Consider the following 57,116-nt stretch of genomic DNA (forward strand, 5'->3'; position numbering starts at 1 on the left):
GCGCCCGCCTGCGCGATCACCTCGCCGGCGCCTTCGGGCGCGGTGGCCAGGTCGGCGGCCAGCATCGCGTCGTCGAAGTCCGCGAGGCCGTAGCCGCGGACCGCGTCGACGGCGCGGGACCGCGCCGTCGAGTCCGTCGGGTCACCGGCGGACAGGATCGTCGCCGCGGCGGCGCGCATCGCCATCGGCAGCGCCGCGGCCATCCGCTGCGCCGTGGGCATGCGGAGAACGTCGAGGTTGAACCGGGTCCGGCAGGTCCCGCACTCGACGACCTCACCGACCCGGTTCAGCGGGATGACGGGAATGAAGAAGAGCGTGAACCAGCGGCGGGCGACCCGCTGCCGGTAATGGCGGTCGCCGCCGCAGTTGGGGCAGTGGAAGTCGCCCTGTCCGATGGTCCGGAAGAACACCGAGAGCCCGAAGATCAGCAACACGGGCCGCCTCCTCCTCTATCGGGCACAACGCCCACTGGTCCCGATCCTGCCGTATCCGCCCGGCGGGCAGAAACGCTTCGCCCATTCCGCCGCCGCCGTCCCGCGAAGGATAGGCGGCCTGCCGAGTTCGCAGCACGGTTGTGATCTGCGAAAGGCTGTCCGTGAAGGAGCGGAACTTCTACTCTGCAAGGCATGAGTCAGCCAAATGATCCCGGCTACGGCGGTGGCCAGCAGCCATGGGGGGCACCTCCCGGCGGCTACCCAGGCCAGCAGGGCGGAAACCCCCAGCAGGGTGGATACCAGCAACAAGGCGGATATCCGCCACCACAGGGTGGGTATTCCCCCAACCCTCCTCAGCAAGCCTATCCTCAGCCGTACCAGCAGCAGCAGCCCGGCGGCTACCCGGGCCAGCCGGGCTACGGGCAGCCGGGCTATGGACAGCCGGGCCAGCAGCCCTGGCAGGCCGCGGGAACGGGCGGCCGCAAGGGCTCGCCGCTCGGCATCGGCGTGGCCATCGCCGGCGCCCTGATGGCCGTCGGCACCCTCCTGCCGTGGATCTCGGTGAAGCTCCAGCTCGGCACCTCCAGCCTCACCGGCACCCCGCTGTCCAGCAGCCCGATCAGCCGCAGCCTGGCCGGCATCAAGGCCGGCGAGGGCAAGATCGTCATGTTCTGCGCGATCGTGGCGATCGGCCTCGGCATCGCGGCGATGGTGAACAACGCCAAGCTCGGGCTGATCGCGATCCTCCCGGCGGTCATCGCGATCGGCACGATCCTCAAGGTCTTCGGGGACAAGGCGAAGTACGACAGCAACCTGCCCAGCCTGGGCACCGGAAGCAGCGTGGAGGTCTCGCTGAAGGCCGGTATCTACCTGTCGCTCATCATGGCCATCGCGGTCATCGTCCTGGGCGTCATCGGTGCCGTGACCTCACGGTCGAAGTAGCCCGTACGGGCCGGGGGACGCCCCGGCCCCCGCTCACTCGTAGAAGCCGAGGCGGCGAAGCTGCTTCGGATCGCGCTGCCAGTCCTTGGCGACCTTGATCCGCAGGTCGAGGTAGACCTTGGAGCCCAGCAGCGCCTCGATCTGCCGCCGGGCGCGCGTGCCGACGTCCTTCAGGCGCGCGCCCTTCGGACCGATGACGATGCCCTTCTGGCTCGGCCGCTCGACGAAGAGCCAGGCGTGCACGTCGATCAGGTCGTCGCGGCCCTCGCGGGCCTTCATCTCCTCCACGACCACCGCGATCGAGTGCGGCAGCTCGTCCCGTACGCCCTCCAGGGCCGCCTCGCGGATCAGCTCGCCGACCATCACCTGCTCGGGCTCGTCGGTCAGCTCGCCCTCCGGGTAGAGCGGCATGCCCTCGGGCAGCCGGTCGACCAGCACGTCGCCGACCACGTCGAGCTGGAATCCCGACTCCGCCGAGCACGGCACGACGTCGGCCCACTCGCCGAGCCGCGACACCTTGAGGAGCTGCTGGGCGACCTGCTCGCGGCTCGCCAGGTCGGTCTTGGTCACCATCGCCACGACCGGTGTCCGCTTGACCTGGGCCAGCTCGGCGGCGATGAACCGGTCGCCCGGCCCGACCTGTTCGTTCGCCGGCACGCAGAAGCCGATCACGTCGACCTCGGTGAGCGTGGAGCGCACCAGGCTGTCGAGCCGCTCGCCGAGCAGTGTGCGCGGCTTGTGCAGCCCCGGCGTGTCCACGATGATCAGCTGGGCGTCGGGCCGGTGGACGATGCCACGGATGGTGCGCCGGGTCGTCTGCGGCTTGCTGCTGGTGATCGCCACCTTGGTGCCGACGAGGGCGTTCATGAGCGTGGACTTGCCCACGTTGGGGCGCCCGATGAAACAGGCGAAACCCGACTTGAAACGCATGCCGGTCGATGTCTGGGGCGAGGTCACACCCTCGATTGTGGCGTACTCGCGGCGCTCATTGCGCCGGTCAGTCCCGGAGCACCGTACGGAGTGAGCCGTCCGGGGCCGCCACGAGGACCGGCGCCTTGGGTCCGAGGTCGCGTACGGCGGCGATGTCGGGAGCGTCGGAGTCGGTCACCACCGCGGCGGCCTCCAGGTCCTGCGCGCCGCTGGAGACGGCCATCGCCACCGCCACCTGGAGCGCGGAAAGCCGCAGCGAGGGAAGCTCCACGGGACCGGCGGCGTACGTGCGGCCGGTCTCGTCGCGCACCGCCGCCCCCTCGGCCGCACCCGCACGCGCGCGCGTGGACCGGGCCAGGGTAATGATCTTCAGGTCTTCGGCATCGAGATCGCTCACGCCGCTCAGCGTAGTCGGCCGGGTCAGGCGTCGGCGTTCTCACGGTCCTCGGCCGGCTCGTCCTCCGGCTCGGGCTCGACGCGCTCGACCAGGACCGTGCCGATCTTGTTGCGGCGCCCGGAGAGGTTCTCCGCGGTCAGCCGCAGGCCGGCCACGGTCGCCTGCGAGCCGGCGATCGGCACCCGGCCGAGCGCGTGGGCCAGCAGGCCGCCGACGGTCTCGACCTCGTCCACGTCGATCTCGACGTCGAACAGGTCGGCCAGGTCCTCGACCGGGAACCGCGCGGTGATGCGGGCCCGCCCGTCGGCGAGCTGCTCGACCGGCGGCGCCTCCTGGTCGTACTCGTCGGTGATCTCGCCCACGATCTCCTCGAGGATGTCCTCGATCGTGACCAGACCCGCCGTGCCGCCGTACTCGTCGATGACCACGGCGCAGTGCGTCTGCCGCGCCTGCATCTCGCGCAGCAGCTCGTCGATGGGCTTACTGTCCGGCACGTACGTCGCCGGGCGCATGATCGACTCGACCCGCTCGACCGACTCGCCGTCGCGGTATTCGTGGCTGCGGCGCACGATGTCCTTGAGGTAGGCGATGCCCACCACGTCGTCCTCGTTCTCCCCGACCACCGGAATGCGGGAGAACCCGCTGCGCAGGGCCAGCGACAGCGCCTGCCGCAGCGTCTTGTCACGCTCTATGAAGACCATGTCCGTACGCGGCACCATCACCTCGCGTACGAGGGTGTCGCCCAGCTCGAACACCGAGTGGATCATCTCGCGCTCGTCCGGCTGGATCAGCCGCCGCTGCTCGGCCAGGTCGACCAGGTCGCGCAGCTCCGCCTCGGAGGTGAACGGGCCCTCGCGGAAGCCCTTGCCGGGCGTCAGGGCGTTGCCGAGCAGGATGAGCAGCTTGGGCAGCGGGCCGAGCACGCGCGCCAGCGGGTGGATCAGCGCGGCGCCGACGAGCGCCACCCGGTCCACGTGCTGCCGGCCGAGCGTGCGCGGGCTGACGCCGACCGCGATGTAGCTCACCACGATCATCACCGCCGCCGCCGTGGCGTACGCCCGCCAGTTCTCCCCCAGCCAGGTCGTGCACACCGCCGCCACGATCACGGTGGCGGCCAGCTCGCAGCTCACCCGCAGCAGGAGCACGAGGTTGAGGTAGCGCGGCGGATCGGCGACGACCTCGGCGAGCATGCGCGCCCGCCGGCCGTCGTCGCGTACGAGCTCCTCGACCCGGACGCGGGAGATCCGGGCCAGCGCCGTCTCGGCACTCGCGAACAGGCCCGCCACCGCCACCAGCGCGGCGGCGAGGATCACCAGCCAGATCATCACCGCGGTCATGAGGAGGGCTGCGCGCGGACTTCACGCCACGAGGCGAGCAGCTCCGCCTGCAGGCCGAACATCTCCTTGTGCTCCTCGGGCTCGGCATGGTCGTAGCCGAGCAGGTGGAGGATGCCGTGCGTGCACAGCAGGTGCAGCTCGTCCTCGGCGCTGTGGCCGGCCTTGGCCGCCTGCTTGCCCGCGATGACCGGGCAGAGCACCACGTCGCCGAGCAGCGCCGGGTCGACCGGCGCGTCCTCGGTGCCGCCGGACACGTGGCCGGGCCGCAGCTCGTCCATCGGGAAGGCGAGCACGTCGGTCGGGCCCGGCTCGCCCATCCACTTCTCGTGCAGCTCCGTCATGGCCGCCTCGTCGACGAGCACGATGGACAGCTCCGCGAGCGGGTGAACGCTCATCCGGTCGAGCACGTGCGTGGCAAGGGTGGACAGCGTCGCCTCGTCGACGACGTCGCCGGACTCGTTGAGCACCTCGACGCTCATCGCTCGATCACCGCCCCCGCTTGCGTGAGCCACGCCCGGCGCCGTTCTGCTTCAGCTCCTGCGGCTGGTTTTGCAGGTCGTGCCGGTTGTAGGCGTCGACGATCTGCCCGACCAGCTTGTGGCGTACGACGTCCTTACTGGTCAGCGTACGGAAGCTGATGTCGTCGAGACCGTCCAGGATGTCCTGGACGACCCGGAGTCCGCTCTGCTGCCCGGACGGCAGGTCGACCTGCGTGACGTCACCGGTGACCACGACCTTGGACCCGAACCCGAGCCGGGTGAGGAACATCTTCATCTGCTCGGGCGAGGTGTTCTGCGCCTCGTCCAAGATGATGAAGGAGTCGTTCAGCGTGTTGTGGGTCAGCAGGTGATCCTGCGTGACGTACAGCGAGTCCTCGGCCGCCACCTGGATGCAGACGCACTCCTCGCGGCCCGCGGGTTCGATCGAGTCGATGAAACGCATCGGCCGCCCGCCGCCTCCGGCCGCCGCGTGGTACTTGTCACGCTTGCGGGTGAGGCGGAAGGGCTCGACGCCTTCCGGGAGCCGGATGTCGACGACGTGGGCGTCGCGCTTGAAGCCTGCGAGCGCGCTTCCCTGCTCGCGGCCCTCGGCGAGGCGACGTCGCGTGTAGGCGACCCCGCCCAGCGACTGAACCAGCGCGATGACGTCGTCGCGGAGCAGAATCGACGTCGTCGTGAACTGGACGCGGCAGGTGCGGTCCGTCTGGGTGACCGGCCCGCCGTCGGAGTCCAGGAGACCCTGGAGCACGGCGAGCCTGACCTCGGCGGAGTTGTGGAGATAGACGTCCGGCACGAACTTCGACGCCGACCTCGTACCGCACAGCCCGAGCTCGCGAGCGGCCGCGGTGACGGGGTTCGCGATGATGATGACCTGGCCGGGTTCGGTCACGCGGTTCAGCACGTAGTCGACACCGCCCTTGTGGCGGACCTTGACTCCGGGCAGGAACTCGCCCAGTGCGGCGGCGAGTTCGGGGTCCTCCGTCGCGAAGGACGGTGTCGTGGAGCCGGTCAGGCAGCCGTCGCCCAGCAGCAGGCCCAGCGCGTACGGGTCCAGGGGGACCTCGCGCTCGGGCAGGCACACCGGGGCGCTGAGCAGCGGCAGCTCGTAACGCCGTGCGTGCGCCGTGCGCAGGTTGCCGATCATCTCCTGGGTCTCCAGGACCCGCCATGGCTTGTCGCGGCGCTTGTCCGCGACGGTCCGGACGGTCCACAGGTGCTCGCCGCAGCAGAGGGTCCACGCCCCGTCCTGGGCGGTGACGCGGTAGATGTCCTTCTCGCCCTGCGGATAGACGCCGAGGACCGGGGTCGGCTCACCGTTCGAACCGATGACCAGATCACCGACCCGAAGGTCTCCGATGGGGCGCCAGCCGTCCGGCGTGAGGACCTTCGTGAACACAGGTTGAGCGCGGCCCCTCATGTATGCCAGGGGTGCGACCTCGATCGTGCCGGCGGCCATGAGGCGCGGGATCGAGTCGGGGTCGATCATGTCGTGCAGCGCGTCGTACAGGGGCCGGAGGTAGGGGTCGATCTTCTCGTAGAGCGTGCCGGGCAGGAAGCCCAGGCGTTCGCCCGCCTCGACGGCCGGCCGGGTCAAGATGATCCGGTTGACCTCCTTGGCCTGCAGCGCCTTCACGGCCTTGGCCATCGCGAGGTAGGTCTTGCCGGTACCCGCCGGGCCGATCGCGAAGACGATCGTGTGCTTGTCGATGGCGTCGACGTAGTGCTTCTGGTTGATCGTCTTGGGGCGGATCGTGCGGCCGCGCGAGGAGAGGATGTCGAGCGTCAGCACCTCGGCGGGCCGCTCGGTGGTCTCCGCGCGGAGCATCGCCACGCTGCGCTCGATCACGTCGGGAGCCAGCGGCGTGCCGGTCTTCAGCAGGTCGAGCAGCTCCTCGAAGAGCTTGGCGACGAGCGCGGTCTCCTCGGCAGGGCCGGTGATCGTGATCTCGTTGCCACGGACGTGGACGTCGCTGGCGAAGGTCCGCTCGACCACGTCGAGAAGCTCGTCGCGTGAGCCGAGAAGGGCGACCATCGAGTGGTCGTCCGGAATCACGATCTTTACTTGCGTGCGCGCGCTGTCCGGTGCGGCGTCAGCGGTATGTGTTGAATCGGCCATAGCCCGGCCTTGCGGCCTCTTCGTCCCTGCCTTCCGGTCACGTTCGGTCTTCGGGTCCATGCTACCGGCCGGGACCAATCATTTTCGGCTCGCTCACAAGTCACTCACCAGCGGAAATCATCCGGGCGGCCAGTTGAGGCCGCGCCCGCCGAGCACGTGGGCGTGCACGTGGAAGACGGTCTGGCCCGCGCCGGGACCCGTGTTGAACACCATGCGGTATCCGGACTCGGCGACGCCGTCGCCGGCCGCGACCTCGTGCGCCTCGCGGACCAGCTCGGCGAGCAGGTCGCCGTCCGCGGCGGCCAGCTCGGCCACGGTCGCGTGATGGTCCTTGGGGATCACCAGGACGTGCGTGGGCGCCTGCGGGTTGATGTCGCGGAACGCCAGCGTGCGGGCGGACTCACGGACCACGGTAGCGGGCACGTCACCGGACACGATCTTGCAGAACAAGCAGTCGTGTTCTGTCACTGAGCCCTCCTCATGCCCCAATGGTCAGCGCATGTTATCGCGGTCCGGGGGCGCTCCCGGGTGCGCTCGTCTGCGAATCGTTACGACCGGTCGGCTCGGCGGCCGCCAATAACCGTCTTCCTCTGGTTAGGGTTGCTACGCGAACCCCCGGCGCTCGGGCCCCCAGCCTCCAATCCCCTAGCCGCCCGAAACCGGACAAATTTCGCATGAACTTGCAGATCCGGTGTGCCGTCCGAACAGAGAAGGCACATGGCGGTCGCACTGATGGGCGGGAAAAGGCGAGACAGAGGTATGCCCTTTCGTAAACCTCACAGCGAGGGCGCGCGTCCCACTGATGTGACCGAAGCCCTCGTAGCCAGGAGCACAGCAGGAGCCGTGGCGGTCGCCTGGGATGCAGATCAGGCGGTTACCGCGCTCTACAGCGCGCAATATCGCTCGCTGGTACGCCTCGCGACGCTGCTCGTCCGCGACGTCGCGACGGCGGAAGAAGTGGTTCAGGACGCGTTCGTCGCCATGCACGGGGCCTGGCGGCGCCTTCGCGAGCCGGATAAGGCACTGTCATATCTTCGACAGTCCGTGGTCAACCGGTCACGATCAGTATTGCGGCACCGTGCCGTCGTGGAGAAATATGCTCCCAAGGGGCTTCCCGACGCACCGAGCGCGGAAAACGGCGCGATCGTGGAGCTCGAGCGCTCCGCCGTCGTCAAGGCGCTCAGCGCGCTGCCCAACCGGCAGCGCGAAGCACTGGTGCTCCGCTATTACGGTGATTTGTCCGAGGCGGAGATCGCCCGATCCATGGGCATCAGCCGGGGGGCCGTCAAGAGCCACACCGCGCGCGGTATGGCCGCGCTACGCAGCGTCCTGGAGCAGCAGTAATGACCCAACCCTTCGACGACGAGCACGGCGACCGTCTTCGCCGTGCCCTTCACGCGGAAGCGGAAGCGGTCACGCCCTCTGCGGAGGGACTTGAACGGATCCGCTCCAAGATCAACAAAAAGCACGAACGGCGTTTCGGCTTCTTCTCCTACTCGACCCCGTGGCTGCGCCCTTTTGCGGCGGTGGCCGCCGCTCTCGCCGTCTGTGTCGTCACCGTCTCGGTCACCCCGGCCCTCGCGAACTTCGTCCAGACCGGCCACTTCAGCCCCGACGCGGGCGGCGACGGCGACAACTCCTCGACGAAGGACGGCCGTTCCCAGGGCGAAATCGTGCCCGGCGGTTCCACGACTCCGGCGCCGAGCGGCTCCCCGAGTCCGACGGCCATCCATCCGACCAACACCGGCAAGCACGTCGTCAACGGCACCACCTGCCCGCCGGGTGAGAGAACCGTCACCCCGCCGGTCTCCCCGTCCAGCGACGCGGCCACGCCCCAGGTCACCTGCCAGGCCCCTCCGGGCGGCGACACGACACCGCCGACGTCCACCGACGGCCCGCCGACGCAACCGCCGACCTCACCTCCGGACGCGCCGCCGAGCAACAACCCCACCTCAGAGGCGGCCCCGGACCCCAACCTCTCCCCCTGAGGTAGAGCGCGCGCCGCGTCCGTACCCGCGTTACCAGCGGCCGGTACGGCTGAGGAGTACGGACGTGGCGGCGACGCCGGCCGTGGACGTGCGCAGGACGGTCGGGCCCAGGAGCACCGGGACGCCGCCCGCGTCCTGGAACATCGTGAGCTCGTCCTCCGTCAGACCGCCCTCAGGACCGACCACCACCACGATTTCGCCCTTCTCGGGCACGCTCACGGCACTCAGCGGCCGTTCCGCCTCCTCATGCAGGATCACGGCCAGCGTCGCCCTCGCGACTCTCTCCGCCGCCTCCGGGGTACCCGCCAGCTCCGCGACCTCCGGCAGCCACGCGCGCCGGGACTGCTTGGCCGCCTCGCGCGCGGTGCCCCGCCAGCGGTTCAGCGCCTTGGCCCGGCGCTCCGGGCGCCACTGCGTGACGCAGCGCGCCGCCGCCCACGGGACGACCTCGTCCACGCCGACCTCGGTCATCGTCTCGACCGCGAGCTCGCCGCGGTCGCCCTTCGGCAGGGCCTGGACCACCACGACGCGCGGCGACGGCGCGGGGACACGCGTACGTGACACGGCCTCGAGCCACAGGCTGTCCCGGCCCGCCGAGGTGACCAGGCACTCGACCACGAGCCCGGCCCCGTCCGTCAGGTCGGCGCGCTCCCCCGGCCGCAGCCGGCGTACGGCCGCGGCGTGGCGGCCCTCCGCGCCCTCCAGCAGGATCGCGTCCGAGGAGAGCCGATCACTCGCGCACAGGAAGACCGGAGGGCTCACTCAGCGGCCGTTGAACGCGTCGCGCAGCCGGGAAAAAAAGCCCTGCTGACCCGGCGTGAACTTGCCCGGCGGGCGCTCCTCACCGCGCAGGACCGACAGCTGGCGCAGCAGCCCCTCCTGCTCCTCGTCCAGCTTGGTCGGCGTCTCGATGTTCACGTGGATCATCAGGTCGCCGCGGCCGGTCTCGTTGAGGTGCTTGACGCCGCGCCCGTACATCGGGATCTGCTGGCCCGACTGGGTGCCGGGCCGGATGTCGATCTCCTCCGGCCCGTCGAGCGTCTCGACCGTCAGCGACGTGCCGAGGGCCGCCGCCGTCATCGGGACCTGGACCGTGCAGTGCAGGTCGTCGCCCTGGCGTTCGTAGATCGCGTGAGGGCGCTCGACGATCTCGAGGAACAGGTCGCCGGGCGGGCCTCCGCCAGGGCCGACCTCGCCCTCGCCGGCGAGCTGGATGTGCGTGCCGTTCTCGACGCCCGCGGGGATGCGGACCTTGATCGTACGGCGGGTGCGGACCCGGCCGTCGCCGGAGCACTCGGTGCAGGGCGTACGGATGACGCTGCCGTAGCCGCCGCACTGCGGGCAGGCGCGTGAGGTCATGACCTGGCCGAGGAAGGACCGGGTGACCTGCTGCACCTCGCCGCGGCCGTGGCACATGTCGCAGTTCTCCGGCTGGGTGCCCGGCGCGGTGCCGGTACCGGTGCAGTTGGTGCAGACGACCGCGGTGTCGACGGTCAGCTCGCGCGTCGTGCCGAAGGCGGTCTCGGACAGGTCGAGCTCGACGCGGATCGTGCCGTTGCGGCCGCGCCGGGCGCGGGTGCGCGGGCCCCGCTGGCCCTGCGTGCCGAAGAAGGCGTCCATGATGTCGCTGAACGGGAAGCCCGCCCCGAACCCGCCGGCGCCCGCGGCCCCCGCCCCGGACGCGAAGGGGTCCGCGCCCAGGTCGTACATCTCGCGCTTCTTGGGGTCGGAGAGCACCTCGTACGCCTGGGTGATCTCCTTGAACCGGTCCTGGGTCTCAGGGTCGGGGTTGACGTCCGGATGGAGTTCGCGGGCGAGCCGGCGATAAGCCTTCTTGATCTCGTCCGCACCCGCGTCACGGCGGACCCCGAGGGTCGCGTAGTAGTCGTTCGCCACTTACGACCCCGCCAGAATCTGACCGACGTAACGTGCCACTGCCCGTACCGCTCCCATCGTGCCGGGGTAGTCCATCCGCGTCGGGCCGAGCACGCCGAGCCGGGCCACGGCCTGGTCGCCGGCACCGTATCCGGTGGCGACCACGGAGGTCGTGAAAAGGCTCTCGTGGGGGTTTTCGGTGCCGATCCGCACGGTGAGACTCGTGGGATCGGTCACCTCACCGAGCAGGCGCATAAGGACGACCTGTTCTTCCAACGCCTCCAGCACGTCGCGGAGGCTCTGGGACAAGTCGGCGCGGGCGAGGTTCGCCGCGCCGGCGATGACGATCTTTTCTTCGTGTTTCTCGATCAGCGTCTCGAGCAGCACCGAAAGGACGGTCGCGGCGAGCGGGCGCTCGTCGGGCGACACGCGTTCGGGCACCTCGGCGACGACGCCGGGAACGTCTGTGAGCCAGCACCCGTCGAGGTGGGCGTTGAGCAGTGCCCGGAGATGGGCGATGGAGTCCTCCGAGACGCCCTCGGGCATCTCGATGGCCCGCTGCTCGACCCGGCCCGTGTTGGTGATGATCACCAGCAGGAGGCGCTCGGGGGCGATCGGCACGAGCTCGACGTGGCGTACCGCCGACCGCGTGAGCGAGGGGTACTGCACGACGGCGACCTGCCGGGTCAGCTGCGCGAGCAGCCGGACCGTACGGGTCACGACGTCGTCGAGGTCGTAGGCGTTCGCCAGGAACGTCTCGATCGCGCGCCGCTCCGCGGAGGACAGCGGCTTGATCGTCGACAGCCGGTCGACGAAAAGGCGGTAGCCCTTGTCGGTCGGCACGCGGCCGGCACTCGTGTGCGGCTGGGCGATGTAGCCCTGCTCTTCGAGCACGGCCATGTCGTTGCGGATCGTGGCCGGTGAGACGCCGAGGTTGTGCCGGTCGGCCAGCGCCTTGGAGCCCACGGGTTCGTTGGTGGACACGTAGTCCTCAACGATTGCCCGGAGCACCGCGAGTTTCCGATCGTCGAGCACGCACTCACCTCCCAGGGTCCGAGCCTGGCACTCAGCGTTCTTGAGTGCCAAGTGTAGGCCGATCGGCGACCGAAGCGGCGTGTCGGCGAGAACAGCCCGCCAGCAGAACCTCACACGACCTGGCGCGACCCGCCCAAGGTGCCCGTGCGCCACGTGTGGCGCAACACCGTTTCCGGTACCGGTTATTCCGGTGCGCCGGCGCGCAAGCGTACCGTCTTGCGCCTCAGTGCGTGTTGATCCCCTCTCCGCCGGGTTGGTCCCGGTACGGTGCGGACCCGTGCGGAGCAAGAACTACGCCAAAGACGTGCTGTCGGGCGACTGGCGACGCCCTCGCAAGGGCCAGATCCCCGAGGTCGCGGCCGAGTCCGGTCTGGTGGCCGAGGACCCCTCCAGCGGCTTCTGTGGCGCCGTCGTGGCGTGCGCGAAGGACGCGGTGACGCTGGAGGACCGGTTCGGCAAGCGCCGGGTCTTCCCGCTCGCCAAGGCCGGTTTCCTGATCGACGGCAAGCCGGTGACGCTCGTCCGTCCCGCGCCCGCGGCCGGCCGTACGCTCTCGGCGTCCGGCTCGATCGCGGTGCCGAACCTCCGTGCCCGCGTGGCGCAGGAGAGCCGCATCTACGTCGAGGGCAAGCACGACGCGGAGCTGGTGGAGAAGATCTGGGGTCACGACCTGCGGGTCGAGGGCGTGGTCGTGGAGTTCCTCGAAGGCGTCGACCACCTGGCCGCGATCGCCGAGGAGTTCGGCCCCGGGCCCGAACGCCGGCTGGGCGTGCTCGTCGACCACCTCGTCACCGGCTCCAAGGAGAGCCGGATCGCCGCCCAGGTCGACTCGCCGTACGTCCTGGTCACCGGGCACCCCTTCATCGACATCTGGCAGGCGGTCAAGCCCTCCGTGCTGGGCATCCGCGCCTGGCCGGACGTCCCGCGCGGCATCTCCTGGAAAGAGGGCGTGATCTCCGCGCTCGGCTGGAAGGGCGAGCCGGGCGAGGTGTGGCAGTCGATCCTGGGCCGGGTGCGCACCTACGCCGACCTCGAACCCGCCCTTCTCGGCCGGGTCGAGGAGCTCATCGATTTCGTCACAGCCCCATATCAGGACGAGTGACGAAGCAACCATTCATGGCGTGCTTACGTCTCATAAACTGCGACACCACATCGCAGGGGGCATATGCCGCCGGAGGGGGCACGATGAGTTACGGGCAGCAGCCCGGCGGGCCGTACGGACGACCGCCCTACCAGGGGCAGTACGGCGGGCAGCCACAGTACGGGCCTCCGCCCCCGTACAACGCGCCACCTCCGCAGTACGCTCCGCCGCAGCAGTACGACCCGTACGCCGATGTTCCGGTCCAGGGACGGAGACGGCGCGCCGAGGCCCCGATCGGCGGCCCGGTCACCGACGAGGACGAGCGGTGGGCGGTGCCCGCGTACGTCGGGATGTTCGTGTCCGGTTTCGTCGCCCCGGCGATCGTCCTTGCCGCGAAGGGCCGCACGTCGCCGTTCGCGCGCTTCCACGCGGTGCAGGCGCTGAACCTGTTCGTCGTCGCGGCCGCCGGCATGTTCGTCGCGATGCTGCTGACCTACTTCAAGGGGCCCGGCTGGCTGCCGCTCGTCTTCGCCGTCCTGGCCGCCGACTGCTTCGTGGTGGTCAAGGCCGCGATCGGCGCCAACCGCTGTGAGTGGTACCGCCTGCCGGCGATCGTCGCCTGGCGGATCTTCCGCTGAGGAGAGCCTCATGACCGAACCCGGTGACCACGGCTGGACCGCCCCTCCCGGCGCGCCGCCGTACGGCGGTCCCCCGCCTCCGCCCCAGTACGGCTACGGGCCGCCGCCGCAGCCACCGCAGGGGATCTCCGACGACGACACGACGTGGGCGATCGCCGGCTATCTCGGCCAGTTCGTCATCGGGTTCGTCGCGCCGCTGGTCGTCTACTTCGCCCGCAAGGACCAGTCGCCGTTCGTCCGCTTCCACGGCGCGCAGGCGCTCAACGCGTGCCTGACCCACCTGATCATCTTCGTGGGCGTGCTGGCCGCCGGCATCGCCGTCGCGGTCGCCAGCGCACCCGTCGCGCTGGTCTTCGCGATCCTGGTGATCTTCGCCTACGGCATCACGAACGCCGTCTACCTCATCGTCGCGGCGGTCAAGGCCGGCCGCCGTGAGACGTACCGGCTGCCCGCGTGGATCTCCTGGAACATGATCAAGTGATCAGGTCAGGTCCCGTACGACGGCGTCGGCGAGCAGGCGTCCCCGCAGCGTGAGCACGGCGCGGCCGGCCTCGTACGCCTCCGGGGTGAGGAGGCCGTCCGCGACCGCGCGGCGCACCGCGCCCGCGTCGTCGAAGAGGTCGAGCGGGCAGCCCTCGGCGAGCCGCAGCTCCAGCATGATCCGCTCGAACCGGCGATCCGCGGCGTCCAGCACCTCGCGGGCGTGCGCGGGCGTGACGTCCTCCGCCAGACGGGAGGAGTACGCGGCGGGGTGCTTGACGTTCCACCAGCGCGTGCCGCCGACGTGGCTGTGCGCGCCGGGGCCGACGCCCCACCAGTCGCCGCCGGTCCAGTAGAGCAGGTTGTGGCGGCAGCGGGCGGCCTCGCTCGCCGCCCAATTGGAGATCTCGTACCAGCCGAGCCCGTGCCCGCCCAGCGTGCGCTCGGCGGCGAGGTAGCGGTCGGCCATGGCGTCGTCGTCGGGCGCGGCCAGCTCGCCCCGGCGTACGCGGGCGGCGAGCCGCGTGCCGTCCTCGACGATGAGCGCGTACGCGGAGACGTGGTCGGGCCCGGCCTCGGCCACCGCGTCGAGGCTCGCCTGCCAGTCGGCGTCGGTCTCCCCCGGCGTGCCGTAGATCAGATCCAGGTTGACGTGCTCGAAGCCGGCCTGCCGCGCCCAGGTGACGCACTGCTGCGGCCGGCCGGGCGTGTGCGTACGGTCCAGGACGGCCAGGACGTGCTCACGCGCGCTCTGCATGCCGAACGACATGCGGGTGAAGCCCGCCTCGTGCAGCCCGGCGAGGTAGGCCGGGTCGACCGTCTCGGGGTTGGACTCGGTCGTGACCTCGGCGCCGGCGGCCAGGCCGAACTCCTTGTCGATCGCCTCCAGCACCCGGCCGAGGTCGCCGGCGGGCAGCAGCGTGGGCGTGCCCCCGCCCACGAACACCGTCTCCACCGGCAGGTCGGCGTCGCCGAGCACGCGGCGGGCCAGCCGGATCTCGGCGATCGCCGTGTCGGCGTAGGACTCGCGGGAGGCACCCCGCAGCTCGGTGGCGGTGTAGGTGTTGAAGTCGCAGTAGCCGCAGCGGGTGACGCAGAACGGCACGTGCACGTAGAAGCCGAACGGGCGGCCGCCCAGGCCGTCGAGCGCGCCGGCCGGCAGCGCCCCGTCGCGCGGGACCGGATCTCCGTCGGGCAGCGTTGATGGCACGCCTCAAGTGTGCCGGGTCCGGGAGGATGCCCGGACCCTATTCGGCGCGTGACCAGGAGGCGGTGCGGAACTCCGCCCACACGGTCGTCGATCCGGCGTGCTGGATGACTCCCCAGGACTCGGCGAGCGCGTCGATGATGAGGATCCCCCGCCCGTGCTCGGCGTCGGCGTCGCGGCGTACGTGCGGCTTGCCGGTCGTCGTGCCGTCGTTGGTGACCTCGGCCCGTACGAGCTGCCCGCGCGCGGTGAGGCCGATCGTGATCTGGCCGCCGTCGCCGCTGGGCGTGTGCATGATCGCGTTGGTGGCCAGCTCGCTCACCCCGAGCGCGACCATGTCCAGCGCGGGATGCCGTGAGCCCAGCGTCTGGCGTACGAAGCGACGGCCGTTCGCTACCGAGCGCTCCACGCCGGGCAGAGTGATGGTGTCGATCAGCGCGGAGTCCCCCTTGTCTTCCTCCTCGCGCAGGGCGATGTCACGGCGAGCCCCCGGCCCCGCCATAGCAGCGTCCAATGTTCCTCCCCATGAACGGCGGGCACGGCGTGTCTACCCCCGTGTGACGCAAAAACACGGAAGCTCGGTTCCGGCCTCGCCCGGCATTGCCATGGCCCGGGCCGTTAAAGGGGGGCTGATCAGGCCCTTCTCAGGAAACGGGCGTGAGAATCGACGCGAGCTCGCGCCACTGCTCACGGGGCAGGGGCGTGTTGTCGGCGGTCACGACCTGCAGCACGACGTGGTCGGCGCCGGCCGCGCGGTGGGCCGCGACGCGCTCGCGGATCGCGTCCGGGCCGCCCCAGGCGAACGCCGCGTCGATGAGCCGGTCGCTGCCGCCGTCGTCGAGGTCCTCCTCGCCGAAACCCAGCCGCAGCAGGTTGCCGGTGTAGTTCGGCAGGCTGAGGTAGAACGACAGGTGGCCGCGCGCCGCGGCGCGGGCGAGCGCGGGGTCCTCCTCCAGGACGACCTTGACCTCGGGGGCCAGCAGCGGGGCCGCGCCGAGGATCTCGCGGGCCTTGACCGTGTGGTCGGCGGTGATGAGGTACGGGTGGGCGCCCGCGGCGCGGTCGCGGGACAACGCGAGCATGCGCGGGCCGAGCGCGGCGAGGACGCGGTCCTCCGGCCGCGATCCGGCCGCGTCCAGACCGTCGAGGAAGTCCACCATCGCGGAGTACGGCTTGCGGTACTCCTTGATCAGCACGGCGTGGCTCGCGCCGAGGCCCAGCAGGAAGCGGCCGGGGTGTTCGGCGGCGAGCGCCGCCTGCTCCGCGGCGACCTGGGCCGGGTCGTGCTCCCAGATGTTGAGGATGCCGGTGGCGACCACGATGCGCGAGGTCGCGGCCAGGAGCGGCACCGCGTGGCGTACGCCGGGGCTGCCGCCGAGCCAGATCGCGCCGAACCCGAGCTCCTCCAGCTCCGCCGCGGCCTCGCGGATCTGTCCCGCCGCGTCGGGGCTCTCGTCGCGAAGGCCGGTGTTCCAGATGCCGATCTGGCCGAGGTCCATGTCCGCTCCCTGTGGGTCGACGTCCTGACTTCGTGTCAACCCGGCGGGGCGCCGACCTATTTCTTGCCCTTCTCCGTGCCCCCGGTGGTGGAGAGCGCGGCGACGAAGGCCTCCTGCGGGACGTCGACGCGGCCGATCGTCTTCATCCGCTTCTTGCCCTCTTTCTGCTTCTCCAGCAGCTTGCGCTTACGGGAGATGTCACCGCCGTAGCACTTGGCGAGGACGTCCTTGCGGATGGCGCGGATGTTCTCGCGGGCGATGATCCGCGCGCCGACCGCGGCCTGGATCGGCACCTCGAACTGCTGGCGCGGGATGAGCTCCTTGAGCTTGGCCGTCATCATCAGGCCGTACTCGCGGGACTTCTCCTTGTGCACGATCTGGCTGAACGCGTCGACGGACTCGCCCTGGAGCAGGATGTCGACCTTGACCAGATCGGACTCCTGCTCGCCGCTGGGCTCGTAGTCGAGCGAGGCGTAGCCCCGGGTGCGCGACTTCAGCTGGTCGAAGAAGTCGAAGATGATCTCGGCGAGCGGCAGGGTGTAGCGGATCTCGACGCGGTCCTCGGACAGGTAGTCCATGCCGAGGAGCACGCCGCGCCGGCCCTGGCACAGCTCCATGATCGCGCCGATGTGGTCGCTCGGCGACAGGATCGTGGCCTTGACGATCGGCTCGTACACCATGCCGATCTTGCCTTCGGGGAACTCGCTCGGGTTGGTGACCCGGTGCTCCTCGGCGTTCTCCATCACCACGCGGTAGACGACGTTCGGCGCGGTGGAGATCAGCGACAGGCCGAACTCCCGCTCCAGCCGCTCACGCACGATCTCCATGTGCAGGAGGCCGAGGAAGCCGCAGCGGAACCCGAACCCGAGCGCGAGGGAGGTCTCCGGCTCGTACACCAGCGCGGCGTCGTTGAGCCGCAGCTTGTCGAGGGCGTCGCGCAGCTCCGGGTAGTCGTCGCCGTCGAGCGGATAGAGGCCGGAGAAGACCATCGGGCGCGGGTGCCGGTAGCCGGCCAGGGCCTCGGTCGCGCGGTTGGCCGAGCCGGTCACCGTGTCGCCGACGCGCGCCTGGCGCACGTCCTTCACACCGGTGATGAGGTAGCCGACCTCGCCGACCCCGAGCCCGTCGGTCGGCTTGGGCTCGGGCGAGATCACGCCGACCTCGAGGGTCTCGTGCGCGGTGCCGGTGGACATCATCAGCGACTTCTCGCGCCGGGACAGATGCCCGTCGATCACCCGGACGTAGGTCACGACGCCCCGGTAGGTGTCGTACACCGAGTCGAAGATGAGCGCCCGCGCGGGCCCGTCGGGGTCGCCCTGCGGCGCGGGGACGGTCTTGACGATGTTGTCGAGGAGCTCCTCGACGCCCTCACCGGTCTTTCCGGACACGCGCAGGACCTCGGCGGGATCGACGCCGATGATCCCGGCGATCTCCTCCGCGTACTTGTCGGGCTGCGCGGCCGGCAGGTCGATCTTGTTGAGGACCGGGATGATGTGCAGATCCGCCTCGAGCGCGAGGTAGAGGTTGGCGAGCGTCTGCGCCTCGATGCCCTGGGCGGCGTCGACGAGCAGCACCGCGCCCTCGCACGCCTCCAGCGAGCGGGAGACCTCGTAGGAGAAGTCGACGTGGCCGGGGGTGTCGATCAGGTTGAGGACGTGGTCTCTCCACGGCAGGCGCACGGCCTGGCTCTTGATGGTGATGCCGCGCTCGCGCTCGATGTCCATGCGGTCGAGATACTGGGCACGCATCTGACGCCCCTCGACCACGCCGGTGAGCTGCAGCATGCGGTCGGCGAGCGTCGACTTGCCGTGATCGATGTGCGCGATGATGCAGAAGTTGCGGATCACCGCGGGATCGGTGTGGTTCGGTACGGACGGCACCGGAGTCCTCGTGGAGTGATGGATCTAGCGTTATCCATCGTCCCATGCCGGACGGCATGCTCGGTTCCCGGCGTGCGTACGCCGGGTGCGGCACGCCTCCTCGAATCGGCTCGGTTTGGGCCTGGGTTGAGGGCTTGGTAGGCTGTTCCACTGCGTGTGGGCGCGTTAGGTCCCGCGCCCCATTCCATCGACTTAAAACCTGAGGCTTCCTTCGTGGCGAACATCAAGTCCCAGATCAAGCGGAACAAGCAGAACGAGAAGGCTCGCCTGCGCAACAAGGCGGTCAAGTCGGAGCTTAAGACCGAGATCCGCAAGTTCCGTGAGGCCGCCGACTCCGGCGACGCCGACGCGACCACCACTCAGCTCCGTGTCGCGCTGCGCAAGCTCGACAAGGCCGCGAGCAAGGGCGTCATCCACAAGAACCAGGCCGCCAACCGCAAGTCGGCGATCGCCAAGCGCGCCGCCGAGCTGCAGGCCAAGTAGGTTCACGCGTTACGACGCCGTGCCCCGAAGCGGGCGCGGCGTCGTTTGTGCTGTCCGCGTTCAGGCGGCCGTGACGCTCTCCCCCGCCTCCGTCCAGGTCCGTACGTGCCGGACCCACTCGGGCGCCGGCCCGGGCTGCGGGCCGAACAGATAGAGGTACGGCACGAGCTCCCGCAGCGCGACGTGCACGTCGAGACGGTCGTCGATCATGTGCGTGATCCCGAGCTTCGCGCAGTGCCCGGCCTTGTCGGCACGCTTGCGGCAGAAGCGGACGTTGCCCTCCGCGATCCCCGTACGGCGGTAGAAGTCGTTGCGGTCGAGCCACCGCAGCGTCCGGTCCTGGATGCGCGGGCCGCACTTGGAGATCACCCAGACCCGTCCGCCGAAGCGCTCGACCAGCCCTGGGAGGGTCTCGAACATGCCCTCCGTCGCCGGCGACCGCATCGCCTCTTCGGCGTCTCCGCTGAGGAAGACCGTGTCCTCCTCCCCTGATACCGCCGCGCCGCCGTGGATCACCCGGCCGAAGTCGACTCCGAGACGCGGTTCTGTCGTCGTGTTCACGTCACCAGGGTGAGGCATGTCCCGAATCGGGGGAAACACATTTTCGCCGCTCACCGGCCCACGTAGCGGTCGACCTCTTCGCGGTCGTAGCCCCGGAGCACCACGTCGAACCGGGGCGGCGCGTCTGAGTCCTGCGGCCGCCGCAGGTATTTCTCGACCTGGTTCCGGTCGTATCCGCGCCAGACCTCGCCGAACCGCGGATTCTCCTCCCAGAGCCCTTCCACCGAGGCGGGGATCAGTGTGCGCCGCGAGCGGCGACGATGCGGCCGACGGCCTTCTCCAGCGCGTACGCCGCGTCGGCGCCGGCGCCCTTGACCTGGGCGTCGGTCTCCGCGACCACCTGGAGCGCCTCGGCCACGCCCTCCGGGGTCCAGCCGCGCAGCTGCTGGCGTACGCGATCGACCTTCCACGGCGGCATGCCCAGCTCCTTGGCCAGGCCCGCGCCGCGCAGGCCACGGGGGGCGCCGCCGACCTTGGCGAGGGAGCGGACGCCCTGGGCGAGCGCGCTCGTGATCAGGACCGGGGCCACTCCCGTGGCCAGGGCCCAGCGGAGCTGTTCGAGGGCGTCGGCGAGCTTGCCCTCGACCGCGCGGTCGGCGACATTGAAGCCGCTGACCTCGGCGCGTCCCCGGTGGTATCGCGCGACGGCGGCGTCGCCGACCCGTCCGCCGGTGTCGGCGACGAGCTGGCTGCAGGCGCTGGCGAGCTCGCGCAGGTCGTTGCCGACCGCGTCGAGCAGGTTGCGCGCCGCGTCCTCGCCGATGCTGCCGCCGGCCCGCCGTACCTCGGCCCGTACGAACGCCACGCGCTCCCCCGGCCGGGTGATCTTCTGGCAGGTGACCTTGCGCGCGCCCGCCTTGGTGAGGACGTCGGCCAGCGCCTTGCCCTTGGCGCCGCCCGCGTGCACGGCGACGAGGTCGATGTCGTCGGCCGGGTTCGCGGCGTACGCCCCGATCTCGGCGATCAGGTCCTTGCCGAAGTCCTGCGCCGAGCGCAGCACGACGACCCGTCCCCCGCCGAACAGCGAGGGCGAGGTGAGCTCGGCGAGGCCCCCGCGGGTGAGCGTGGCCGGGGTCAGCTCGTGCACCTCGGCCTCGGACTCGCGTGCACGGGTGGCGGTGACGACATCGGCGATCGCCCGGTCGATGAGCAACTCCTCGTCACCGACGATCAGGGTGAGACGTTCGGAGGACACGTCTGCAGCATCCCATGTCACCGGAGTGCCGCGGGTGCGCTCAGTCGATCCCGGGCGGCATGTGCGGACGGAAGGCGACGGCGCGTACGAGACCGAGATCGTCGTTCTTCGGGTCGGCCGGCAGCGGGAACACCGTCGTGAGCAGCCGCCATCCGAAGGGCCTCGCCTCGCGGTACGCGACGAGCAGCGAACGGCACTCCTCGGCGGGCAGGAACCGGTGATCGGGCTCGGCGAACCGGAGATGGCCGGCGCGGACGTTGCGCACCCAGTCGGCGCGGTTCCCCCAGGCCGCGATGACGACGACCTCGCCGGTCTCGTGGTCGAGGCGGGCGACCTGCAGCACGGTCTCCCGGCGGAGTCCGGACAGGCGTCCCTGGTGGGCCAGATACAAGAATCGCTTGCCGAGCAGAAAACCCAGATTACGGCGGTACACCCACGACGGCGCTCGCATGGCGTGGAGCAGAAGCCCCTCAGGCCTGCGGGCGCCGGACGCTACTCGGCTCATCGTCCAATAATGCCCGGGTTCGGGGGATGTGGAGACCAGAAACCGCCTCCGTCGCATTCGTCCCCGCCGTTCGCCCGCCGGTGGGAATCGTGCGCTTACGCGGCCGGTTACCCGTTACATGCCCGAATTCAGTGATGTGCGCTGGTCCGTGCTGGACCTCGTGCCGGTGACCACGGAGACGACCCCCGCTCAGGCCCTGAGGGCCTCCGTCGACCTGGCGCCGGTCGTGGAGCAGCTCGGCTACCACCGCCTGTGGGTCGCCGAACACCACGGCATGCCCGGTATCGCCAGTTCCTCCCCGGCCGTGCTCATCGCGCACCTCGCCGAGGCCACCTCGACGCTGCGGGTGGGCTCGGGCGGTGTGATGCTGCCGAACCACGCGCCGCTGGTGGTGGCGGAGCAGTTCGGGACGCTGGAGGCGCTGCACCCGGGCCGCATCGACCTGGGCATCGGCCGTGCGCCGGGCACCGACCAGGCCACGGCGTACGCGCTGCGCCGCACCCCCGACATCAGCGCCGACGCCTTCCCCGAGGACCTCTCCCAGGTCCGGGCGTTCCTCGGCGGGACGTACCCGCGGATCCGCGCCGTGCCGACGCCGGACAGCCCGCCGTCGGTGTGGCTCCTGGGCTCCAGCGGATTCAGCGCCCAGCTCGCGGGCATGCTCGGCCTGCCGTTCGCGTTCGCGCACCACTTCAGCGCGCGGTTCACCGACCCGGCGCTGGCGCTGTACCGCAAGACGTTCGAGCCCGTCGACGTGCTGGAGCGGCCGTACGCGATGGTGACCGCCGCGGTGTTCGCGGCCGACACCGACGAGGAGGCGCGCCGGCTCGCCGCGCCGCAGGGCCTGTCGATCCTGCGGCTGCGCTCGGGCCACCCGGGACTGCTGCCGACGCCCGAGGAGGCACTCGCGTACGACTACGCGCCGCAGGAGCGCGAGGCGATCGACTCGTTCACCGAGTCGCACGTGGTCGGCGGCCCGGACACCGTACGCAAGGGGCTGCTCGCACTCCTCGAACGCACCCGGCCGCAGGAGCTCATGGTCTCGACGAACATCGGCGACCCGGTCGCGCGGCGCCGCTCGTACGAGATCGTCGCGGAGATCGCCAAGGAACTGTGACCTCTTCTCAGCCCGCGGCGTTGCCGGTCACGCGGCTCGGGCTGATCCGGACCACGACGCGGACGACCTCCGGCGGCAGGTCGAGGTACTCCTGGCCCGCGCCGGGGCCTTCGTAGAGCTCGGCGAGCCGGACGGCCAGCGCCCTGCCGGCGTCCTCGGTCACGGTGGCGGTGCCGCGGATCTCGATGTAGCGGAGCGGGTCGTCCTTGTCGATCACGCTGACACTGGCGCGGGGGTCGCGGCGGAGGTTGACGTCCTTGCGCCGGCCTTCGGCGGTGGAGATGAGGACGTCGTCGCCGTCCCGGCCGACCCAGACGACGGAGGTCTGCGGACTTCCGTCGGCGTTGATGGTGGCGAGGACGGCGGGGTTCGCGCCGTCGACCATCGTGCGTACCGCGTCGTTCAGCACCGTCATCGTCGTCCTCGTCTGCTAGTTCGCCTGGACCCGGTTGCCGAGCAGCTTCCGGTTCCGCAGCTCCTGGTTCGGCTCGACGTAGACCTTAAGCCCGCGGTTTCCGGCGAGAGGAGCCAGGTCGGCCCCGGGTGCCACGCCCGCGATGTAGAGCTTTCGCAGATTGCCGAGCGACGCCAGCGGCGCGAGATCGGTGACGTTCTCACAGTTGCGGAGCCACAACGTCTCGAGTTGCCCGAGCACCGCGAGCGGCGAGAGGTCCCCAATATTGGTGTCCTCGAGATCGAGGAAGTCGAGTCCGGTCAGCTCGGCCAGCGGCGAGAAGTCAGTGATTCCACGGCAACCCCAAACGCCGAGGACGGTCAGCGGCAGCTCGGCGAGCGGCCGAACGTCCTTCACCCAGGCGGAGTCGTTGAGATAGAGCACGTTGAGCGCTGGGGCCCGCTCCACCAGGTCCGGCAGCCCTGAGGTGAGGAATGACTCAACCAGAGACATGCCTTTGAGATCGTCCAGCGGCGGAAGGCCGCGGAGGTCCGTCAAGGCGGGGCACTGGCTGACTCCCAGGGAGACCAGCGAGCTCTGTGTCTTGATCGGGGACAGATCGGTGACACCTTCCAGGCCCCCCAGCTGCAGATAGCGCAATTGGGGCAGACCCCGAATGAATTCCAGGTCGGTGGTGCCGGCGGCCTCCATGACGAGATGCGTGAGCCTATGGAGTCGGTGCAAGGGTGCGAAACTTTCGACACCGGCGGCGATGGTGAGGTTCAGGGACTCCAAGGTCTCCGCGAGGGTGGCCAACGGAGACAGCTCGCCGGACTTGAGTCTCGGCACTACCAGGTCGGTCAGTGGCTGGTCGAGATCGCGCAGGAACGTCAGATCCGTCGCGACGTCTGCCGCCAGGAACAGCCGCCTCACGTGCTTGACGTGCCGGGTCGCGCGGAGCAGCCTCGGCTCCTCCACACGGAGGTTTCCTCCGGCCAGCGGGGTGTTCGCCAGGACCTTCCGGGCGTAGAGGTCCGCGTCGAAGTACTCCCAGCCTTTGATCAGCTCCTTCTGCACCTCTTCGCGGGGATCCTCCCCGTACGCGGCGAGCAGGTCGAGGGCGTCGGGGCCGTTCACGAGCCAGGCGGTGCGGACGGCGGCCCGCGCGGAGGCGGCGGTGAGGCCGTCCGTCGCACGCGGGAGGCGGCTCAGGATGGGCTCGCCGACGTTCGACAGGGAGCGGGCTGAGGCGAGGTCGCGGGGCGGGACGAGGTCGTTCAGGCAGGTCTCGACCTCGGAGCGGAGTTCGCCGGGAATGGCGGGGAGTGTCTCCAGGCAGCCGGCGACGAGCAGCTTGACGCGGCGCGCGTGACGCGGCTCGTCGCGGACCCGGGCGAGCAGGCCGTTCAGGAGCTCGGCCCGCTGCGGCGCGTTGGCGTGGCCCGCCGCCATGATGATCGTCTCGCGCCACTGGTCCTTGTGGGCCTGGGCGATCAGGGGTTCGAGGTCGCCGTCGTCGGCGAACTGCTTGGCGGTGAGGTACTCCTGCACGGTGCGGTGGACGAAGTCGATGCGGCCGGGCACGGGTTCGCGCAGGACGCCGCTGCGCTGCAGCAGGTGGTCCAGGACGGCGCCGGCGTCGCCGGGCGCGCCGAGCATCGCGGCGAGCTTCTCGCCGGTCCGGCGGATGACGGCGTCCTTCGGCAGCTCGGTACGGCCGGTGATCGACAGCCGCCAGGCGAGCTCTTGCAGGATCCGCAGCTTCTGCGCGCGCTCCAGGGTGATCTCGTCGTCGGCGCGGATCTGGCGTTCGACGTCGCGGCGTTCGAGGAGGAGTTCGAGCGCCGCCGCGTACAGGCCCATCCGGTCGCGGGGCAGTTGCTTCTCGCGGTCGAGGTTGAGGGCGCAGAGCATCGCGGCGAGCAGCGGGCTGCCCGCGAGTGCTCGCAGGTGGGGCGCCGACTCCAGACGCGCGAGCAGCGCCGCCTCGAAGCCCGGCAGCTGCTCGGGGGCGCAGGGAAGGTCGCCCGCCTCGCGTACGGCGTCGTGCCAGTGCCGGACGAGCTCCTTGATGTCGGCCGGGGTCATGCGCTCCAGCAGCGCGGTCGCGAACCCCTCCGCCGACAGCCAGTCCGACCCGGCCGCCGCGGGCCGTGAGGTGACGATGACGCGCATGCCCGGGTACTCGGCGATGAGGCTCGCGAGCCAGGGGCGTACGGACCGGCGCTGCACGCTGGGCAGCTCGTCGACGCCGTCGACCATCAGCAGGACGCGGCCCTCCTGGAGCCGGCGGTGCACCCAGCCGGCGGGCATCAGCCCGGCGATGAGGTCGGCGACGCCGTCGAGGAACCGCTCGGGTGGCGGCAGCGTACGGCCGGTATGGCTGCGCAGCTTGATCAGGAAGGGGACCCGGCCGTTCCAGTCGGCGAGGGCCCCGGTGAAGGTGCCCCGGGCCGCGGAGATCGCCAGCCAGCGGAGGAGCGTGCTCTTGCCGGATCCCGCCTCGCCCCGGATGAGGGTCAGCGGCGCCCGCCCGAGCGCCGTCTCGACCCGGAGGGTGGCCTCTTCCGGCTCCTGCCCGCCCGTGCGCCATTCGTCGAGGTGAAGTGCCCGGCCGGGGTCGCGCCGGCGGTCGGCGGAGTGTTCGCCGGCGGAGACGTTGAGGCTGATGTAGGCGACGCTGAGTGTCGTACGGGGCCGGTAGCGTTCGACGCGGACGCCGAAGAGTTCGAGGACGTCGAGGGTGACGCTGACGTGCTCGAGATAGCGCCGCCGGAACGCCTCGTCGGTGGCGGTTCCCTCGGGGGCGTCGAGCGTACGGACGGGGAGGCGGGCGAGGAGGAGCGACACCTGCTCGGAGACGCCGGAGAGCCGGGCGAGCGCCTCGGTGGAGGCTCGCGGCCCGAACTGCGGCAGTTGCTGGACGATGCGCACGAAGCACCCACAGCATTCGTCGAGCACGACGTCGTACAGCCGTGCCCCGGCCTCGCCGAGCTGGCTCTCCATACCGGGCAGTCCCGCGCGGACCTCGGCGGCGAGACGGACGGGATCAAGGTCCGCGTCGAACACGGCCCGGTCGGACAGATCGGCGCTCGCGAAGGTGTGCGCGACCTCGGCGAGCGCGGCGGCCTTGTCGTTGTCGCTCAGCCCGCCGTACTCATGGCCGCACATCGTGAGCAGCCGCTCGGCCACCTGGTCCGCGACGTCGGCCACCTGCCGCTCGAACCGCCGGCGCGCGATCCGGTCGGGGAACCGCGCCTGGGTGAGCTCGACGAGATCCTTGCGCCCGTCCTTCTCGGCCGAACGCCCGGCCAGCCACGCCTGCGCGAGATGCTTCCCGAGGGCCTTCCCGACGGCGACCGCCGCGGACTCCAACATCATCCAGGCCTCCCGAGGGCAGAGCTTGTAGGCATTATCGGGCTCTGCGGTGTTTCGCGACGGCCCCTTCCTGCGGATGGTCACTCCAGGCGGTCGCGGCCTAGACTCCCCGGCATGACAGCAGCGGTCGCGATCGTCACCGATTCCACCGCCTACCTGCCGGACGACGTGGTCGCCGAGCACGGCGTCACCGTCGTGCCGCTCCAGGTCGCGATCGGCGAGGACGTCCGCGAGGAGGGCCGGGGGCGCGCGGAAGCCGTCCGCGAGTGGCGGGCGGTCACGACGTCGCGGCCCTCTCCGGAGCGCTTCGGACAGGCCTACAAGGAGGCCGCGGGAGCGGGCGCGACCGCGGTGGCCTCGGTCCACCTGTCCGGGGAGATGTCAGGCACTCTGGACAGCGCGCGGATGGCCGCCGACGAATCCCCGATCCCCGTACGCGTGGTGGACAGCCGATCGATCGGCATGGGGCTCGGCTTCGGCGTCGTGGCCGCCGCCGCGGTCGCGGCGTCCGGCGCGGGTCTGGACGAGGTGGCCGAGGCCGCGATGCGCCGGCTGCGCGCCACCCGGTCGCTGTTCTATGTCGACACGCTGGAGCACCTGCGCCGCGGCGGCCGCATCGGCGCGGCGGCGAGCCTGCTCGGCTCGGCCCTGATGATCAAACCGTTGCTGCGCATCACGGGCGGGCGCATCGCGCCGCTGGAGAAGGTACGGACGACGTCGCGGGCGCTGGCCCGCCTCGAGGAACTCGCCGTCGAGCTCGCGGGCGACCGTGAGGTCGACGTGGCCGTGCAGCACGTGGCGGCCGCCACGCGTGCCGCCGCGCTGGCCGCCCACCTGCGCGAACGCGTACCGCGCCTCTTCGAGCTGTACGTGGGAGAGGCCGGCCCGGTCGTGGGCGCGCACGTCGGGCCGGGGATGCTCGGGGTCGTGGTCTCGCGCCGGGACGCCTGAGCACGGCGGCCGGGGCGCCGCCGTACTCAGGGATCTCGGTCATCGGCCGAGCGACCGCCAGAAGCCGCAGCGGTGCTCGTCCGCGAAGTTCCTACGTTCGCCGCCGAGCGGCTGGACGTCGTTCCCGTCGAAGGTTCGCCAGCCGGGCGCGCCGCCGCCGTTGGGGTTCCCGGTGCGGGCGAACCTCGTCCAGTAGCCGATCATCTGGTCGGACAGCCGCCGCTGCGCGGCCGTGAGCGGGGTGCGGAACTGTGAGTCGTCGAAGAGGTACTGCAGCTCGGAGGCGTGGAACGCGCCGGTCGGGAAGCTCGGTGCGGACCCGTCACTGGCCCAGGGTGCGCTCTCGTCGGCGAACTCGTACGCGTAGGTCGGGACCTTCTCACTGAGCAGGCGGTCGGTGCCGAGTGCCGTGCACGAAAAGGCGGAGTCGGTCCAGACGGTGGAGAGAGCGATGCTGGGGTCGCCGGTGAGGGGGTACTCCGCGAGGACCTTCTTCGCCTTCACCGGGCCGAAGAAGTCCTCGATGTCCTGGCGGTAGTCGGCGCCGGTGACCGTGTGCCCGGTGAAGGCCTCGATGGCGGCGACGAACGTACGGTGCTCGTCGCGGGTGGTCCCCTGGATGACCGGTACGTGGGCGAAGTCGCCGGTGGCGAGCGCCTGGGCGGGCGACTTGGGGAGCACGCCGCCGGTCGCGGGGCCGAACCCCTGGCCGCCGTCGGAGGCCTCCAGGAGATCCTGCACGGATTTGCCGCGCAGGCAGGCGACGTCATCGCAGCCGAGCTCGGCCGCCGTCGCCTCGCCCTGCCGCTCGGCGACCGCCCGCGGCCGTACCGTCCAGTTCCCCTCGGGGTAGGGCCACTGACCCGCGACAGTGCAGGGACCGCTCTGGATGATCGCCTGCTGGAACAGTCCGGCCGAGGCGGGAGCGGCCAGGTGCGAACAGGTGCTCATCCCGCCGGCCGACTCGCCGAACAGCGTGACGTTGCCCGCGTCGCCGCCGAACGCCGCCGCGTTGTCCCGCACCCAGCGCAACGCGGCCTGCTGGTCCTCCAGTCCGTAGTCGCCGGATTTGTCCGCGCCGTCGTCGAGCGCGGGGTGTGCGAGAAAGCCGAAGACGCCGAGCCGGTAGTTGAGGGTGACGACGATGACGTTGCCGCCTTCGGCGAGGCGCCGGGCGCCGTAGAGGCTGCCGGAGCCGGAGTAGAAGCCGCCGCCGTGGATCCAGAACATGACGGGGAGCTTCTTGTTCCGGGTGTTCCGGGGTGTGGTGACGTTGAGGTAGAGGCAGTCCTCGGTGTCGCTGGGCGCGTCGCCGAGGAATCCGGCGGTCTGCGGGCATTCGCTGGCGGGTCGGGTGGCGTCGCGTGTGCCGCTCCACGGCTTCGCGGGGCGGGGCGAGGCCCAGCGGAGGCCGCCGACCGGGGGTGCGGCGTAGGGGATGCCGTCGAAGGTCCGGTAGCCGTCGGCGACGGTGCCGCGGACGGTGCCTCGGGTGGTGTGGACGGTGTCGTCGGTGGTGTGGACGGTGTCGTCGGCCGTTACGCCGTTAATGCGGTCCGCGGTGGCCGGCGCCGCCAGCCCCGCCGCGACGGCGCCGGCGAGCCCGACCGCCGCGGTGATCCGTACGGACCGTCTTCTGGTTGCTCGCATGTCCATGCCGCGCCCTCCGCTTGTGTCTTCTGTGCGCTGATGACGACTTTCCGGCACTGGGCGGCGACCGTCAGTGGGGCTGCGGCGCGCTCATCGGTGTACCTGTCACCACCCCGGAGGTGTCCGCTCCTGGGCCCCGCTCCCGACTCGGACCGCCGTTCCGCGCGACGGACGGCGACGTCGGCGCCCGTCAATCCGCGTTGGGAGCCCCCGGCACGGGACGCGGAGGCATCGGCCCCGGCGATCAGCTCCACGATGCCGGAGAGTCACCCGTACGCCGCGCGAGCGCGGCTGCGGTTCGGATCAAGGAGTCACTCGGGCCCCTTGGCGCCACCTCCCACCGAGGTCGGCCCGATGCCCGTGCGGAACAGTCCGTTTGCGCCCGTACCGTAAGGCTTCTCCCGCGCTCTTCGCCGGTCACCTGCTGAGCGCCGTTGCTGACGGTCACCTCTGTGACCTGACCTCTGCCCCATGGCCGTCGTTGGTCGGTCGTCCCGTGTCGGCGGCGTCCTCGTGCCGCTGTGCTCTCGGGCGTAGCGGCGCGGATGCACTCGCCCTCCCTACGTCTCCGACCCTCCACCGACAGCGGTTATCCACAGATCGCGTTCCATCTGTCGCTCCGGGTAATCGCCGATTACCGTCGTGCGACATGAAGCGCCCCGTGTCCGCCTCCGCCTTCGATCGGCTGCGTGAGGCCTTCCGCCCGCCCCAGTCCTTCGGCGCCGTGCCGTCACCGCCGGAAGACGAGCTTGGCCGGGCGGGCCCCGAGGAGGCGTGGCTCGACGGCGGCCGACGCTTACGCATCGATCCGGGCTTTCCAGGCGTACGCGTCCTGGCCCTGGCCGGACTGCTGGCGGCCCTCCTGGCCGGCGCTTATTTCTGGTGGTCGCGCCCGCAGCCCCAGCCCGCACCGCAGCCGGTCCTCCGCCCGGCCGCCCAACCGGCCGCGGTCGCGTCGGCCGCCCCGAGCTCGTCGCCGACCGCCGCCGTGGTGGTCGACGTGGCCGGAAAGGTCCGCCGCCCCGGTGTGGTGAGCCTGCCCTCGGGCGCGCGGGTCATCGACGCGATCAAGGAGGCGGGCGGCGTCCGCCCGGGCGCGAAGACCGGCACCCTCAACCTGGCCCGCCGAGTGGTGGACGGCGAACAGATCCTGGTCGGCGTCAACGCCACCCCGGCCCCGGCAGTCCCGCCAACGGCGCCGGCAGGCTCCCCGGCCCCCGGCGCCCCGCTGGACCTCAACGCCGCGACCGTCCCCCAACTCGACCAGTTACCAGGCGTAGGCCCGGTCTTGGCCCAACGCATCGTCGACTACCGAGCCCAACACGGCAACTTCCACACGACGGACGAACTCCGCCAGGTGTCCGGCATCGGCGACGCAAAGTTCGCCGACCTGAAAGACCTGGTCCGAGTATGACCACGAACCCGGCTCCGGCGACCCCGACAGCGCCACGCAGGGCCCCGACGCATACCCCCTTCGAAACCACTGACGTCCGTGCACCTGACCACTCAGGGCGGCGGCCGTCCCGTCGCCGAGAGCCGCAACCGCCCGGCCCTGTCACCCCCGACGCGCGGAGACCGCGGTGAAACGCGCTCGCGACCCGAGGCTCGCGATACCTGCGGACTTACGACTCGTCGTCCCGGCAACAGCCGCCTGGCTGACGGCCCTGATCCTGCTCGGCACAGCCCCCACCATCGCGTACACGACGGTCGCCATATCCCTGATCGCAACAGCCGCCCTCTTGATCCAGCCGATCGCACGCACGTTGCCCCGGACCCGCCCAGCCCCATCACCGACGTCGACCGGGACCGGCTCCTCCTGGCCTCCGCCCCGGCCCGGCCACGGCCTGGCGCGCCGGCCCCCCGGCGGCGCCGACTCGCCCCACCCGGCCCCACAGATCGAAACCGAACGCCTACCCGGCCCCGAAGCCGATACAGATCCACCGATTCACCCACCACCGGAACCGGACGAATCCAACGGAGGCCCACCGCAGAGAATCCTCACCCGAGGTGGCGCACCGACATCACGGCGACAGGGACCCGAGTCCCGACCACCGGCTCCACAACGAGAGCTCACCCGCGGGCGCTCCCCCGGCGAGACGCCCGATCCGCGGAAGGCCGGCGGCACCCGCTTCGGCGTGGTGGCCACGCTCATCTGCGTCGCCGCCTCCGCGCTGGGCGTCGCGCTGCGCCTGACCGCCGTCGGATCCGGACCGGTACACGCGCTCGCCGTGCGGGACAGCACCCTGAGCCTGGAAGCGGTCGTGACCGCCGACCCGAAGGCGATCGTACGGACCGGCGCGATCCACCACCGTGAAACCGTCCTCGTCCCCGTACGAGCCGAAGAGGTCGATCACCAGCGAGTACGAGTCCCCGTTCTCGTCCTCGCCGACGCCCCGGCCTGGAAACGCGTACTCCCCAGCCAGCGGATCCGCTTCACCGCCCACCTCACCACCCCACGACGCGGCGAACTGCTGGCGGCGGTCGCCCTGGTACGCGGGCCACCGAGCCTTCTCGGCACACCGTCGGCCATCCAGCGAGCGGCGGAGACGATCCGGCTGCGGCTGCGGACGGCGGCGAGTGGCCTGCCGAACGACCAGCGCGAGGTACTGCCCGGACTCGTGGACGGAGACGCCTCCCTCCTCGAACCCGACCTCGCCGACGCCTTCGAAAGGGCCGGCCTCACCCACCTCATGGCCGTGAGCGGCGAGAACCTCTCACTGATCCTCGGCGCCGTACTCGGCCTTGGCAGGATCACCGGCCTCGGCCGCAGGGCGGGCCCGCTGCTCGCCGGCGCGGCGATCATCGGCTTCGTCATCGTGGCACGGCCGTCGCCGAGCGTCCTGCGCGCGGCCGTCATGGGGAGCATCGCCCTCATCGCGCTCGTCAGCGGACGCGAGCGGCAGGGCGTCCCGGCGCTGTGCGCCGCCGTCCTCATCCTGGTTCTCGTCGACCCGGAACTGGCCCGGTCGTACGGCTTCGCGCTGTCGGCCCTGGCCACCGCGGGGATCCTGGTCCTGGCTCCGCCCTGGCGCGACCGGCTGAGCCGGCGCATGCCAAGGGGCTTGGCCGAACCCCTCGCGGTGTCCGCCGCCGCGCACGCCGCCTGCGCTCCGGTACTCGCGATGCTGGGCGCCGGCGTCAGCCTCATCGCCATCCCCGCCAACCTCCTGGCGGCACCGGCGGTCGGCCCCGCGACACTGCTGGGCGTGTTCGCGGCCATGGTCGCGCCGTTCGCCCTGCCCATGGCAGGGGTGATCGTCATCCCGGCCGGGTTCGCGGTCGGCTGGATCACAGGCGTCGCGCGCCTCGGTGCCGGGACGCCGTACGCCGCGATCGGGTGGCCCACCGGCCTGGTCGGCGTCGCCCTGCTGCTCGCGGCCGTCGCCGTCGCGCTGATGGCACTCCGCCGGCCGTTACCCCGCAGGATCGCCGCCGCCGCACTCGCGGGTGTCGTGGCGATCACGATCGGCGTACGGCTGCTCGCGCCGGGCTGGCCACCGCGCGGCTGGCTGTTCGTGACCTGCGATGTCGGCCAGGGCGACGGCTTGGCACTGTTCGCGGGAAAGGGGCAGGCCGTCGTGGTCGACACGGGACCCGACCCGCGCCCGATGGACCGCTGCTTGCACGATCTTGGAGTCCGTACGGTCCCGCTGCTCGTCCTCACCCACCCGCACGCCGACCACATCGACGGCATACCGGGCGTCCTACGCGGCCGCGCGGTCGGCACGGTCGTCATCAGCCCCGACAGCGACGGAGAGGAACACCGATTACTCCCCGGCCGCACCACACGTACGGCGGCCGTCGGCGACGTGTGGACCGTCGGCCCCATGACGTTGACCGTCCTCGGCCCCCTGACCACCACCCACGTGACGGAAGGAGACAGCGGCACGACCGTCAACAACACCAGCATCGTGATGCTCGCCCACTGGCCGGGCCTGGGCGTCCTCCTGTGCGGCGACGTCGAGATCGAGGCACAGCGAGAACTCCTGGCGGCGGGCGTGCCCAGGGCGGAAATCCTGAAGATTCCCCACCACGGCTCCGCCCACCAGGACCCGGCCTTCCTCGCCGCCGTACACGCCCGGATCGCCATCGCGTCCGTCGGCGCCGGCAACGACTACGGCCACCCGGCGCCGTCCACCATGTCCGAACTCACCGCTCTCGGCGAACACGTCTACCGCACCGACCGCGACGGCGACGTGGCCGTCATCCGCAAGAGAACAGGCCCAGCCGTCGTAACCCGAAAGTGAGACCCACCCTGGCAACGAGAACAACACCACCGCGGAACGACCACCGCCAGGTGGCCATCGCATGAGGCCATCACGAGGCGGACCCTATGGTGCGGGCCGACCCCTGCGAGGTCGTTCGGCGCGCCGGCACAGGGTGGCCACCGTGTAGGCCGCCATCGCACGAGGTGGCGAGGGCGGACCTTTACGGTGCGGAGTCGGCCACTGTGCGGGATGCCCGACGCGAGGGCTGCGATCGTCGCGAGCGGCGCGCTTCGGTCGGGGAGGCCCCTCCCCCGAAGCGTGACCGGCGGCTCTCCCGGTCTTCATGCCATCCCGGCCAGTTTGTACAGGACGAGTGATCCCGCCACGGCGACGTTCAGGCTCACCCCGGTGCCGATCATCGGGATCTCGACGACCTCGTGCAGCAGGTCGAGCGCCTCGGGCGGGATGCCGTACTGCTCGTGGCCGAGGACCGCGACCGTACGGCGGCGGGCGAGCGACAGGTCGGCGAGGCGTACGGCGTCCTCGGCGAGTTCGACGCCGAGGACGTGCGTGTGCTCCTGGCCGGCCAGCCAGCGCAGCGGATCGTTGACCCAGTGGACGCACGACCGGCTCCGCAGCGTGTTGCCGCGGGCGAGGGCCTCGGGCACCCACGAGTGACGGGGCACCGCGAGGCACGCGCCGACGGCGTCGCACGTACGCAGGAGGGTGCCGAGGTTGGCTCCGTGCAGTGGCCACAGCGGAGCGACGATCAGGTGGTCCCAGCAGCGGTGGGATCGCGGACGGCGGACCCGGCGCAGGTCACGGCGGGAGCTCGCCCGGATCGACCGGGCGCTCACGGCAGCCGGGCTCGTACGCCCTTCGTCGTGTGGATCATCGGCAGGGCGCCCTTCAGCGGCGGACGCGGGCCATCGACGCGCCCGGCGGCCTTACCCGGGCGAATACCCCGGGACTATACCTTCATGAGGGAACGAACGGTCATCGTGATCAGCGGCGTCCAGGCGGCCGGGAAGTCCACCGTCGCGCAGTTTCTGGCCGGAACGGTCTGCCCGGTCGGTCCACGTCGGGGGTGACCTGTTCCGGCGCATGATCGTGAGCGGCCGCGCCGGCATGACGCCCGAGCCCTCCAGGAGGCCGTGCGCCACCGGCTGACAGCGGCCACCTGCGACGCGTACTACGAGGGCGGTTCAGGCCGGGCGGTTTCAGGCCGTCGCCCAAGACGTCGTCCTCGGCGAACACCTCGCGCGTGCACGAGCCGCCGGCGAACAGCACGTGGCACTCGACCAGGTTCAGCGAGCACCTCACGCGTGCGCGAGCCGCCCGCCGTCCAGGGCGCACACGCCACCGAACCAGAAACCGTCCGCCCGCACGCAAGCCGATCGCCGCGAGGAACCGCTGCACGGCGGCGCCGACCGAGATGACCACGGCGATCGGCAGCCGTCCGCTGCTCGCCGTCGTCCTCTCACCCTCCCCCGATTCCATCGCACGTGAGGAGGGCCGGGGGAAGGCGGCGTACGGCCGGTTCACGATCGGCCTGCTGGACGGCGTGCTGCGCCGCGAGACCACGCGGCTCGGCCTCTGGCTCGACACATCGGCGCAGGCCCCCGCCGAGACGGCCGAGGAGATCCTCACGCGTGCCTGGACGAAGGGCGCAACCCCCTGAGCGCGGCGGTGGTGCGGTGGCGCGATCTCCGGGATGATCTCCCTCGGCACACGATCGACGGCTGAGGTAACACGATGGAAGAGTGGGGCGACTTCGCCGTCATCACCGGCGGCGCCGCCGCGGCACTGCTCGGCCTGCTGTTCGTCGCCATCTCGATCAAGGTCGACGTCATCGGGCGCTCCATCACGCTGCGCGCCCGTGCGACCCAGACCATGGTCCTCTTCCTCATGGCGTTCCTGGCCGCCGCCGTTCTCGGCATACCCGCGCAGCCGCTGTGGGTCTTCGGCCTGCTGATGACGGTCCTGGGCCTCCTGGCGGCATTCGTCCTGGTGGCCATGGAGCGCAAGGCGGAACGCGCGAACGACGGCAGGTCGCTGGGCACGATCCTGTCCGCGGTCACGCCCAGCGCGTTGACCTGCTTTCTCGTGCTCGCCACCGGTGTGTCCGCGTTGGCCGGATGGAGAGGCGGCATCTACTTCCTCGCGGCCGCGATCATCCTTGCCGTCACCGGTGGCGTCATCAACGCCTGGCTGTTCCTGGTGAGACTCGACACCTGACGCGTCAGAGCTCGGCGCGGTAGGACTCCAGGCGGCCGGCGAGTTCCTTCGGGCGGCTCAGGGCGGGCAGGTGACCGCTGTCGAACTCATCGGGTGTGATGCCGAGCCGTTCCCGTACGACTCTGCGCATGAACGACGCCGGGAAGAACCGGTCGTTGCGGCACAGCAGGAACCGAGTCGGCACGTCCGGCCACTCCTTCAGCGGCCACGGATCGGTCCACATCGCCTCTGACTCGCGGCGCTGCTCGCTCGTCGCCGCCTCGGCCACCACGTCCTCCGGAACGTCGTGGAAGAAGGCCGTCATCAGGTCGAACTCGGGCGGCCTTCCCTCGCGGATCTCGTTCTCCCGCCGCGCCGGCTCCGAACCGGTGTTCTCCCACCACTCGCCGGCGCTCTCGCCCGGGGACGGGACCATCGCCGCGACCAGCACCAGCAGCCGCACCGGCAGCCGGTCGCACACCAGCGGCCCGGTGAAACCGCCCAGCGACTGCGCCACCACGGTGACGTCGTCGCGGTCGCCGATGGCCGACACGACGGTGTCGGTGTACCCGGCGAGCCCGGCCTCGTCGTCGCTCGGCAGCTGAGGCGCGACGACCTCGTGCCCGCGGGCCCGCAACTCGGGGACGAGCAGGTCCCAGTACGAGGCGTCGCCGGCACCGTGGATCAGGGCGTATGTAGCCATCAGCGACCCCTCCGCTCGAAGTCCTCGGCTCCGCCGCCGCCGGGGAACCGCGCCTGGAAGTCGAGGACGCCCACCCACGACGGGCGAACCGCGAGACGCGCCATCCGCAGACCGGGCTGGTCGACCTGGGCGAGGCCCGCCGCCGCGGCCTCGTCGCCGTAGTAGCGGCGCTGGGCCGATGCGTACTCCGGCACGACGCCCTCGACGTCGGTGACCGTCATCCGGCCGCGGATGAGCAGCACCTCGGGCGGCGCGCCCGCGGTGTCGATGGTGATGGCCACGTCGGGCCGGGCCCGCAGCGTGGCGATCTTGCGTGCGCCCGCGAACGTCGACATGACCAGCTCCTCCCCCGTCCAGTGGAACAGCATCGGCATCACACGCGGCGTGCCGTCCCCTGCCACGTACGCGAGCCGGGCCAGCTCGGTGGAGGCCAGCAGATGCTCGGCCACGGGGTGCTCCAGCAGCCGTACGTCGCCCTGGGGCAGCGCTTTCATCGTCTCGGTCACAACGTCCTCCCCGGTAAGTTGCTCCTACTTTAGGAGTAACTACTCCTGAGATGCAAGGTATGCTGGGCGGCATGCGCAGTTACGACGACCCCTGCGGCATCGCGCGGGGTCTCGACGTGGTCGGCGAACGCTGGGCCCTGCTCGTGGTCCGCGAGCTGCTGTTCGGCCCGAAACGCTTCACCGACCTGCACCACGGCCTCCCCGCGGCCAGCCAGAACGTCCTGTCCCAGCGCCTGCGCGAGCTGGAGGAGTCCGGCGTCGTACGGCGCCGCAGGCTCGGCCCGCCGGCGGGCGCCTCGGTGTACGAGCTGACCGAGCGGGGCCGGGACCTCGAACCCATGCTGTTCCATCTCGCGCGGTGGGGCAGCCGGGGCCCGATCGCCTCGCAGAACGAGCTCAGCGCCGACGCGCTGATGTTCGCGTTGAAGACGAGCTTCGCCCCGGAGGCGGCGGCCGGGCTGGCGGCGCGCTATGAGATCCGGCTCGGCGACGACCGGTTCCGCGCCACGGTCGCGGACGGCCGGCTGGAGCTGGCACGCGGCGAGGCAGCCGGTCCCGACGCCGTGTTCCACACCGACGCCTCCACCTTGCGCGCCCTGGTCTTCACCGGGAAGGGCCTGACCGAGGCCGTACGGGACGGTACGGCGACGATCGAGGGCGATGAGAAGGCCGCCGCCCGGTTCGTCGGGCTCTTTCCCCGTCCGACCCCCGTCAGGGCGATCTGAGGCCTGTCGCAAAGTCCCCGTCCGTAGCGAGGTGGCGCCTCACAAGGCGGGCGAAGGTGGCAGCCTGGGTGGACCGGGAACAACGCCACGAGGCGCCGCGCGGCAGGACAGCGGGAATCCGGCGCGCGATATCGGCGCGCTGCGGTCGCGAACAACGAACACGTCACCGCCGCGAATCATCCCCGCGGCCGGCAAGCGGCCCCTCTCCCCACCGGGGGCTCCGGCGCACTACGGTTCGCGAACAACGAACACGTCACCGGCGCGATTCATCACGCGGCCGGCAAGCGGCCCCCTCCCTACCGGCGGCTTCGGCGCCGCGCTCGGCCGGCCGCATATCCGGCTGCCGGCCGAGTTCGACGACCCCGCCTCACACGGCGGACAAAGAGACGCGGCCTGGTCAGCCGCCTCCTGGTGGGCCTGGCACGCACCGGCGCCGGCTTCGACATCGCCCTACGCGCAGAGCTCCTCTGAGGAATCGGTCCGCAATGCGGTCGGCAGGTCGGGAGTTCATGCTGCACAAGCGGGTCGCCAAACGCGTGCAGGCTCGGCGTCGGCGACAGGCCGAGCGCGTGCTCGATCCGACGACGCCGCGAGGCACTGGCCCGACAGCGGGACTCTAGCCAGGCGATCTCCGGCGGGGCGGGGGGAGAGAAGTCACGGCCGTCCGAGGCGTTTCACACCCACGCCGTACGCCTCGCCGCAGCCGACCTCGTACCCACCCCGACGTCGATCGCCCCGTCGACGGTGACCGGTACGTAGACGTCGATCACTCCCGTCAGCAGGGTTCGGTACGCGGGTGGCGGCAGGTGCCCTGGAGTCTGTCGCGCACTCCCCGTCCGCGGCGAGCGGCGTCCAGCAGGTGCCCCGAGCGCAGGCGGCCTGGCCGGCCGTCGGCTGAGAGAACAACGCGCCCCACAGCGGAACCGCGAAGACGCGGCCTATGGCTGGACCGGAACGCCGCCGCGCCACACGCGCTGGGCGCGGAGGCCGAAGGCCCATGCGAAGGCGCCCTCGTGGTCGGCGTCCCACAGGACCATGTCGGCGTACATGCCCGGTGCCAGAGCGCCGCGGTCGGAGACGCGCAGAGCCGCCGCGCCACCGAGTGTCGCCGCCCGCAGTGCCTCGTTGACCGACAGCCCGAACATCGCCACCGACAGGCCCACGACCAGCGGCATCGACGTGATGCCGCACTGGCCCGGGTTGTGGTCGGTGCCGAGGGCGAGTGTGACGCCGCGGTCGAGCAGTGCGCGTACCGGCGGCGTGCGGCCGTTGTGCAGGGCGCTGCCCGGGCAGATCACCGCGGCGACGCCGCCGTGGTGGAGGGCCTTGATGTCGTCCTCATTGGCCTCGGTGAGCAGGTCGGCGGACGCGCAGCCGACCTCGGCGGCGACCTGGGCCGCGCCGACGCGCTCGTTGGCGCACGCGTGCAGCCGGGCCTTGAGGCCGACGCGCTGGCCGGTCATCAGCAGGACGCGAGCCTCGTCCGGAGTGAAGTGGCCCTCGTCGCAGTAGACGTCGATGCTGTCGGCGCCCGCGGCGGCGGCGTCGCCGGCCCAGAGGCGTACGGCCTCGATGTAGTCGCGGCGGCGGCCGAAGTATTCGGGCGGGAGGACGTGCGCGGCGAGGAAGGTCGCGTGGATGCGCGGCATCGACGGCTCGTCCTCGAGCGAGCGGAGCATCCGGATGTCGGCCAGCTCACCGTCGCGGGTGAGGTGGTAGCCGGTCTTCGCCTCGATCGTGGTGGTGCCGCCGCAGATCCACTGCCGCAGCCGCTCACGGACGTTGTTGCACAGGGTCCAGGGGTCGGTGCCACGGGTCACGGTCACCGTGGACGCCACGCCGCCGCCCGCAGCGACGATCTCGTTGTTGGTCGAGCCGCTCGTGCGCATGGCGAGTTCGGCCCAGCGGTTGCCCGCGTAGACCGGATGGGAGTGGGCGTCGATCAGGCCGGGTGTGACCAGCCCGCCGCCGAGGTTCTCCACGTGGTCGACGTCGACGATGTCGTCGATGACGCCGGGGACGCTCTGTGGGAGGTCCGATGCCGGTCCGGCCCAGACGATGCGATCGTCGTGTACGAGGATCGCGGCGTTGCTGCACACGTCCGCACCGGTCCACAACCGACCGATGTTCGTCAGCAAACGTACGGTCATTGCGTCACCGCCCGACTTTGCGATCGCGCGCCGGTGAAGGGTGTCCGGACGCCATGCAGCGGGTCACCTGCTCTCGCTCGACTGACGCCGGCAACGCTGCCGACGGACCCAAGTGCGGTTAAGGAGATGGTCAGACGACCATCCGGAGCAACGAACCCGGAAATCTCGGTTTCGTCACGGTAGTGCACCGACGCCCCCCTGTACAGCCTTTGACCGGTTAACCAAACCCTCAACCGCCCCAACGGCCGACTGCTACAGGCGCTTTGACGATACCTCAGAAAGGCCCCGAGGACGGCGGGTACCAGAAAGGCGACCGGGGCCGAACACGTCGGCCCCGGCCGGGGACGTTCTCACACCTGTGCGGAGGCGTACGGCTCCAGCTCGGCCGCCATCCGCTCCGGAACCCGCGCGTGCAGCGCGGTGCCCTCGGCGGTGTGCTCCTGAGAGAGCACCTCTCCCAGATCGTGTACGCGCGCGACCAGGTCACCCCGGTCGTACGGCACCAGGACGTGCAGCTCACGCTCGGCGCGCGGGAGGCCGTCCTCGATCGCCTGGAGCAGCTCCTCCATGCCGGCGCCGGTGCGCGCCGAGACGACGACGCTGTGCGGCTCCTGGCGGCGCAGCCGCGCGATCGCCATCTCGTCGGCGAGGTCGGCCTTGTTGATGACGATCAGCTCGGGCACGTCGGCGCCGCCGACGTCGCGCAGCACCTCGCGTACGGCGGCGATCTGGGCCTCCGGGTCGGCGTCGGAGCCGTCGACCACGTGGAGGATCAGGTCGGCGTCGGTGACCTCCTCCAGCGTCGAGCGGAACGCCTCGACGAGCTGGTGTGGCAGGTGCCGGACGAAACCGACGGTGTCGGCGAGCGTGATGGCGCGCCCGTTCGGCGTCTGCGCGCGGCGGATCGTCGGGTCGAGGGTGGCGAACAGGGCGTTCTCCACCAGCACTCCCGCGCCCGTGAGGCGGTTGAGCAGGCTCGACTTGCCGGCGTTGGTGTAGCCGGCGATCGCGACGGCGGGCACCGCGCGGGTGCGCCGCTGGGACCGCTTGGTGTCGCGCGCCTTGCCCATCTCGCCGATCTGGCGGCGGAGCTTGGCCATGCGGGTGCGGATGCGCCGGCGGTCCAGCTCGATCTTGGTCTCACCGGGGCCGCGGCCGCCGATGCCCACGCCGCCGGCGGCACGGCCGCCGACCTGACGGGACAGGTTGCCGCCCCAGCCGCGCAGGCGCGGCATCAGGTATTCGAGCTGCGCCAGCTCCACCTGGGCCTTGCCCTCGCGGCTGCTGGCGTGCTGGGCGAAGATGTCCAGGATCAGGGCCGTACGGTCGATGACCTTGACCTGGACGATCTCCTCCAGGCGGCGCAGCTGGCTCGGGGCCAGCTCTCCGTCGCAGATCACGGTGTCGGCGCCCGAGGAGATGACGACGTCGCGCAGCTCCAGCGCCTTGCCGGAACCGACGTAGGTCGCCGGGTCGGGCCGCGAACGCCGCTGCATCAGGCCTTCGAGGATCTCCGAACCGGCGGTCTCGGCGAGGAGCGCGAGCTCGCGCAGGGAGTTTTCGGCGTGGGCCTCGTCGCCCTCGGTCCAGACGCCGATGAGGACGACGCGTTCGAGCCGCAGGGCCCGGTACTCGACCTCGGTGACGTCGCGGAGCTCGGTGGACAGCCCCGCGACCCGCCGCAGTGCCTGGCGGTCCTCGAGGTCGAGCTCACCGGTCAGCGGCTCTGGCTCTTCGTAGGAAAAAGTAGACATCTTCCCCCATGTCAACGCCGGAACATCCCCGGATCTTCCTTGATGCTGCCACGAGTGGCCGATTCGCACACCTCGATATCCGTACGGGGCACCGGACCTGGACGGGGGTAAGGGGAAGGCGGACCCCGCTTTGACCGGTCCGCGAACACGTTATTAGTCTTTCCGCTAAGCAGAAGTGGTTTTTCGCTATACGAAAGGGCAGGTACATGGCTGGACCCGCAGGCGTGGAGTTGACCGGCCCCGTCGAGGGGCGTTTCGAGGAGATCCTCACGCCCGATGCGCTGGGCTTCCTCGCCGCCCTCCAGCGCGAGTTCGGCGCCCGGCGGCGTGAGCTGCTCGGCCTGCGCGCCGAACGGCAGGAGGAGCTGGCCCAGGGCGGCACGCTGGAGTTCCCGGCGGACAGCGCCGACGTGCGCCACGACGACACCTGGCGGGTGGCCGACCCGGCCCCCGGCCTGGAGGACCGCCGCGTCGAGATCACCGGCCCGACCGACCAGAAGATGACGATCAACGCGCTCAACTCCGGCGCCAAGGTCTGGCTCGCCGACTTCGAGGACGCGAACACCCCGACCTGGGAGAACATGGTCGGCGGCCAGCTCAACCTGCGCGACGCCCTCGACCGGCGGCTCGACTTCGAGACCGGCGGCAAGTCGTACGCGCTCAAGCCGGACGAGGAGCTCGCCACCATCGTCGTGCGCCCGCGCGGCTGGCACCTGGAGGAGAAGCACGTCCTCGTGGACGGCGACCGCATGTCGGCCTCGCTGTTCGACTTCGGCCTCTACTTCTTCCACTGCGCGCGCCGCCAGCTCGACAAGGGCAAGGGACCGTACTTCTACCTTCCGAAGATCGAGAGCCGTCACGAGGCCCGTCTCTGGAACGACGTCTTCAACCTCGCCCAGGACCTCCTGGAGATCCCGCGCGGCACGATCCGCGCGACCGTGCTGATCGAGACCATCCCGGCCGCGTTCGAGATGGAGGAGATCCTGTACGAGCTGCGCGACCACTCCGCGGGGCTCAACGCCGGCCGGTGGGACTACCTCTTCTCGGTGATCAAGAAGTTCCGCTCGCGCGGGCGACAGTTCCTGCTGCCCGAGCGGAACGCGATCACGATGACCGCGCCGTTCATGCGCGCGTACACCGAGCTTCTCGTGCGCACCTGCCACAAGCGTGGCGCCCACGCGATCGGCGGCATGGCCGCGTTCATCCCCTCGCGGCGCGACGAAGAGGTCAACAAGGCCGCCTTCGAGAAGGTGCGGGCGGACAAGACCCGTGAGTCCGAGGACGGCTTCGACGGGTCCTGGGTCGCCCACCCCGGCATGGTGGACATCTGCCGCGAGATCTTCGACGGCGTTCTCGGCGACCGGCCGAACCAGCGCGACCGGCTCCGTGAGGACGTGTCGGTGTCCGCCTCGGACCTGCTGGCGGTCGACAAGACCCCCGGTGAGATCACCGAGGCGGGCCTGCGCAACAACATCAGCGTCGGTCTGCAGTACATCGCCACCTGGCTGGGCGGCAACGGGGCGGTGGGGATCTTCAACCTGATGGAGGACGCCGCGACCGCCGAGATCGCCCGCTCGCAGGTGTGGCAGTGGATCCACAACGACGTCGAGCTGGCCGACGGCCCGAAGGTCACCCCCGACCTGGTCGAGCGGCTCATCGACGAGGAGCTCGGCAAGATCCGCGAGTCCTACGGCGACGCCTTCGACGAGAAGCGGTTCGCCGACGCCGTGTCGCTGTTCAAGGAGGTCGCGCTCGCCGATGACTACGCCGACTTCCTCACCGTGCCCGCCTACGAGCGGATGCTCTGACCGCTCAGATCGCGATCGGCAGGGTCTCGATCCAGCAGTCCGGCACCCGCGGGGCGATCCGCGCGCAGGCCTCCTCGGCGTCCGCGCGGGACAGGAACACCCCGGTGCCCGACTCGCTGCCGAGCCGCGGCCCGGTCATGACGACGTAGACCATGCGGTACGTCTCGCGCCGCGGCCGATCGCCGTCCTCGGAGGTGCCGAGGGCGGCGATCAGGTCGCGGCCGGAGGCGATGTTGAAGCCCGCGCCGGCGCCGCCCAGCGGCTGGGTCGGCCAGGCGTAGGCGTCGCCGGCGTCGAAGAAGCTGTGCCGGGTGGGCTCCAGGACGCCCTCCTGCCAGCCGACCGCCGCGGCGACGACGTGGTCGGTACGCCCCTCGGTCTCCAGCAGGAAGACGCGCCGCCCGCCGATCCGCTCCGCCTCCTCGGCGGTCGCGCACCTGATCACCAGCCGGTCGAGCCCGTCGCGGATCTTGACGGCCTCGACCGGCTGGAACAGCAGGTCCACCGTCGTCTCGCCGGTGCTGCGCAGGAGCAGCCGGCCGCCGGCGTACGCCCACAGGGCGAACCGGCGGTCGCTGCGGAAGATCTCCGTGCCGGGGATGAGCCGGTCGTCCGTGTCAAGCCAGGCGTTCGAGTTCACCAGCGCAGGATTCCGGTCCGCCCTTCAGCAGGTCAACGCCTTGCCCGGAGGTGCCAGGTCACGCCTTGATTCCGACTAGTTTGGATCTGTCCAGAAAGGTCAAGGATGGGTGTTGTGACAGCAGGGCTCGACGGGCTCGCGGAGCGACTCAAGGTCATCACCGGAGCGAAGAACGTCATCACCGACCCCGCCGAACTCCGCACGTACGAGTGCGACGGACTGACCTACCACCGGGCGACGCCGGGCGTGGTGGTCCTGCCCGACGGCGCCGAGCAGATCGCCGAGATCGTACGGGCCTGCACCGCCGAGAACGTCCCGTTCATCGCGCGCGGCTCCGGCACCGGCCTGTCCGGGGGAGCGCTCCCCCGCACCGACGGGGTGCTGATCGTCACCTCGCGCATGCGCCGCATCCTGGAGATCGACGTCGACGACGAGCGCGCGGTCGTCGAGCCGGGCGTGATCAACCTCGACGTCTCCAAGGCCGCGCGGCCGCACGGCTACTACTACGCGCCGGACCCCTCCAGCCAGCAGATCTGCTCCATCGGCGGCAACGTCGCGGAGAACTCCGGCGGCGCGCACTGCCTGAAGTACGGCTTCACCGTCAACCACGTCGTGGCCTGCGAGATCGTCACGCCCGACGGCGACATCGTGGAGCTCACCGAGGGGCCCGGCTACGACCTGCTCGGCGCGTTCGTGGGCTCGGAGGGCACGCTCGGCATCGCCACCAAGATCACCGTACGGCTGACGCGGGTGCCGGAGGCCGTCGAGACGCTGCTCGCGGCGTTCACCTCGATCGAGCAGGCGGGCGAGGCGGTTTCGGCGATCATCGCGGCCGGTGTCGTGCCCGCCGCGATCGAGATGATGGACGCCCTGTCGATCGAGGCCGCCGAGGCCGCGGTGCGCTGTGAGTACCCCGCGGGCGCCGGCGCGGTCCTCGTGGTCGAGCTGGACGGCCCCGCCGCCGAGGTCGAACGCCAGTTCGCGCAGGCCAAGGAGTTGTGCGGCGACGCGTTCGAGATCCGGGTGGCCGCCGACGACATCGAGCGGGCGCTGATCTGGCGCGGCCGCAAGTCCGCGTTCGCCGCGGTGGGGCGGATCAGCCCCGACTACATCGTCCAGGACGGCGTGATCCCCCGTACGGCGCTGCCCGAGGTGCTGGCCCGCATCGACGAGCTGTCCGGCGACAGCGGCGTCCGCGTCGCCAACGTCTTCCACGCCGGCGACGGCAACCTGCACCCGCTGGTGCTGTTCGACGACGCCGTCCCGGGCGCGGGCGAGCGCGCCGAGCTCGTGTCGGCGAAGATCCTCGACCTGTGCATCGAACACGGCGGGTCGATCACCGGCGAGCACGGCGTGGGCGTCGACAAGGCCAAGCACATGCCCCGGATGTTCACCGAGGAGGACCTGGACACCATGCAGATGGTCCGGTGCGCCTTCGACCCGGACGGATTGTGCAACCCCGGCAAGGTGTATCCCACCCCGCGGCTGTGCGGCGAGGTGCCGGGGCGGCGTACGAAGGTCCACCCGCTCGTGGAGAGCGGAAAGGCGGACCTGTTCTGATGGCCTCTCCCCTCGACACCCTCGCGAAGGCGTGCGACGCGCGTCCCGCCGAACCCGAAGACGCGATCCAGGGGATCGCCGCCTCCTACGTCGCCGCGCCGTCGACCGTGGCCGAGGCGAGCGACCTGCTGCGCGCCGCCGCCGAGCACGAGCTGACCATCGTGCCGCGCGGCGCCGCCACCAAGCTGCACTGGGGCGCCCCGCCCGAGCGCTGCGACCTGATCGTCGACACGCGGCGGCTCGCCCGGGTGATCGAGCACGTGGCGGGCGACCTCGTCGTCAAGGCCGAGGCGGGCCTTCCTCTCGACGACCTGCAGGAGGTCCTCGCGGACAGCCGGCAGCAGCTCGCGCTGGACGGCCTCGTGCCGGGCGCGACGGTCGGCGGCGCGGTCGCCGCCGCGACCGCGGGCCCACGGCGGCTGCTCTACGGTTCGGCCCGCGACCTGCTCATCGGCATCACGGTCGTGCGCGCGGACGGCGTCGTCGCGCACGCCGGCGGCAAGGTGGTCAAGAACGTCGCGGGCTATGACCTCGGCAAGCTCTACACCGGGTCGCGCGGCACCCTCGGCCTGATCACCGAGGCGGCGTTCCGCCTGCACCCGCTGCCGCAGGCGAGCGCGTACGTCACCGCGACCGCCGGGGACGCCGCGCAGGCACTGGAGCTGACGCGCGCGCTGCTGCGCTCGCCGCTCGTACCGGCCGCGATCGAGGTCGACGGGCCGGGTCCGATCAACGTCACCGTCCTGCTCGAAGGGGTCGCCGAGGCGGTGCCCCATCGTGCGGAGGCGGCGCGGGAGCTCATCGGCGGCGAGATCACCGACGCGCCGCCCGCCTGGTGGGGACGGCTGCCCGAAGGAGACGTCCTCGCCGAGGTGCGCGCGGCCCCGTCCCGGCTTCCCGCGATCTTCGACTCGGAGCCCGGGCACGTCCGCGGCTCGGCCGGGCGCGGCGTCTGGCACGTCACGCTGCCCGTGGACGGCGCGGAGGAGGCTCTTACGCGGCTGCGGCGGCACGCCACCGCCGTCGTGCTCGCCGCGCCGGACGGCACGGCGCTCGACCGATGGGGTCCGATCCCGGCCCTGCCGCTGATGCGGCGCGTGAAGGACCAGTTCGACCCCGGGCACCGCCTGTCGCCGGGACGTTTCGCGGGAGGGATCTGATGGACGACTTCCCCAAGCTGCTCGACGACTGCGTGCACTGCGGGTTCTGCCTGCCGACCTGCCCGACGTACGAGCTGTGGGGCGAGGAGATGGACTCCCCGCGCGGGCGCATCCACCTGATGACACAGCTCGAGAAGGGCGAGCCGCTCAGCGGCTCGATGGTCGAGCACTTCGACCGCTGCCTCGGCTGCATGGCCTGCGTGACCGCCTGCCCGTCGGGCGTCCAGTACGACCGGCTCATCGAGGTCACCCGCGCCCGGGTCGAGGACGAAAGGCCGCGCACGCGCACCGACCGGCTGCTCCGCGAGGCGATCTTCGCGGTCTTCCCGTACCCGAAGCGGCTGCGGGCCCTGCGCCTGCCGCTCCGCGCGTACCAGGCGTCCAGGATCAACCTGAGCCCGCTGCTCGAACGCCTCTCCCCCACGCTCGCCGCCATGGAGCGGCTCGCCCCGCCGCGCGCCCGGCACGTGAAGCTGCCCGAACGCGTCGAGGCGTGCGGCGAGCGCCGTGCCGTCGTCGGCATGCTCACCGGCTGCGTGCAGCGGGAGTTCTTCCCGGGCGTCAACGCCGCGACCGCCCGCGTGCTGTCGATGGAGGGCTGCGACGTCCTCGTCCCCAAGGGCCAGGGCTGCTGCGGAGCGCTGTCGCTGCACAGCGGCCGGGCCGCCGAGGCGAAGGACTTCGCCAAGGCCACGATCGCCTCGTTCGCGGACGTCGAGGTGGTCGTGGTCAACGCGGCCGGCTGCGGGTCGGCGATGAAGGACTACGCCGACGTGCTGGCCGACGAGCCGGAGTGGGCCGAGCGGGCGCGGGAGTTCAGCGCCAAGACCCGTGACCTGGCCGAATACCTCGCCGAGCTGGGCCCGCGCGCCACCCGGCACCCGCTGGAGCTGAGCGTCGCCTACCACGACGCGTGCCACCTCGCGCACGCGCAGGGCATCCGCGCCCAGCCCCGTGACCTGCTGAAGAGCATTCCCGGCCTGGAGGTACGGGAGATCGCCGACCCCGACATCTGCTGCGGTTCGGCGGGCGTCTACAACCTTCTCCAGCCGGAGGCCGCCGGCGAGCTGGGCGACCGCAAGGCCGCGAACGTCTCGGCGGTCGGCGCGGACCTTCTCGTGGCGGCCAACCCCGGCTGTTCTCTGCAGATCGCCACGGCGCTGGGGCGCCGGGGCGAGAAGATCGCGGTGGCCCACACCGCTGAAGTACTCGACGCGTCCATTCGGGGGATCGGCAAGGAGTTCGTGTCCACCCGGAGGTGACCCCCGTTGTACCGCCAGGTTCTCGATCCCGTCGCCCACTCACTGGCCTGGAGCTCGCTCGTAGCGGCGCTCCCACTGATCACCCTGTTCGTGCTGCTCGGCCTCTTGCGCATGCGCGCGTGGCTGGCGTCGGTGATCGCTCTCGCCGTCTCGCTCGTGATCGCGATCTGGGCGTACAGCATGCCCGTCGGCCAGGCCTTCCTGGCCGGCAGCGAGGGAGCGGTGTTCGGCTTCTTCCCGATCCTGTGGATCGTGATCAACGCGATCTGGATCTACACGATGACGGTGGAGACCGGGCACTTCGACGTGCTGCGCCGGACGTTCGCCCAGGTCAGTGACGACCAGCGGATCCAGGCGATCATCATCGCGTTCTCCTTCGGCGCGCTGCTGGAGGCGCTCGCCGGATTCGGCACCCCGGTGGCGATCACGTCGGTGATGCTCATCGCGATGGGCTTCAAGCCGCTCAAGGCCGCGGTGGTCGCGCTCGTCGCCAACACGGCGCCGGTGGCGTTCGGCGCGATGGCCATCCCGATCATCACGCTCGGCGGCGTGACGCACATGTCGAGCGACACGCTCGGCGCCATGGTCGGCCACCAGACGCCGATCCTGGCGATCTTCGTCCCGCTCGTGCTGGTCTTCATCGTCGACGGCCGCCGCGGCGTCGCCCAGACGTGGGTCGCGGCGCTGGCCGCGGGCGTGTCGTTCGGCGTCGCCCAGTGGATCACCTCGAACCACCTGTCCGTGCCGCTCACCGACATCGTCGCGTCGCTGTTCTCGGTGGTCGTCCTGGTCGCGCTGCTGCGGGTCTGGCAGCCGGGCGAGACGCTCGGTGGCACCGAGGCCACGCCGGTCGTCGCCGGAGGGGCCGCCGACGAGCCGACGCCGGAGTTCGCCGGGCGGGTCGCACGCCCTGACGCCCGTGGCGAGATCGTACGGGCGTGGGCTCCGTACGCGATCATCATCGTCGTCTTCGTGCTCGCGCAGATCGAGCCGATCAAGGGCTGGCTGGACGAGCCGACCAAGATCGTCAACTGGCCCGGCCTGCACATCACCGGCGCGTCGGGCAAGGCCTCGACGCTGCCGCAGTTCAAGGTCAACTGGCTGAACGCGGCCGGGAGCCTGCTGCTGGTCTCCGGCCTGCTGACCGCGATCGCGCTCAAGGTCAGCGTCGCGGGGGCGCTCCGCGCGTACTGGGCGACGCTCGTGCAGCTGCGCTGGGCGATCGTCACCGTCATGGCGGTGCTGGGCCTCGCGTACGTGATGAACGCCTCGGGCCAGACGATCACGCTGGGCACCTGGATGGCGGGCGCCGGCTGGTTCTTCGCCTTCCTCTCCCCCGTGCTCGGCTGGCTCGGCACGGCGGTGACCGGCTCCGACACCTCCTCCAACTCCCTGTTCGGCGCCCTGCAGGTGGCCGCCGCCGGCAAGGCGGACCTGTCGCCGCTGCTCATGGCGGCCTCGAACAGCTCCGGCGGCGTGCTCGGGAAGATGGTCTCCCCGCAGAACCTCGCCATCGCCGCCGCGGCCGTCGGCATGGACGGCAAGGAGGGCGACATCTTCCGGCGGGTCATCGTCTGGAGCCTCGTCTTCCTCGCCGGGATGTGCGTCCTCGCGCTGTTGCAGTCGGTGGCGGTCCTGTCGTGGATGGTGCCCTGACCAGGAGTCATCGGCCCAGTGGCAGCATTCCCTCCGAGTGCTTTGCTACGTTATGGGACTCGATCAGCGTCGGACCGCGGCTGCCTGCGACAACGTGAGGCAGCGTGACCGGCACCCGACTCGGACGTGAAGCCATGGCACCCAGTCACCATTCGCATCGACGGAACAAGCAGTCGGGTCACGCCGCCCGCCTCGGCATAGCGGGCGGCGTGACCGGCGTGCTCGGCGTGTGCGCGGTCGCCGGCCTGATCATGATGGTCCGCTCTCACCACAACGGGTCCGAGCCGATCCCGCGTTCGGTGGCGGCGCGTACGAGCGCCACGGCGGCGAAGGGCGGCGTCCGCCGCCTGTCGCAGCTGAAAACTGGCACCAAGCTCGACGTCACCACGCCGGACGGCTACTCCTACTCGCTCGCGGCGGTCAAGGCCGGGACCGACGACCGGCCGCTCGCCAGCACCAAGACGCCGCCGCCGGAGGGCGCGACGCTCGGGTACGTCGACTACGTGATCACCAACACGGGCACCGCCCCGGCGCTGCTGGACTTCCCCGCCGACCTGTTCGTCAAGCGGTCGCTGACCGTCGGCACGGCCAAGACCCGCTGCATGCCGCAACCGGGCGCCCCGTCGGACATGTGCACGCTCCCGGACCACACCGACGTGGTCAACACGCTCGGCTTCGCCGCGCCGCATACCGAGGACGAGGACCAGTACATCCCCGCCGGGGCCAGCTATCTGGTCCGGGTCGCCACCGACCTGCCGGTGAGCGACTCCACCGACGCGCGCGACCTGGGGCTGTACGTCTGGAACCCGCGCTTCACCCCGGACCGGCGCGCGATCCAGGTGCCCATCCCCTGAGATTTCAATGAGAACGGCCGTACGTCAGCTCGTTCCGGTCGAATCGCGGGATACCGTCGGTGACGTGCGCATTCTGGTGGTGGACGACGAACCCGCGGTCCGTGAATCCCTCGCGAGCAGCCTGGAGTTCGAGGACTATGAGGTGGTCACGGCGACCGACGGCCTCGCGGCGCTGGACGAGCTCGACCGTACGCGCCCCGACCTGGCCATCCTCGACGTCCTCATGCCGCGCATGGACGGGCTGACGACGTGCCGCCGCCTGCGCGCCCGCGGGGAGACGCTCCCGGTGCTCATGCTGACCGCCCGCGACACGATCGGCGACCGGGTGACCGGCCTGGACGCGGGCGCCGACGACTACCTCGTCAAACCGTTCGAGCTCGACGAACTCCTCGCCCGCGTCCGCGCGCTGCTGCGCCGCAGCCTGGCTACCACGCGCGGCGGCGACATCCTGGAGTACGCCGGGCTGCGGATGAACACCCTCACCCGCGAGGTCACCCGCGACGGCCGGCCCCTCGACCTCACCCGTACCGAGCACACGCTGCTGGAGATGTTCCTCACCCACCCCCGCCAGGTGCTGACCCGCGAGCAGATCCTCAAGGCGGTGTGGGGTTTCGACTTCGAGCCCTCGTCCAACTCCCTGGACGTGTACGTGATGTACCTGCGCCGCAAGACCGGCGAACCGCGTCTCATCAACACCGTGCGCGGCGTCGGGTACGTGCTGCGGACCCCATGATCGGTCGAAGGAGGGGGCCGTGACGCGCCACCTGTCACTGCGAGCCCGGCTCGCGGTCCTGACCAGCTTCGCCGTCGCGGTCGCGGTCGCGGCCTGCGCGGTCGGCTGCTGGTTCGTCGTACGCGGCCGGCTGATCGACCAGCTCGACCAGTCGCTGTCCCGTCCGGGCGCCGGCGGGCCCTCGGGCGGCGGCGGGTTCGGGGGCGCGCGCGACATCTGTGACAAGCCCTCCCAGGGCGGCGACGACCGGTTCCGCCAGTTCCTGCCGACGCTGCAGGTCGTGGAGCCGGACGGCTCGTCCTGCAGCGCGCAGGGCGCCACGCAGACGCTCAAGGTCGCCCCGTCCGACATCCAGGTCGCGCAAGGAGTCAGAGGGGCCACCTTCCGCGACGGCGAGACGACGGACGGCACGCCGATGCGCGTGTTCACCCGCCCGGACCCCGCCGGCGTGGCGGTGTCCACCGCCCGGCCGCTCACCCAGGTCACCGACTCGCTCAACAGCCTGGCGCTGCTGCTCGTCGCGGTCGCGGCGGTCGGCGTGCTCGGCGCGGCCGTCGCGGGCCTGCTCATCGCGCGCGCCGGGCTCAAACCGGTGGACCGGCTGACGGACGCGGTCGAGCACATCGCGCGCACCGAGGACCTCGCCACCACGATCCCCGAGGGCGGCAAGGACGAGATCGCGCGGCTGAGCCGGTCCTTCAACAGCATGACCCGCGCGCTGGCCGGTTCCCGCGACCGCCAGCAGCAGCTCATCGTGGACGCCGGACACGAGCTGCGCACGCCGCTGACCAGCCTGCGCACCAACGTCGACCTGATGCTCCGCAGCGAGACGACCGGACGGCCGCTGCCTCCCGGCGACAAGGCACGGCTGCTCGTCAACGTGAAGGCGCAGCTCGTCGAGCTGTCCAGCCTCGTCGGCGACCTGCTGGACCTCTCCCGCGCCGAGGCCGCCTCGTCCCTGGGCGAGGTCGCGCTGCACGAGGTCGTGGACAACGCGGTGCGCCGGGCGCGGCCGCGCGGCCCCTCGATCCGCATCGACGCGGAGGTCTCGCCCTGGTACGTGCGCGGCGACGCCGCGTCGCTGGAGCGCGCCTTCGTGAACCTCCTGGACAACGCGGTGAAGTTCAGCCCTCCCGGCGGGACGGTGACCGTACGGCTCGACGAGGGCGAGCTGACCGTGACCGACGAGGGGCCGGGCATCCCGGCCGAGGACCTGCGTTATGTCTTCGACCGGTTCTGGCGCTCCCCGTCGGCGCGTGGCCTGCCCGGATCCGGGCTGGGGCTGGCGATCGCGGCGCGCGCCGTACGCGAGACGGGCGGCGAGATCCGGCTGGGAGCGGCCGAGGGCGGCGGCACGTCGGCGTGGCTGCGGCTGCCGGGCACGCCCGCTCCGGCCGAGCCGACTTTTCTCATGGGCGGTTAAGAAACGGCTCACTCCACTCCCACGGTCGGCGACGACCTTGGTCGGTATGAGCGAGCTGACGACTTCCCTGTCACCGGGACCGCAGATGCGGTTTCGCGTGATCGAGGGACTCTCCGAGCCGCGCGGTCCCCTCATCGAGATCGCGATTCCGGCCTACAACGAAGAACATGTTCTGGCGGCGAGCGTACGGCGCCTGCACACGTACCTCATCGAGACGTTCCCGTACCGGTTCGTGATCACGATCGTGGACAACGCCAGCACGGACCGGACCTGGGAGGTCGCCGAACGGCTCTCGCTCGAACTGCCGGAGGTCGAGGCCGTGCACCTGGAGCGCAAGGGCCGCGGGCGGGCGCTGCGGCACGTCTGGGGCACCAGCGAGGCCGACGTCGTCGCGTACATGGACGTCGACCTGTCCACCGACCTGGACGCGTTCCTGCCGCTGGTCGCCCCGCTCGTGTCGGGCCACAGCGACCTGGCCATCGGCAGCCGGCTGTCGCGCGGCTCGGCGGTGGTCCGCGGGCCCCGGCGCGAGATCATCTCCCGTGCGTACAACCTGCTGCTCCACACGACGCTCGCGGCGCGGTTCTCCGACGCGCAGTGCGGGTTCAAGGCGGGCCGGGCCGAGGTCGTACGCGCGCTGCTGCCGGCCGTGGAGGACCAGGCGTGGTTCTTCGACACCGAGCTGCTGCTGCTCGCCGAGAAGAACGGCCTGCGCATCCACGAGGTGCCGGTCGACTGGATCGACGACCCCGACAGCCGCGTCGACGTGTTCCACACCGCCCTGGACGACCTGCGCGGCATGGCCCGGATGGGCCGCCGGCTGCTGTCCGGCGCGCTGCGGGTACCGGTCCCGTCGCGCCCGGAGCGGCTGCCGGCCGGGATGCGCTCGCAGGTGCCGAGCTTCGCGGTGATCGGCGTGGTGAGCACCGTGGCGCAGCTGATCCTGTACGCACTGCTGCGGCTGTTGCTGCCGGTGATCCTCGCCAACGTGGTGTCCTACTTTCTCGCCGCGATCGCGAACACGGCCGCGAACCGGCGCTTCACCTTCGGTGTGATCGGCAAGCGGCGTGCCGTACGGCACCAGTTGGAGGGCGGCGTGGCCTTCCTCGTCGGCCTCGCGGTCAGCACGGGCGGGCTCGCGGCGCTGCACGCGCTGTCGCCGCGCGCGCCGCGGCTCGCCGAGGTGGCCGCCCTGCTGGGGCTCAACCTGTTCGCCGCCGTGATCCGGTTCGTCCTGCTGCGCGCCTGGGTGTTCCACCCGCGCCGCGTCGCCGTCCTTGAGGAGCAGACCCGATGACGACTCTTTCGGCGCCCGTTTCGGCCCGGCCCGTGGATCGGGTGGCGCCAGGTCCGGACCCGCGCTGGGCACGGCCCGCGCTGGCCGCGATCCTGGCGCTGGCCGCCGTGCTCTACGCGTGGGGCCTGTCCGGATACGCCAATGAGTACTACTCGGCCGCGGTCAAGAGCGGCACTCTGAGCTGGAAGGCGTTCTTCTTCGGCTCGCTGGACTCCGGGTCCTTCATCACGGTGGACAAGCCGCCGATGGCGCTGTGGGTCCAGGAGATCTTCGCGCGCGTCTTCGGCTTCGGGACGTGGAGCCTGCTGCTGCCGTCGGTCCTCATGGGCGTCGCCGCGGTCGGCCTGCTGTACACGACCGTGCGGCGCGCCTTCGGCCCGGTGGCCGGCCTGATCGCCGCGCTGGTCATGACGCTGACGCCGATGACGGTGGCGATCAACCGGGACAACAACCCGGACACGCTGCTGGTGCTGCTGCTCGTGCTGGCCGCGTGGGCGGCGCAGCGCGCGCTCGAGTCGGGGCGGTTGTCGTGGCTGCTGGCCTCGGCGTTCTTCCTCGGATGCGGCTTCAACACCAAGATGCTCCAGGCGTACGTCCTGCTGCCGGCGCTGTTCTTCGCCGTCCTGCTGTTCGGGCAGGGCACCTGGCTGCGGCGGGTCCTGCACCTGCTCGCCGCGGGGGCGGTCCTCGCGGTCTCCAGCTTCTGGTGGATGGTCGTGGTCGACCTGATCCCGGCCTCCGACCGGCCCTACATCGGGGGCAGCACGGACAACACGGTCTGGGACCTGGTCATCGGCTACAACGGCCTCGGCCGGGTGACGGGCGAGAACGGCGGCGGACCGGGGGGTGGGGGCCAGGGGGCGAGCTTCGCGGGCGCCTCGGGGCCGGGCCGGCTGTTCAACGATGTCGTGGGGGGCCAGATCTCGTGGCTGCTGCCGTTCGCCGGGCTGGCGCTGGTCGCCGGCCTGATCTTGCTGTGGCGGCGTCCGCGCACGGACCTTGCACGGGCGGCGGTCGTGCTGTGGGGCGGCTGGCTGGTGGTGCACTTCGTGGTGTTCAGCTTCTCGAACGGCACGATGCACCCGTACTACACGACCGCGCTGGCTCCGGCGATCGGGGCGCTGACGGGCATCGGCGCGGTGCTCCTCTTCGACGCGTACCGCCGCTCCGGCGCGTGGGCGTGGGTCCTGCCGCTGGGCGTCGCGGTGACGGGTGCCTGGTCGTTCGCACTCCTGCGCCGGACACCGTCGTGGAACGGCTGGCTGCCATGGACGGTGGCTGCGCTCACCGTGATGGCCGTGGCCGGCCTGCTGGCCGTTCGCTTCGGGCGCGACATCGGCGACAACGCCCGCTCGGCGGCCATGACGACGGCCGATAACGGGCCCCCGGACGAGGTGGTTTCGTCGTCGGAGCGCTCAGATGCCGCTGAGGCGCAGCCCAAAGCCTCCCGGCTGGGGCACCTGAAGCGTGGGACGGCCTCGGCGCCGCCTGGATCCGGGGCCTCGTCGGGGCGGTCCGGTGACTCCGGCACGCGGCCTGCGGCCTCGCGGATGGGGCGAGTGATGCTCGTGGCCTCGGGGGTCGGTCTGCTGGCGGGGCTGGCCGGGCCGGCCGCGTACGCGGTCTCGGCCGCCTCGTCCGGCGGTACGAACGGCAGCAATCCGCTGGCCGGTCCGTCGTCGGGCGGTGGCTTCGGGATGGGCGGGCCCGGTGGCCGGCCGGGTGGCGGTGGACAGATGCCCGCGGCGGTCCGCGAGATGATGCGGGAAGGGCGCTTCCCCGGCGGTCAGCCCCCGTTCGGCGGCACGGGCGCTCCCGGCGGCTCGGGCGCTCCCGGCGGCTCGGGCGCTCCCGGCGGCTCGGGCGCTCCCGGCGGGTCGGGCGCGCCTGGTGGGTCGGGCGCGCCTGGTGGGTCCGGGGCGGGTGGTCGGCCTGGCGGGCCCGGTGGGGGCGGGCCGGACGGGATGGGCCAGGTCAGTTCTCAGCTCATCTCGTACCTGGAGAAGAACCGTGGCGGCGCGACCTGGCTCCTCGCGGTCCCCAGCGCCCAGAACGCGTCCTCGATCATCCTGCAGACCGGGCAGGCGGTGATGGCCATGGGCGGCTTCACCGGCAGCGACCCGGCGATGACCGTCGCGAAGCTGCAGGCGTACGTCAAGGCCGGGAAGCTGCACTACGTGATGACCGGCGGAGGCGGGTTCGGAGGCGGCCCGGGCGGTGGCGGCAGTTCGGCGGTGACCTCGTGGGTCACGAAGAACTGCACGGCCGTCAAACCCGCCACCTACGGCCTCACGACCTCCACCCAGACCGGCCAGACCGGCCAGACCGTCTACCGCTGCGGCTGAGAACCCGCCCCGCCGAGCGGAAGGAGGACACCCGACGGCGTAGCGAAACTCCTCACTCAGCGAGCCGGAACCCGGCCTCATGGCCGGGTTCCGGCTCGTCGCCTTGGTCATTGATAGTAATCACCCACTCTCTCTCCGTATCGAATCGGATCGGTCGGACAGCAATCCCGGCACGCCCGTCACGGCGGTTTACCCCGGCGGGCCCGATCCTTTGTCCCCCGCCAATCGGTGGCCCGAAAGACGACGATCATGGCGTTTCTGCGGCTGTACACGGTCAGAACCAGCCAGGTCGCGGTATAGCGCTCGCCACGCCCCACGGCGCAGCGACGCCTGGGGGGCAAGTTCCTGCCGTTGGGGCCTGTTCACCATGGGGAATGCTGGTTAGCATCACAGCCACTGAACAGCGTGGGCAGAAGGGTGCCGGCGATGGCGGGAGTGCTGTTTGACAACCCGTTCTACGGGAAGCTCGCCCAAGCGGTAAATGGCGTCAGGAAGGACGCCATTGATCTTGAACGAATGCTCAACAGTTCGTTCGACGTGGCCCAACACGCGCAGCCGGGCGTGGGCTATCCGGGCAACGTCGACACCCAGCGCCGGCAGCTCAGATGGGCGCTGATCAGCATCGTTCAAGCCGCCGAGGACGCGCTCCGCAACACCCCGATGAAGGTCACAGCCGAAGAGGCCGTAACCGGCGGGCGGGGCCCGTACGGCTCGCCGAGCCTCTGGTGACCGCCTGAAAACCGACGTCGGTCCATACCGGCGTGGAGAGCCCGAAGGCGCCCCAGTTCACGAGGGTGCGGCGGGTCGGCACGATCTCGGGACGCTGGTACAGCGTCAGTGAGTGCACCTCCGCCCAGATCATCCGGTCCGCCTCGTTCGCGTACCGGCGTGCCCGCGCCGCGTTCAGCTCGCCGGTGGCCCGGCCGAGGACGGCGTCGAGCCGTGGTGAGCCGATCCGGGCGACGTTCTGCCGCGGGTCGCCGCCGCGCGGGCGCCCGTAGATCGGCTCCAGGCCGGAGATCGGGAAGGGCCCGCCGATCCAGGAGAACGGCGCTAGGTCGTACGCGCCCGGGATGAGGTACCGGTCGAAGAACTCGCTGTCCGGAACGGGCCGCTGCTCCAGCCGTACGCCCACCCGTCCGAGCATGGCCCCCATCAGCTCGCCGCTCTGCCGGCTCGCCGCCGCGCTGAGCGGATAGACGTAGCGCAGCGTCAGCGGCGCGCCGTTCCGGCGGCGGACGGAGCCGTCGGAACGCCAGCCCGCCTGGTCGAGCAGGCGCCCGGCCCGTACGGGATCGTAGGCGTCCAGTTCGCCCGCGTTGTCCCGGTAGCCCTGCTGGGTGTTCACGAAAGCGTGGTCGTTCAGGAGGCGTACCGGCCAGCCGAGGCCGGCCAGCGACGAACGCGCGATGGCGCGACGGTCGACGGCCATCGCGACGGCCCGGCGGACGTTCACGTCGGCCAGCGCGGGCGCGGCGCCGTTGAAGGTGAGCTGGCTGAAGTTCGGCCCGGCCGCCCGGCGGACCACGGTGCCGGATACCT

53 protein-coding genes and 1 pseudogene (2 of these 54 only partly in view) are annotated in these 57,116 nt (G+C 71.1%); 25 read left to right on the plus strand and 29 right to left on the minus strand.

Annotated features, from left to right (window positions below):
* On the minus strand, positions 1-434 hold the 5' portion of the coding sequence (locus tag QWU11_RS12770) for a zinc-ribbon domain-containing protein (RefSeq protein WP_290105419.1). 181 nt of this gene lie to the left of the window's left edge; only the first 434 of its 615 coding nucleotides appear in the window; the start codon lies at positions 432-434; its stop codon lies off the left edge, out of view.
* Between the two features lie 192 nt (positions 435-626).
* Here QWU11_RS12770 and QWU11_RS12775 point away from each other — a divergent pair, with 192 nt between their 5' ends.
* The gene (locus QWU11_RS12775; protein ID WP_290105420.1) at positions 627-1,376 is read left to right on the plus strand and encodes a hypothetical protein; all 750 of its coding nucleotides are present in this window, start codon (positions 627-629) and stop codon (positions 1,374-1,376) included.
* Between the two features lie 33 nt (positions 1,377-1,409).
* Here the strand turns inward: QWU11_RS12775 and era are convergent, their stop codons facing one another.
* The 7 genes and pseudogenes from era to QWU11_RS12810 form a co-directional block, all read right to left on the minus strand.
* On the minus strand, positions 1,410-2,306 hold the full coding sequence (era, locus tag QWU11_RS12780) for a GTPase Era (protein WP_290105421.1): 897 nt from the start codon (positions 2,304-2,306) through the stop codon (positions 1,410-1,412).
* Between the two features lie 67 nt (positions 2,307-2,373).
* Positions 2,374-2,703: a cytidine deaminase gene (locus tag QWU11_RS12785; RefSeq protein WP_290105422.1), complete on the minus strand. Its 330-nt coding sequence runs from the start codon at positions 2,701-2,703 to the stop codon at positions 2,374-2,376.
* Positions 2,704-2,726: 23 nt separating this feature from the next.
* Entirely contained in the window at positions 2,727-4,040 is a 1,314-nt protein-coding gene (locus tag QWU11_RS12790; RefSeq protein WP_290105423.1) for a hemolysin family protein, read from the minus strand.
* The gene (ybeY, locus tag QWU11_RS12795) at positions 4,037-4,519 is read right to left on the minus strand and encodes an rRNA maturation RNase YbeY (protein WP_290105424.1); all 483 of its coding nucleotides are present in this window, start codon (positions 4,517-4,519) and stop codon (positions 4,037-4,039) included. Before ybeY ends, QWU11_RS12790 begins: the two co-directional genes overlap by 4 nt.
* Before the next feature lie 7 nt (positions 4,520-4,526).
* Positions 4,527-4,982, minus strand: coding sequence for a PhoH family protein (locus QWU11_RS12800; protein WP_354670841.1), 456 nt, complete (start codon positions 4,980-4,982; stop codon positions 4,527-4,529).
* A 156-nt stretch (positions 4,983-5,138) separates the two neighbouring features.
* A pseudogene (locus QWU11_RS12805) lies at positions 5,139-6,716 on the minus strand (PhoH family protein); the annotation flags it as partial.
* Between the two features lie 57 nt (positions 6,717-6,773).
* Positions 6,774-7,124 carry a histidine triad nucleotide-binding protein gene (locus tag QWU11_RS12810; protein WP_290105425.1) on the minus strand — a complete coding sequence of 117 codons (351 nt, stop codon included), beginning with the start codon at positions 7,122-7,124 and terminating at the stop codon, positions 6,774-6,776.
* A 336-nt stretch (positions 7,125-7,460) separates the two neighbouring features.
* Here QWU11_RS12810 and QWU11_RS12815 point away from each other — a divergent pair, with 336 nt between their 5' ends.
* Both QWU11_RS12815 and QWU11_RS12820 read left to right on the plus strand, forming a co-directional pair.
* Positions 7,461-8,000: a SigE family RNA polymerase sigma factor gene (locus tag QWU11_RS12815; protein WP_290105658.1), complete on the plus strand. Its 540-nt coding sequence runs from the start codon at positions 7,461-7,463 to the stop codon at positions 7,998-8,000.
* Complete coding sequence (locus QWU11_RS12820; RefSeq protein WP_290105426.1) at positions 8,000-8,644, plus strand: hypothetical protein; 645 nt, start codon at positions 8,000-8,002, stop codon at positions 8,642-8,644. Before QWU11_RS12815 ends, QWU11_RS12820 begins: the two co-directional genes overlap by 1 nt.
* A 30-nt stretch (positions 8,645-8,674) precedes the next feature.
* On the opposite strand, the gene QWU11_RS12825 is transcribed toward QWU11_RS12820, so the two are convergent.
* The 3 genes from QWU11_RS12825 to hrcA are packed head-to-tail and all read right to left on the minus strand — an operon-like array spanning position 8,675 to position 11,554.
* Positions 8,675-9,406, minus strand: coding sequence for a 16S rRNA (uracil(1498)-N(3))-methyltransferase (locus tag QWU11_RS12825; protein WP_290105427.1), 732 nt, complete (start codon positions 9,404-9,406; stop codon positions 8,675-8,677).
* Positions 9,407-10,540: a molecular chaperone DnaJ gene (dnaJ, locus tag QWU11_RS12830; protein WP_290105428.1), complete on the minus strand. Its 1,134-nt coding sequence runs from the start codon at positions 10,538-10,540 to the stop codon at positions 9,407-9,409.
* The gene (gene hrcA / locus QWU11_RS12835) at positions 10,541-11,554 is read right to left on the minus strand and encodes a heat-inducible transcriptional repressor HrcA (RefSeq protein WP_290105429.1); all 1,014 of its coding nucleotides are present in this window, start codon (positions 11,552-11,554) and stop codon (positions 10,541-10,543) included.
* Positions 11,555-11,831: 277 nt separating this feature from the next.
* On the opposite strand from hrcA, the gene QWU11_RS12840 reads away from it, so the two are divergent.
* From QWU11_RS12840 to QWU11_RS12850, 3 genes are all read left to right on the plus strand, one after another.
* Positions 11,832-12,656: a DUF3097 domain-containing protein gene (locus tag QWU11_RS12840; protein WP_290105430.1), complete on the plus strand. Its 825-nt coding sequence runs from the start codon at positions 11,832-11,834 to the stop codon at positions 12,654-12,656.
* An 83-nt stretch (positions 12,657-12,739) separates the two neighbouring features.
* Positions 12,740-13,273 (plus strand): DUF4870 domain-containing protein, encoded by a 534-nt coding sequence (locus QWU11_RS12845; protein ID WP_290105431.1) that lies wholly within the window; start codon positions 12,740-12,742, stop codon positions 13,271-13,273.
* A gap of 10 nt (positions 13,274-13,283) precedes the next feature.
* Complete coding sequence (locus tag QWU11_RS12850; RefSeq protein WP_290105432.1) at positions 13,284-13,754, plus strand: DUF4870 domain-containing protein; 471 nt, start codon at positions 13,284-13,286, stop codon at positions 13,752-13,754.
* Here QWU11_RS12850 and hemW read toward each other — a convergent pair whose 3' ends face one another.
* The 4 genes from hemW to lepA form a co-directional block, all read right to left on the minus strand.
* On the minus strand, positions 13,755-14,963 hold the full coding sequence (gene hemW / locus QWU11_RS12855) for a radical SAM family heme chaperone HemW (protein ID WP_290105433.1): 1,209 nt from the start codon (positions 14,961-14,963) through the stop codon (positions 13,755-13,757).
* 37 nt (positions 14,964-15,000) lie between these two features.
* The gene (locus QWU11_RS12860; protein ID WP_290105434.1) at positions 15,001-15,474 is read right to left on the minus strand and encodes an ATP-binding protein; all 474 of its coding nucleotides are present in this window, start codon (positions 15,472-15,474) and stop codon (positions 15,001-15,003) included.
* Between the two features lie 130 nt (positions 15,475-15,604).
* On the minus strand, positions 15,605-16,459 hold the full coding sequence (locus QWU11_RS12865; RefSeq protein WP_290105435.1) for an LLM class F420-dependent oxidoreductase: 855 nt from the start codon (positions 16,457-16,459) through the stop codon (positions 15,605-15,607).
* A 56-nt stretch (positions 16,460-16,515) separates the two neighbouring features.
* Positions 16,516-18,339 carry a translation elongation factor 4 gene (lepA, locus tag QWU11_RS12870; RefSeq protein ID WP_290105436.1) on the minus strand — a complete coding sequence of 608 codons (1,824 nt, stop codon included), beginning with the start codon at positions 18,337-18,339 and terminating at the stop codon, positions 16,516-16,518.
* Positions 18,340-18,552: 213 nt separating this feature from the next.
* Between lepA and rpsT the strand changes: the two genes are divergently transcribed.
* Positions 18,553-18,822, plus strand: a complete 270-nt coding sequence (rpsT, locus tag QWU11_RS12875) for a 30S ribosomal protein S20 (protein ID WP_290105437.1) — start codon at positions 18,553-18,555, stop codon at positions 18,820-18,822.
* Positions 18,823-18,882: 60 nt separating this feature from the next.
* On the opposite strand, the gene QWU11_RS12880 is transcribed toward rpsT, so the two are convergent.
* From QWU11_RS12880 to QWU11_RS12895, 4 genes are read right to left on the minus strand one after another with little or no spacing between them, the layout of a single operon-like run.
* Positions 18,883-19,383 carry a hypothetical protein gene (locus QWU11_RS12880; RefSeq protein ID WP_290105438.1) on the minus strand — a complete coding sequence of 167 codons (501 nt, stop codon included), beginning with the start codon at positions 19,381-19,383 and terminating at the stop codon, positions 18,883-18,885.
* Positions 19,384-19,433: 50 nt separating this feature from the next.
* Positions 19,434-19,607 carry a DivIVA domain-containing protein gene (locus QWU11_RS12885; protein WP_290105439.1) on the minus strand — a complete coding sequence of 58 codons (174 nt, stop codon included), beginning with the start codon at positions 19,605-19,607 and terminating at the stop codon, positions 19,434-19,436.
* An 11-nt stretch (positions 19,608-19,618) separates the two neighbouring features.
* Positions 19,619-20,578: a DNA polymerase III subunit delta gene (gene holA, locus QWU11_RS12890; protein ID WP_290105440.1), complete on the minus strand. Its 960-nt coding sequence runs from the start codon at positions 20,576-20,578 to the stop codon at positions 19,619-19,621.
* Between the two features lie 40 nt (positions 20,579-20,618).
* Positions 20,619-21,083, minus strand: a complete 465-nt coding sequence (locus QWU11_RS12895) for a hypothetical protein (RefSeq protein WP_290105441.1) — start codon at positions 21,081-21,083, stop codon at positions 20,619-20,621.
* 118 nt (positions 21,084-21,201) lie between these two features.
* Between QWU11_RS12895 and QWU11_RS12900 the strand changes: the two genes are divergently transcribed.
* Positions 21,202-22,200, plus strand: a complete 999-nt coding sequence (locus QWU11_RS12900; RefSeq protein WP_290105442.1) for an LLM class flavin-dependent oxidoreductase — start codon at positions 21,202-21,204, stop codon at positions 22,198-22,200.
* 7 nt (positions 22,201-22,207) lie between these two features.
* On the opposite strand, the gene QWU11_RS12905 is transcribed toward QWU11_RS12900, so the two are convergent.
* Together QWU11_RS12905 and QWU11_RS12910 are read right to left on the minus strand one after the other, a co-directional pair.
* On the minus strand, positions 22,208-22,615 hold the full coding sequence (locus tag QWU11_RS12905) for a PPOX class F420-dependent oxidoreductase (RefSeq protein WP_290105443.1): 408 nt from the start codon (positions 22,613-22,615) through the stop codon (positions 22,208-22,210).
* 15 nt (positions 22,616-22,630) lie between these two features.
* Entirely contained in the window at positions 22,631-25,975 is a 3,345-nt protein-coding gene (locus tag QWU11_RS12910) for an NACHT domain-containing protein (protein ID WP_290105444.1), read from the minus strand.
* Between the two features lie 111 nt (positions 25,976-26,086).
* Here QWU11_RS12910 and QWU11_RS12915 point away from each other — a divergent pair, with 111 nt between their 5' ends.
* On the plus strand, positions 26,087-26,923 hold the full coding sequence (locus QWU11_RS12915) for a DegV family protein (RefSeq protein ID WP_290105445.1): 837 nt from the start codon (positions 26,087-26,089) through the stop codon (positions 26,921-26,923).
* 39 nt (positions 26,924-26,962) lie between these two features.
* On the opposite strand, the gene QWU11_RS12920 is transcribed toward QWU11_RS12915, so the two are convergent.
* A complete protein-coding gene (locus QWU11_RS12920; RefSeq protein WP_290105446.1) occupies positions 26,963-28,579 on the minus strand; it encodes a carboxylesterase family protein in 1,617 nt (538 codons plus the stop codon).
* A 643-nt stretch (positions 28,580-29,222) separates the two neighbouring features.
* On the opposite strand from QWU11_RS12920, the gene QWU11_RS12925 reads away from it, so the two are divergent.
* Positions 29,223-29,987, plus strand: coding sequence for a ComEA family DNA-binding protein (locus QWU11_RS12925; protein WP_290105447.1), 765 nt, complete (start codon positions 29,223-29,225; stop codon positions 29,985-29,987).
* Positions 29,988-30,708: 721 nt separating this feature from the next.
* Positions 30,709-32,820: a ComEC/Rec2 family competence protein gene (locus QWU11_RS12930; RefSeq protein ID WP_290105448.1), complete on the plus strand. Its 2,112-nt coding sequence runs from the start codon at positions 30,709-30,711 to the stop codon at positions 32,818-32,820.
* Positions 32,821-33,122: 302 nt separating this feature from the next.
* Here the strand turns inward: QWU11_RS12930 and QWU11_RS12935 are convergent, their stop codons facing one another.
* On the minus strand, positions 33,123-33,638 hold the full coding sequence (locus QWU11_RS12935) for a TrmH family RNA methyltransferase (RefSeq protein WP_290105449.1): 516 nt from the start codon (positions 33,636-33,638) through the stop codon (positions 33,123-33,125).
* 578 nt (positions 33,639-34,216) lie between these two features.
* On the opposite strand from QWU11_RS12935, the gene QWU11_RS12940 reads away from it, so the two are divergent.
* A complete protein-coding gene (locus QWU11_RS12940) occupies positions 34,217-34,462 on the plus strand; it encodes a hypothetical protein (protein ID WP_290105450.1) in 246 nt (81 codons plus the stop codon).
* A gap of 74 nt (positions 34,463-34,536) precedes the next feature.
* Positions 34,537-35,019 carry a hypothetical protein gene (locus QWU11_RS12945; protein ID WP_290105451.1) on the plus strand — a complete coding sequence of 161 codons (483 nt, stop codon included), beginning with the start codon at positions 34,537-34,539 and terminating at the stop codon, positions 35,017-35,019.
* A gap of 4 nt (positions 35,020-35,023) precedes the next feature.
* Here QWU11_RS12945 and QWU11_RS12950 read toward each other — a convergent pair whose 3' ends face one another.
* Both QWU11_RS12950 and QWU11_RS12955 read right to left on the minus strand, forming a co-directional pair.
* Positions 35,024-35,701, minus strand: coding sequence for an alpha/beta hydrolase (locus QWU11_RS12950; protein WP_290105452.1), 678 nt, complete (start codon positions 35,699-35,701; stop codon positions 35,024-35,026).
* Positions 35,701-36,207: a pyridoxamine 5'-phosphate oxidase family protein gene (locus tag QWU11_RS12955; protein WP_290105453.1), complete on the minus strand. Its 507-nt coding sequence runs from the start codon at positions 36,205-36,207 to the stop codon at positions 35,701-35,703. The genes QWU11_RS12950 and QWU11_RS12955 overlap by 1 nt, the downstream gene beginning before the upstream one ends.
* Positions 36,208-36,278: 71 nt before the next feature.
* Here QWU11_RS12955 and QWU11_RS12960 point away from each other — a divergent pair, with 71 nt between their 5' ends.
* Entirely contained in the window at positions 36,279-36,932 is a 654-nt protein-coding gene (locus tag QWU11_RS12960; protein WP_290105454.1) for a winged helix-turn-helix transcriptional regulator, read from the plus strand.
* Positions 36,933-37,870: 938 nt separating this feature from the next.
* Here the strand turns inward: QWU11_RS12960 and hutI are convergent.
* Positions 37,871-39,082, minus strand: a complete 1,212-nt coding sequence (gene hutI, locus QWU11_RS12965) for an imidazolonepropionase (RefSeq protein ID WP_290105455.1) — start codon at positions 39,080-39,082, stop codon at positions 37,871-37,873.
* A 350-nt stretch (positions 39,083-39,432) separates the two neighbouring features.
* Positions 39,433-40,836: a GTPase HflX gene (gene hflX / locus QWU11_RS12970; protein WP_290105456.1), complete on the minus strand. Its 1,404-nt coding sequence runs from the start codon at positions 40,834-40,836 to the stop codon at positions 39,433-39,435.
* A gap of 206 nt (positions 40,837-41,042) precedes the next feature.
* Here hflX and aceB point away from each other — a divergent pair, with 206 nt between their 5' ends.
* Complete coding sequence (aceB, locus tag QWU11_RS12975; RefSeq protein WP_290105457.1) at positions 41,043-42,644, plus strand: malate synthase A; 1,602 nt, start codon at positions 41,043-41,045, stop codon at positions 42,642-42,644.
* A 4-nt stretch (positions 42,645-42,648) separates the two neighbouring features.
* Here the strand turns inward: aceB and QWU11_RS12980 are convergent, their stop codons facing one another.
* Entirely contained in the window at positions 42,649-43,284 is a 636-nt protein-coding gene (locus tag QWU11_RS12980) for a hypothetical protein (protein WP_290105458.1), read from the minus strand.
* Between the two features lie 105 nt (positions 43,285-43,389).
* On the opposite strand from QWU11_RS12980, the gene QWU11_RS12985 reads away from it, so the two are divergent.
* The 10 genes from QWU11_RS12985 to QWU11_RS13030 all read left to right on the plus strand — a co-directional run bounded on the left by QWU11_RS12985 (position 43,390) and on the right by QWU11_RS13030 (position 56,303).
* Positions 43,390-44,844 carry an FAD-linked oxidase C-terminal domain-containing protein gene (locus QWU11_RS12985; RefSeq protein ID WP_290105459.1) on the plus strand — a complete coding sequence of 485 codons (1,455 nt, stop codon included), beginning with the start codon at positions 43,390-43,392 and terminating at the stop codon, positions 44,842-44,844.
* Positions 44,844-46,004, plus strand: a complete 1,161-nt coding sequence (locus QWU11_RS12990) for an FAD-binding oxidoreductase (protein ID WP_290105460.1) — start codon at positions 44,844-44,846, stop codon at positions 46,002-46,004. Before QWU11_RS12985 ends, QWU11_RS12990 begins: the two co-directional genes overlap by 1 nt.
* Positions 46,004-47,266, plus strand: a complete 1,263-nt coding sequence (locus QWU11_RS12995) for a heterodisulfide reductase-related iron-sulfur binding cluster (protein WP_290105461.1) — start codon at positions 46,004-46,006, stop codon at positions 47,264-47,266. Before QWU11_RS12990 ends, QWU11_RS12995 begins: the two co-directional genes overlap by 1 nt.
* A 6-nt stretch (positions 47,267-47,272) precedes the next feature.
* A complete protein-coding gene (locus QWU11_RS13000; RefSeq protein ID WP_290105462.1) occupies positions 47,273-48,922 on the plus strand; it encodes an L-lactate permease in 1,650 nt (549 codons plus the stop codon).
* Between the two features lie 209 nt (positions 48,923-49,131).
* Positions 49,132-49,776: a hypothetical protein gene (locus QWU11_RS13005; protein WP_290105463.1), complete on the plus strand. Its 645-nt coding sequence runs from the start codon at positions 49,132-49,134 to the stop codon at positions 49,774-49,776.
* Positions 49,777-49,840: 64 nt separating this feature from the next.
* On the plus strand, positions 49,841-50,509 hold the full coding sequence (locus QWU11_RS13010) for a response regulator transcription factor (RefSeq protein ID WP_354670839.1): 669 nt from the start codon (positions 49,841-49,843) through the stop codon (positions 50,507-50,509).
* Positions 50,510-50,528: 19 nt separating this feature from the next.
* The gene (locus QWU11_RS13015; RefSeq protein WP_290105464.1) at positions 50,529-51,932 is read left to right on the plus strand and encodes a HAMP domain-containing sensor histidine kinase; all 1,404 of its coding nucleotides are present in this window, start codon (positions 50,529-50,531) and stop codon (positions 51,930-51,932) included.
* A 46-nt stretch (positions 51,933-51,978) separates the two neighbouring features.
* Positions 51,979-53,229, plus strand: a complete 1,251-nt coding sequence (locus tag QWU11_RS13020) for a bifunctional glycosyltransferase family 2/GtrA family protein (protein ID WP_290105465.1) — start codon at positions 51,979-51,981, stop codon at positions 53,227-53,229.
* On the plus strand, positions 53,226-55,574 hold the full coding sequence (locus QWU11_RS13025) for a glycosyltransferase family 39 protein (protein ID WP_290105466.1): 2,349 nt from the start codon (positions 53,226-53,228) through the stop codon (positions 55,572-55,574). The genes QWU11_RS13020 and QWU11_RS13025 overlap by 4 nt, the downstream gene beginning before the upstream one ends.
* Before the next feature lie 426 nt (positions 55,575-56,000).
* Positions 56,001-56,303, plus strand: coding sequence for a hypothetical protein (locus QWU11_RS13030; RefSeq protein ID WP_290105467.1), 303 nt, complete (start codon positions 56,001-56,003; stop codon positions 56,301-56,303).
* On the opposite strand, the gene QWU11_RS13035 is transcribed toward QWU11_RS13030, so the two are convergent.
* Positions 56,242-57,116, minus strand: the 3' portion of a protein-coding gene (locus QWU11_RS13035) for an ABC transporter family substrate-binding protein (RefSeq protein ID WP_290105468.1). It continues 856 nt past the right edge of the window; the window shows 875 of its 1,731 coding nt (coding positions 857-1,731); its start codon lies beyond the right edge, outside the window; its stop codon occupies positions 56,242-56,244. The genes QWU11_RS13030 and QWU11_RS13035 overlap by 62 nt on opposite strands.

The sequence above is a fragment of the Actinomadura sp. DC4 genome, from assembly GCF_030406325.1.
In the GTDB taxonomy this organism is placed as follows: Bacteria; Actinomycetota; Actinomycetes; order Streptosporangiales; family Streptosporangiaceae; genus Actinoallomurus.

Bases quoted from the DNA above. Each gene is read 5' to 3' on its own strand.
- QWU11_RS13025 (WP_290105466.1), top strand. From the start codon at position 53,226: ATGACGACTCTTTCGGCGCCCGTTTCGGCCCGGCCCGTGGATCGGGTG.
- QWU11_RS12915 (WP_290105445.1), top strand. From the start codon at position 26,087: ATGACAGCAGCGGTCGCGATCGTCACCGATTCCACCGCCTACCTGCCG.
- QWU11_RS12920 (WP_290105446.1), bottom strand. From the start codon at position 28,579: ATGGACATGCGAGCAACCAGAAGACGGTCCGTACGGATCACCGCGGCG.
- QWU11_RS12865 (WP_290105435.1), bottom strand. From the start codon at position 16,459: ATGGACCTCGGCCAGATCGGCATCTGGAACACCGGCCTTCGCGACGAG.
- QWU11_RS12985 (WP_290105459.1), top strand. From the start codon at position 43,390: ATGGGTGTTGTGACAGCAGGGCTCGACGGGCTCGCGGAGCGACTCAAG.
- era (WP_290105421.1), bottom strand. From the start codon at position 2,306: ATGCGTTTCAAGTCGGGTTTCGCCTGTTTCATCGGGCGCCCCAACGTG.
- QWU11_RS12900 (WP_290105442.1), top strand. From the start codon at position 21,202: ATGCCCGAATTCAGTGATGTGCGCTGGTCCGTGCTGGACCTCGTGCCG.
- aceB (WP_290105457.1), top strand. From the start codon at position 41,043: ATGGCTGGACCCGCAGGCGTGGAGTTGACCGGCCCCGTCGAGGGGCGT.
- hflX (WP_290105456.1), bottom strand. From the start codon at position 40,836: ATGTCTACTTTTTCCTACGAAGAGCCAGAGCCGCTGACCGGTGAGCTC.
- QWU11_RS12910 (WP_290105444.1), bottom strand. From the start codon at position 25,975: ATGATGTTGGAGTCCGCGGCGGTCGCCGTCGGGAAGGCCCTCGGGAAG.
- QWU11_RS13020 (WP_290105465.1), top strand. From the start codon at position 51,979: ATGAGCGAGCTGACGACTTCCCTGTCACCGGGACCGCAGATGCGGTTT.
- hutI (WP_290105455.1), bottom strand. From the start codon at position 39,082: ATGACCGTACGTTTGCTGACGAACATCGGTCGGTTGTGGACCGGTGCG.
- QWU11_RS13030 (WP_290105467.1), top strand. From the start codon at position 56,001: ATGGCGGGAGTGCTGTTTGACAACCCGTTCTACGGGAAGCTCGCCCAA.
- QWU11_RS12990 (WP_290105460.1), top strand. From the start codon at position 44,844: ATGGCCTCTCCCCTCGACACCCTCGCGAAGGCGTGCGACGCGCGTCCC.
- ybeY (WP_290105424.1), bottom strand. From the start codon at position 4,519: ATGAGCGTCGAGGTGCTCAACGAGTCCGGCGACGTCGTCGACGAGGCG.
- QWU11_RS12940 (WP_290105450.1), top strand. From the start codon at position 34,217: ATGACCACGGCGATCGGCAGCCGTCCGCTGCTCGCCGTCGTCCTCTCA.
- QWU11_RS12895 (WP_290105441.1), bottom strand. From the start codon at position 21,083: ATGAGCCGAGTAGCGTCCGGCGCCCGCAGGCCTGAGGGGCTTCTGCTC.
- QWU11_RS12800 (WP_354670841.1), bottom strand. From the start codon at position 4,982: ATGCGTTTCATCGACTCGATCGAACCCGCGGGCCGCGAGGAGTGCGTC.
- QWU11_RS12905 (WP_290105443.1), bottom strand. From the start codon at position 22,615: ATGACGGTGCTGAACGACGCGGTACGCACGATGGTCGACGGCGCGAAC.
- QWU11_RS12925 (WP_290105447.1), top strand. From the start codon at position 29,223: ATGAAGCGCCCCGTGTCCGCCTCCGCCTTCGATCGGCTGCGTGAGGCC.
- QWU11_RS12960 (WP_290105454.1), top strand. From the start codon at position 36,279: ATGCGCAGTTACGACGACCCCTGCGGCATCGCGCGGGGTCTCGACGTG.
- QWU11_RS12845 (WP_290105431.1), top strand. From the start codon at position 12,740: ATGAGTTACGGGCAGCAGCCCGGCGGGCCGTACGGACGACCGCCCTAC.
- QWU11_RS12945 (WP_290105451.1), top strand. From the start codon at position 34,537: ATGGAAGAGTGGGGCGACTTCGCCGTCATCACCGGCGGCGCCGCCGCG.
- QWU11_RS12820 (WP_290105426.1), top strand. From the start codon at position 8,000: ATGACCCAACCCTTCGACGACGAGCACGGCGACCGTCTTCGCCGTGCC.
- QWU11_RS12850 (WP_290105432.1), top strand. From the start codon at position 13,284: ATGACCGAACCCGGTGACCACGGCTGGACCGCCCCTCCCGGCGCGCCG.
- QWU11_RS12995 (WP_290105461.1), top strand. From the start codon at position 46,004: ATGGACGACTTCCCCAAGCTGCTCGACGACTGCGTGCACTGCGGGTTC.
- QWU11_RS12950 (WP_290105452.1), bottom strand. From the start codon at position 35,701: ATGGCTACATACGCCCTGATCCACGGTGCCGGCGACGCCTCGTACTGG.
- QWU11_RS12775 (WP_290105420.1), top strand. From the start codon at position 627: ATGAGTCAGCCAAATGATCCCGGCTACGGCGGTGGCCAGCAGCCATGG.
- QWU11_RS12790 (WP_290105423.1), bottom strand. From the start codon at position 4,040: ATGACCGCGGTGATGATCTGGCTGGTGATCCTCGCCGCCGCGCTGGTG.